45 protein-coding genes, 1 other RNA gene and 1 riboswitch (1 of these 47 running past the window's edge) are annotated in these 57671 nt (G+C 67.6%); of the genes, 13 read left to right on the top strand and 33 right to left on the bottom strand.

Features of this window, described 5'->3' with window-relative positions:
* Together ppc and ABE483_RS12495 are read right to left on the bottom strand one after the other, a co-directional pair.
* A protein-coding gene (ppc, locus tag ABE483_RS12500) for a phosphoenolpyruvate carboxylase (RefSeq protein WP_346481798.1) crosses the window boundary here: on the bottom strand, positions 1–1021 show its 5' portion. 1691 nt of this gene lie to the left of the window's left edge; 1021 of the gene's 2712 nt are visible here — the first part of the coding sequence; the start codon lies at positions 1019–1021; its stop codon lies beyond the left edge, outside the window.
* Between the two features lie 286 nt (positions 1022–1307).
* On the bottom strand, positions 1308–3842 hold the full coding sequence (locus ABE483_RS12495; RefSeq protein ID WP_346481797.1) for a prolyl oligopeptidase family serine peptidase: 2535 nt from the start codon (positions 3840–3842) through the stop codon (positions 1308–1310).
* Between the two features lie 126 nt (positions 3843–3968).
* Positions 3969–4058, top strand: a riboswitch (S-adenosyl-L-homocysteine riboswitch).
* 35 nt (positions 4059–4093) lie between these two features.
* On the opposite strand from ABE483_RS12495, the gene ahcY reads away from it, so the two are divergent.
* Both ahcY and ybaK read left to right on the top strand, forming a co-directional pair.
* Positions 4094–5539 (top strand): adenosylhomocysteinase, encoded by a 1446-nt coding sequence (gene ahcY / locus ABE483_RS12490; RefSeq protein WP_313210192.1) that lies wholly within the window; start codon positions 4094–4096, stop codon positions 5537–5539.
* A gap of 256 nt (positions 5540–5795) precedes the next feature.
* The gene (gene ybaK, locus ABE483_RS12485; RefSeq protein WP_346481796.1) at positions 5796–6269 is read left to right on the top strand and encodes a Cys-tRNA(Pro) deacylase; all 474 of its coding nucleotides are present in this window, start codon (positions 5796–5798) and stop codon (positions 6267–6269) included.
* 130 nt (positions 6270–6399) lie between these two features.
* On the opposite strand, the gene ABE483_RS12480 is transcribed toward ybaK, so the two are convergent.
* The 5 genes from ABE483_RS12480 to ABE483_RS12460 form a co-directional block, all read right to left on the bottom strand.
* Entirely contained in the window at positions 6400–6957 is a 558-nt protein-coding gene (locus ABE483_RS12480) for a DUF3228 family protein (RefSeq protein ID WP_346481795.1), read from the bottom strand.
* A 53-nt stretch (positions 6958–7010) separates the two neighbouring features.
* Positions 7011–7751 carry a LytTR family DNA-binding domain-containing protein gene (locus tag ABE483_RS12475; protein ID WP_346481794.1) on the bottom strand — a complete coding sequence of 247 codons (741 nt, stop codon included), beginning with the start codon at positions 7749–7751 and terminating at the stop codon, positions 7011–7013.
* Positions 7748–8731: a histidine kinase gene (locus ABE483_RS12470; protein WP_346481793.1), complete on the bottom strand. Its 984-nt coding sequence runs from the start codon at positions 8729–8731 to the stop codon at positions 7748–7750. The genes ABE483_RS12475 and ABE483_RS12470 overlap by 4 nt, the downstream gene beginning before the upstream one ends.
* A 107-nt stretch (positions 8732–8838) precedes the next feature.
* Positions 8839–9759 carry an alpha/beta hydrolase gene (locus tag ABE483_RS12465; protein ID WP_346481792.1) on the bottom strand — a complete coding sequence of 307 codons (921 nt, stop codon included), beginning with the start codon at positions 9757–9759 and terminating at the stop codon, positions 8839–8841.
* Positions 9760–9880: 121 nt separating this feature from the next.
* Positions 9881–10771 (bottom strand): TIGR01777 family oxidoreductase, encoded by an 891-nt coding sequence (locus ABE483_RS12460; RefSeq protein ID WP_346481791.1) that lies wholly within the window; start codon positions 10769–10771, stop codon positions 9881–9883.
* A 124-nt stretch (positions 10772–10895) separates the two neighbouring features.
* Between ABE483_RS12460 and metF the strand changes: the two genes are divergently transcribed.
* The gene (gene metF / locus ABE483_RS12455; RefSeq protein ID WP_313219979.1) at positions 10896–11723 is read left to right on the top strand and encodes a methylenetetrahydrofolate reductase [NAD(P)H]; all 828 of its coding nucleotides are present in this window, start codon (positions 10896–10898) and stop codon (positions 11721–11723) included.
* A gap of 50 nt (positions 11724–11773) precedes the next feature.
* Positions 11774–12340, top strand: coding sequence for a hypothetical protein (locus ABE483_RS12450; protein ID WP_313219980.1), 567 nt, complete (start codon positions 11774–11776; stop codon positions 12338–12340).
* Here ABE483_RS12450 and ABE483_RS12445 read toward each other — a convergent pair.
* From ABE483_RS12445 to ABE483_RS12435, 3 genes are all read right to left on the bottom strand, one after another.
* Positions 12330–13289 (bottom strand): Nudix family hydrolase, encoded by a 960-nt coding sequence (locus ABE483_RS12445; RefSeq protein ID WP_346481790.1) that lies wholly within the window; start codon positions 13287–13289, stop codon positions 12330–12332. The two genes, ABE483_RS12450 and ABE483_RS12445, sit on opposite strands and share 11 nt — an antisense overlap.
* Positions 13290–13793: 504 nt before the next feature.
* On the bottom strand, positions 13794–16526 hold the full coding sequence (gene secA, locus ABE483_RS12440; protein WP_313210213.1) for a preprotein translocase subunit SecA: 2733 nt from the start codon (positions 16524–16526) through the stop codon (positions 13794–13796).
* 168 nt (positions 16527–16694) lie between these two features.
* A complete protein-coding gene (locus ABE483_RS12435) occupies positions 16695–17645 on the bottom strand; it encodes a M23 family metallopeptidase (RefSeq protein WP_019182479.1) in 951 nt (316 codons plus the stop codon).
* 12 nt (positions 17646–17657) lie between these two features.
* Here ABE483_RS12435 and ABE483_RS12430 point away from each other — a divergent pair, with 12 nt between their 5' ends.
* Positions 17658–18098 carry a DUF721 domain-containing protein gene (locus tag ABE483_RS12430; RefSeq protein ID WP_282258203.1) on the top strand — a complete coding sequence of 147 codons (441 nt, stop codon included), beginning with the start codon at positions 17658–17660 and terminating at the stop codon, positions 18096–18098.
* A gap of 294 nt (positions 18099–18392) precedes the next feature.
* Here the strand turns inward: ABE483_RS12430 and lpxC are convergent, their stop codons facing one another.
* From lpxC to mraZ, 15 genes are all read right to left on the bottom strand, one after another.
* Entirely contained in the window at positions 18393–19304 is a 912-nt protein-coding gene (gene lpxC, locus ABE483_RS12425; RefSeq protein ID WP_313210219.1) for a UDP-3-O-acyl-N-acetylglucosamine deacetylase, read from the bottom strand.
* 216 nt (positions 19305–19520) lie between these two features.
* A complete protein-coding gene (ftsZ, locus tag ABE483_RS12420) occupies positions 19521–20753 on the bottom strand; it encodes a cell division protein FtsZ (protein ID WP_019182482.1) in 1233 nt (410 codons plus the stop codon).
* A 218-nt stretch (positions 20754–20971) separates the two neighbouring features.
* Positions 20972–22207, bottom strand: coding sequence for a cell division protein FtsA (gene ftsA / locus ABE483_RS12415; RefSeq protein ID WP_017355446.1), 1236 nt, complete (start codon positions 22205–22207; stop codon positions 20972–20974).
* Entirely contained in the window at positions 22204–22956 is a 753-nt protein-coding gene (locus ABE483_RS12410; RefSeq protein WP_313210222.1) for a cell division protein FtsQ/DivIB, read from the bottom strand. Before ABE483_RS12410 ends, ftsA begins: the two co-directional genes overlap by 4 nt.
* Complete coding sequence (locus tag ABE483_RS12405; RefSeq protein WP_313210224.1) at positions 22953–23936, bottom strand: D-alanine--D-alanine ligase; 984 nt, start codon at positions 23934–23936, stop codon at positions 22953–22955. The genes ABE483_RS12410 and ABE483_RS12405 overlap by 4 nt, the downstream gene beginning before the upstream one ends.
* Entirely contained in the window at positions 23933–25369 is a 1437-nt protein-coding gene (gene murC, locus ABE483_RS12400; RefSeq protein ID WP_346466264.1) for a UDP-N-acetylmuramate--L-alanine ligase, read from the bottom strand. Before murC ends, ABE483_RS12405 begins: the two co-directional genes overlap by 4 nt.
* Before the next feature lie 37 nt (positions 25370–25406).
* Positions 25407–26501, bottom strand: coding sequence for an undecaprenyldiphospho-muramoylpentapeptide beta-N-acetylglucosaminyltransferase (murG, locus tag ABE483_RS12395; RefSeq protein ID WP_313210228.1), 1095 nt, complete (start codon positions 26499–26501; stop codon positions 25407–25409).
* Positions 26498–27826 carry a putative lipid II flippase FtsW gene (gene ftsW / locus ABE483_RS12390; RefSeq protein ID WP_070471723.1) on the bottom strand — a complete coding sequence of 443 codons (1329 nt, stop codon included), beginning with the start codon at positions 27824–27826 and terminating at the stop codon, positions 26498–26500. The genes murG and ftsW overlap by 4 nt, the downstream gene beginning before the upstream one ends.
* The gene (gene mraY / locus ABE483_RS12385; protein WP_088433957.1) at positions 27826–28911 is read right to left on the bottom strand and encodes a phospho-N-acetylmuramoyl-pentapeptide-transferase; all 1086 of its coding nucleotides are present in this window, start codon (positions 28909–28911) and stop codon (positions 27826–27828) included. The genes ftsW and mraY overlap by 1 nt, the downstream gene beginning before the upstream one ends.
* The gene (gene murF, locus ABE483_RS12380; RefSeq protein ID WP_346481789.1) at positions 28901–30295 is read right to left on the bottom strand and encodes a UDP-N-acetylmuramoyl-tripeptide--D-alanyl-D-alanine ligase; all 1395 of its coding nucleotides are present in this window, start codon (positions 30293–30295) and stop codon (positions 28901–28903) included. The genes mraY and murF overlap by 11 nt, the downstream gene beginning before the upstream one ends.
* Positions 30292–31773: a UDP-N-acetylmuramoyl-L-alanyl-D-glutamate--2,6-diaminopimelate ligase gene (locus tag ABE483_RS12375; protein WP_346481788.1), complete on the bottom strand. Its 1482-nt coding sequence runs from the start codon at positions 31771–31773 to the stop codon at positions 30292–30294. Before ABE483_RS12375 ends, murF begins: the two co-directional genes overlap by 4 nt.
* Positions 31770–33614: a penicillin-binding transpeptidase domain-containing protein gene (locus tag ABE483_RS12370; protein ID WP_121042695.1), complete on the bottom strand. Its 1845-nt coding sequence runs from the start codon at positions 33612–33614 to the stop codon at positions 31770–31772. Before ABE483_RS12370 ends, ABE483_RS12375 begins: the two co-directional genes overlap by 4 nt.
* Positions 33611–33874: a cell division protein FtsL gene (gene ftsL / locus ABE483_RS12365; protein ID WP_019182492.1), complete on the bottom strand. Its 264-nt coding sequence runs from the start codon at positions 33872–33874 to the stop codon at positions 33611–33613. Before ftsL ends, ABE483_RS12370 begins: the two co-directional genes overlap by 4 nt.
* Positions 33871–34839 (bottom strand): 16S rRNA (cytosine(1402)-N(4))-methyltransferase RsmH, encoded by a 969-nt coding sequence (gene rsmH, locus ABE483_RS12360; protein ID WP_346481787.1) that lies wholly within the window; start codon positions 34837–34839, stop codon positions 33871–33873. The genes ftsL and rsmH overlap by 4 nt, the downstream gene beginning before the upstream one ends.
* A 14-nt stretch (positions 34840–34853) precedes the next feature.
* Entirely contained in the window at positions 34854–35300 is a 447-nt protein-coding gene (gene mraZ / locus ABE483_RS12355) for a division/cell wall cluster transcriptional repressor MraZ (protein WP_019182494.1), read from the bottom strand.
* A 324-nt stretch (positions 35301–35624) separates the two neighbouring features.
* Between mraZ and ABE483_RS12350 the strand changes: the two genes are divergently transcribed.
* From ABE483_RS12350 to rnpB, 3 genes are all read left to right on the top strand, one after another.
* Positions 35625–36401 (top strand): NRDE family protein, encoded by a 777-nt coding sequence (locus tag ABE483_RS12350; RefSeq protein ID WP_346481786.1) that lies wholly within the window; start codon positions 35625–35627, stop codon positions 36399–36401.
* Positions 36402–36638: 237 nt separating this feature from the next.
* Positions 36639–37118, top strand: coding sequence for a DM13 domain-containing protein (locus tag ABE483_RS12345; protein WP_346481785.1), 480 nt, complete (start codon positions 36639–36641; stop codon positions 37116–37118).
* Between the two features lie 44 nt (positions 37119–37162).
* Positions 37163–37513: RNase P RNA component class A (gene rnpB / locus ABE483_RS12340), an RNA gene on the top strand.
* A 281-nt stretch (positions 37514–37794) separates the two neighbouring features.
* Here rnpB and rsmI read toward each other — a convergent pair.
* Positions 37795–38616: a 16S rRNA (cytidine(1402)-2'-O)-methyltransferase gene (rsmI, locus tag ABE483_RS12335; protein ID WP_313219986.1), complete on the bottom strand. Its 822-nt coding sequence runs from the start codon at positions 38614–38616 to the stop codon at positions 37795–37797.
* A 79-nt stretch (positions 38617–38695) separates the two neighbouring features.
* Here rsmI and ABE483_RS12330 point away from each other — a divergent pair, with 79 nt between their 5' ends.
* The 4 genes from ABE483_RS12330 to ABE483_RS12315 are packed head-to-tail and all read left to right on the top strand — an operon-like array spanning position 38696 to position 42721.
* On the top strand, positions 38696–40417 hold the full coding sequence (locus tag ABE483_RS12330; protein ID WP_346481784.1) for a penicillin-binding protein activator: 1722 nt from the start codon (positions 38696–38698) through the stop codon (positions 40415–40417).
* On the top strand, positions 40366–40791 hold the full coding sequence (locus ABE483_RS12325; protein WP_313210251.1) for a YraN family protein: 426 nt from the start codon (positions 40366–40368) through the stop codon (positions 40789–40791). Before ABE483_RS12330 ends, ABE483_RS12325 begins: the two co-directional genes overlap by 52 nt.
* Positions 40791–41330, top strand: coding sequence for a metal-dependent hydrolase (locus tag ABE483_RS12320; RefSeq protein ID WP_346481783.1), 540 nt, complete (start codon positions 40791–40793; stop codon positions 41328–41330). Before ABE483_RS12325 ends, ABE483_RS12320 begins: the two co-directional genes overlap by 1 nt.
* A complete protein-coding gene (locus tag ABE483_RS12315; RefSeq protein WP_346481782.1) occupies positions 41330–42721 on the top strand; it encodes an FAD-linked oxidase C-terminal domain-containing protein in 1392 nt (463 codons plus the stop codon). Before ABE483_RS12320 ends, ABE483_RS12315 begins: the two co-directional genes overlap by 1 nt.
* A 48-nt stretch (positions 42722–42769) precedes the next feature.
* Here the strand turns inward: ABE483_RS12315 and ABE483_RS12310 are convergent, their stop codons facing one another.
* From ABE483_RS12310 to ABE483_RS12285, 6 genes are all read right to left on the bottom strand, one after another.
* The gene (locus ABE483_RS12310; RefSeq protein ID WP_346481781.1) at positions 42770–44770 is read right to left on the bottom strand and encodes an acyltransferase family protein; all 2001 of its coding nucleotides are present in this window, start codon (positions 44768–44770) and stop codon (positions 42770–42772) included.
* Positions 44771–44971: 201 nt separating this feature from the next.
* Positions 44972–46159 (bottom strand): hypothetical protein, encoded by a 1188-nt coding sequence (locus ABE483_RS12305; RefSeq protein WP_346481780.1) that lies wholly within the window; start codon positions 46157–46159, stop codon positions 44972–44974.
* Between the two features lie 35 nt (positions 46160–46194).
* The gene (locus tag ABE483_RS12300; protein ID WP_346481779.1) at positions 46195–48666 is read right to left on the bottom strand and encodes a TcfC E-set like domain-containing protein; all 2472 of its coding nucleotides are present in this window, start codon (positions 48664–48666) and stop codon (positions 46195–46197) included.
* A gap of 92 nt (positions 48667–48758) precedes the next feature.
* Entirely contained in the window at positions 48759–49262 is a 504-nt protein-coding gene (locus ABE483_RS12295; protein WP_346481778.1) for a CS1 type fimbrial major subunit, read from the bottom strand.
* A gap of 113 nt (positions 49263–49375) precedes the next feature.
* Positions 49376–50110 carry a CS1 fimbrial subunit B flags: Precursor gene (locus tag ABE483_RS12290; protein ID WP_346481777.1) on the bottom strand — a complete coding sequence of 245 codons (735 nt, stop codon included), beginning with the start codon at positions 50108–50110 and terminating at the stop codon, positions 49376–49378.
* A 263-nt stretch (positions 50111–50373) separates the two neighbouring features.
* A complete protein-coding gene (locus ABE483_RS12285; protein WP_346481776.1) occupies positions 50374–53568 on the bottom strand; it encodes an autotransporter outer membrane beta-barrel domain-containing protein in 3195 nt (1064 codons plus the stop codon).
* A 425-nt stretch (positions 53569–53993) separates the two neighbouring features.
* Here ABE483_RS12285 and ABE483_RS12280 point away from each other — a divergent pair, with 425 nt between their 5' ends.
* Positions 53994–56411, top strand: a complete 2418-nt coding sequence (locus ABE483_RS12280; protein ID WP_346481775.1) for an autotransporter outer membrane beta-barrel domain-containing protein — start codon at positions 53994–53996, stop codon at positions 56409–56411.
* 149 nt (positions 56412–56560) lie between these two features.
* Here the strand turns inward: ABE483_RS12280 and thiL are convergent, their stop codons facing one another.
* Positions 56561–57526, bottom strand: a complete 966-nt coding sequence (gene thiL, locus ABE483_RS12275) for a thiamine-phosphate kinase (RefSeq protein ID WP_346481774.1) — start codon at positions 57524–57526, stop codon at positions 56561–56563.
* Positions 57527–57671: the final 145 nt, after the last annotated feature.

The following is a 57671-nucleotide window of genomic DNA, read 5'->3' as shown; positions in this document are numbered from 1 at the left end:
GGTAGGGCATGTCGGCATGTCGCGGCCGCGAGGTGACCTTGGGCAGCAGCACCTTGTACTGCTCCACACGTGCCTGCAGCGCATCGCTGACCGCCACCCGCTCGGTGGACTGGCTGAGCAGGCTGGCCAGCTGCAGCAGGTCTTTCTGGTAGCGGCCGAGTACGGCCTGGCGCTGCGCATCGAGCGTGTTGCGGATGGTGCCGGCGTCCACGTTCGGATTGCCATCCATGTCGCCGCCCACCCACGTGCCGAAGCGCAGCAGGCGCGGCAGCGGCAGTTCCTCGCCGTAGGTATCCAGCAGCGCCTGCTGCAGCGATTCGTACAGCACCGGAATCACCCGGTACAGCACCTGCACCAGGTAGAAGCCGACATGCTCCCGCTCGTCGTCCACGGTCGGGCGCACAGGCGAGGAATCGGTGGTCTGCCACGACGCCGTCAGGGCCATGCGGAAACGTGCCGCGTCGGCGGCGGCTTCACCCGGCGTGCGCTGGCCGTCGAGGTTGTCGACCAGGCTGGCAACCATCAACTGCTCTTTTTCCAGCAGCGCACGGCGGACCGCTTCGGTCGGATGCGCGGTGAACACCGGCTCGATATCGATGCGCGGCAGCCACTCGGCAAGCTCGGCCAGGGTCACGCCCTGCGCTTTGAGATTGACCAGTGCGTCCTGCAGGCCATCCGGCTGCGGCGTGGCCGTACCGGCACGCTGGTAGTCACGGCGCCGGCGGATGCGGTGCACGCGCTCGGCGATGTTCACCACCTGGAAGTAGGTGCTGAACGCACGCACCATCGCTTCGGCGCGCTCGGGCGGCAGGCCGGTCAGGGCATCGTTGAGGTCGGACAGCGGGGCGTCGCTTTCGCGGCGGGCGATGGCGCGCGTACGCACCTGTTCCACATCATCGAAAAACTGCGTTGAGACCTGCTCGGCGAGCAGGTCGCCGACCAGTGCGCCGAGTCGGCGTACATCGTCACGCAGGGGAATATCGGGAGTGGCAAAAACGATGCTGCTACGGTACTCGTTCATCTGCGACGCACTGGCCTCGGGAACGGAATCCGCTCAAGCCTAACCCACAATCGCGTCGTTGCTGCGTCGCGCAAATAGTTACATCTGGTAGTGCCGGCCGCTGGCCGGCGCTTGCCGATCATTTTTCGTACCGGCCAACGGCCGGTACCTACCTGTCATTTTCCGTACCGGCCAACGGCCGGTACCTACCTGTCATTTTTCGTGCCGGCCAACCGCCGGCATCAACGACCAGGATCCGCATCGGATCGTGGCCGGCCCCATCACGATGGGTGCCGGCCAGGGCCGATCAGCGCTTCTTCTTGACCGGCTTGCCCTCGCCTACGGTCTGCTCCAGCCACCGCTCGCTTTCGGCCAGCATGGTCATGATCGATTCGCGCGCGCGGTAAGCATGCGATTCGTTGGGCAGCATCACCAGGCGCGAGGTACCGCCCAGCCCCTTCACCGCGGCGAACATGCGCTCGCTCTGGATCGGGAACGTGCCGGAATTGTTGTCGTCCACGCCGTGGATGAAGAGGATCGGGTCCTTGATCTTGTCGGCATAGTTGAACGGCGACATCTTCTGGTAGACGTCCTGCGCCTGCCAGTAGTTGCGCTCTTCGGCCTGGAAGCCGAACGGGGTCAGCGTGCGGTTGTACGCACCGCTGCGCGCGATGCCGGCCTTGAACAGGCGGGTATGCGCGAGCAGGTTGGCGGTCATGAACGCACCGTAGGAGTGGCCACCGATCGCGATGTGCTCACGGTCGGTCACGCCACGCCGCACCACTTCATTCACGGCCGCCTCGGCATTGGCGATCAGCTGCGGCAGGTAGGTGTCGTTCGGCTCCTTGTCGCCCTCGCCGATGATCGGCATCGAGGGGCTGACCAGCACCGCGTAGCCCTTGGCCAGGAACGCCTGCGGGCCCCAGTAGCTGATCGCGTTGAAGCGGTACGGGGAATCGGTGACCTGGCTGGCGGCCTCGGCCGTCTTGAACTCGCCCGGATAGGCCCACATCAGCAGCGGCAACGGACCGTCCTTCTTCGCGTTGTAGCCCGGCGGCAGCATCAGCGTGGCGGTCAGGTCGACGCCATCGTTGCGCTTGTAGCGGATCTGCTCCTTGCTCACCCCACGCAGCTGCGGCAGCGGGTGCTGGAAGTGGGTCAACGCCTTCGGTGCGGCGGTGGCATCGGCCAGCGACTGCACGTAGAAGTTGGCCGGCTCGTCGGGCGATTCACGGGTCAGCAGCAGCGAGGTGCCTTCCTGGTCAAGCAGCGCCACCGGCGCGGCGTAGGACGGCGCCTGCGAGTGGAACAGGCGGGTGGTCTGCTTGCTGTCCAGATCAAGGCGATCCACGAACGGACGGTCGCCTTCCGGCGAGGCGCCCAGCCCGTACAGGAAGATGCTGCGGCCATCGGCGCTGACCTGCAGGCGCGAGCGACCGTTGACGTCGCGCACCAGGCCCGGGCGGCCCGGGTCGTTGTAGCGGTCCTGGGAGGAACGCGCCGACAGCAGTTCCGCCGCCTTCTCCGGCTGGTCCGGCGCGATCCGCCACTGCTTGACCTCGCGGTTCTTCCACCACGATTCGTTGAGCAGCGCCAGATCGCCACGGCCCCACTGGATGCCCGCGTAACGGCTGCCCAGCTGCGCCAGCGTCACCGGCGGCTTATCGAAGGGGGCGGCCTGCATCAGCACCGCATCGCGCACCTTGGCCTCGCGGTTCGGGTCGCCGCCGTCCTGCGCTTCGGCCCAGACCAGGGTCGCCGGTGCATCGGCGCGCCAGTCGATCCGGCGCACGCCGGTGGCCACCGCATCGTTGCCGGTCGGCAGGCCTTCCTTCAACGGCAGGTCGGCGACGGTGTGTTCGAGCTTGCCGTCCACGGCGGACAGCACTTCGATGCGACGCGCGAACGCGCTGGCCGGCACCAGATAGGAATACGGACGCACCACCCGCTCGCTCAGCAGGTAACGGCCATCCGGGGAGAGGGTGACATCCCAGTACACCCCACCGGTGGACAGCGGCGTGGTCACGCCGTTGAGCGCGACCTTGGCCGGCTGCGCGCTGGCGTAGTAGTCGAAGAGGCGGGCATCGGCCTCGTTCTTGAGCATGTCCTGGTAGGTACGGATCGTGCGCACACCGGCGTCGGCCTCGGTCTGCTGGATCGCCGGGCCGGTCGGGATGCCGCCGGCAGCCGGTGCCGCACCCTGGCCCTTGAGCTGCTGCATCACCAGCAGGCCGCGGCTGTCGGGCTGCCAGCTGTAGCCATCGCCCATCACCGTGTTCAGATCACCGACCAGGCGGCGCGCCGAACCGGCCTCGACATCGACGATCCACAGCTCATTGGTGCGGGTGGCCGCTTGCACCTGGTTGAAGGCGATGTACTTCTGGTCCGGCGACCAGGCAAAGGTGGCGATCGACAACGGCTGCGGCAACCCGCTGATCTGGCGCTCCTTGCCATCGGCGACGCTCATCAGCCACAGCTTGTCGGCGAAGCTGAAGCGGCTGGCCGAATGCGTGGCCGGGTTGATGCGCAGGCCGGCCAGCTTCAGTTCGGGCTGGGCCACGTCGTTGATCGACGGCAGCGGCGGTGTCTGCAGCAGCGCGGCCAGGTCACGGCGCGGGGACAGGCTCAGGGTCGGGGCACGCGGCGCATCGACCACGGCCTGCAGGGCCGGCGACGGTAGCTCGTAGCCGCCCTGATCGCCCTTGGCGGCGGCTGCGGTCGGCGCAGTGGTCTTCGCGGCCGGGGCGGCGGCCAGCGCCAACGGCGGCACCGCCAGCAGGGCCAGTCCGAGGATCAAGGTATGGCGCCACTGTGGAGCGCGTCGACCGGGGGTGCGTGTCATGGTGTGTGCCTGTGCTGATACGAACCCCCGACCTTAACAGCCGCGCGCCGATCGCCCCCCTGCCGATGGTTGGGGGCAGGGACCGATTCATGCCAATGCAACCGGCCGCGATATAATGGGTGACCCTCCACCGAGGGGCGCTGCGACCGTTCCGGACCTTCTCCGGGGGCGGCCAGGCTCGGTGGCCAGGATTGGTTCCAACGGCGCCCGGCGAACACGAGTATCGACTCGTCATTACACCGGAGCTTTGAATGAACGCTGTTGCCAAGACCTTCTCCACCGAAGGCGATTACAAGATTGCCGATATCTCCCTGGCCGATTGGGGCCGCAAGGAGCTGGACATCGCCGAGCATGAAATGCCGGGCCTGATGTCGATCCGTCGCAAGCACGCCGCCACCCTGCCGCTGAAGGGCGTGCGCGTGACCGGCTCGCTGCACATGACCATCCAGACCGCGGTGCTGATCGAGACCCTGAAGGACATCGGCGCGGACGTGCGCTGGGCCTCGTGCAACATCTTCTCGACCCAGGACCACGCGGCGGCGGCGATTGCCAAGTCGGGCACCCCGGTGTTCGCCTGGAAGGGCGAGTCGCTGGAGGAATACTGGGACTGCACCCTGGACGCACTGACCTTCACCCTGCCCGACGGCACCCTGACCGGCCCGGAGCTGGTGGTGGACGATGGCGGTGACGTGACCCTGCTGATCCACAAGGGCTATGAGCTCGAAAACGGCAGCGACTGGGTCAACGAGAAGGCCGCCTCGCACGAAGAGCAGGTCATCAAGAACCTGCTCAAGCGCGTCGCCAAGGAGCGCCCGGGTTACTGGGCCCGCGTGGTCAAGGACTGGAAGGGTGTCTCCGAAGAGACCACCACCGGCGTGCACCGCCTGTACCAGCTGGCCCAGGCCGGCACCCTGCTGATCCCGGCGATCAACGTCAACGACTCGGTCACCAAGAGCAAGTTCGACAACCTGTACGGCTGCCGCGAGTCGCTGGCCGATGGCCTCAAGCGCGCGATGGACGTGATGCTGGCCGGCAAGGTCGCCGTGGTGTGCGGCTACGGTGACGTGGGCAAGGGCTGCGCCGCGTCGCTGCGCGCCTACGGCGCGCGCGTCGTGGTCACCGAGATCGATCCGATCTGCGCCCTGCAGGCCGCGATGGAAGGCTTCGAGGTCAACACCCTGGAATCCACCCTGGGCCGTGGCGACATCTACGTCACCACCACCGGCAACAAGGACATCATCCGCATCGAGCACCTGAGCGCGATGAAGGACCAGGCCATCGTCTGCAACATCGGCCACTTCGACAACGAGATCCAGGTCGATGCGCTGAACGCGCTGGCCGGCGTGCAGAAGATCAACATCAAGCCGCAGGTCGACAAGTACATCTTCGACAACGGCAATGCGATCTTCCTGCTGGCCGATGGCCGTCTGGTCAACCTGGGCTGCGCGACCGGCCACCCGAGCTTCGTGATGTCCAACTCGTTCGCCAACCAGACGCTCGCGCAGATCGACCTGTGGGCGAACAAGGACAGCTACGAGAAGAAGGTATACCTGCTGCCGAAGAAGCTGGACGAAGAAGTGGCGCGCCTGCATCTGGAAAAGATCGGCGTGAAGCTGACCACCCTGAGCCAGGAGCAGGCCGATTACATCGGCGTGCCGGTGGAAGGTCCGTTCAAGCCGGAGCATTACCGCTACTGATCGGCGTGCCGGTCCAGCTGCGTTGAAACAGACGGGCGCCGAAAGGCGCCCGTTTTCGTTGGATCGCGGTAGGTACCGACCGTTGGTCGGTACAGCGGTTCCGGTAGGTACCGACCGTTGGTCGGTACAGCGGTTCCGGTAGGTACCGACCATTGGTCGGTACGGCAGTTCCGGTAGGTACCGACCGTTGGTCGGTACGGCGGTTCCGATAGCCTCGGTCAAGCCAACACTCCGCGCACCACGCTACGATGCCGCCATGACGCCCGCCATCAACCTGCTGAAGCAATCCGGCATCGCGCACACCGTGCTGTCCTATCACCATGACGCCGCCGCCGACTCCTACGGTGGCGAGGCAGTGCAGCAGCTCGGCCTGGATCCAGTGCAGGTATTCAAGACGCTGCTGGCCAGTACCGAGAAGCACGAGCTGCTGGTGGCGATCGTGCCGGTGAGCGGCACCCTTGACCTGAAGGCGCTCGCCGAAACAGCCGGTTGCAGGAAGTGCGAGATGGCACAGGTCGAGCAGGCACAGCGCGCCACCGGTTACCTGGTCGGCGGGATCAGCCCGCTGGGGCAAAAGAAAAAGCACCGCACCTTCCTCGATGCCAGCGCGCAGGCGCTACCGACGCTGCATGTCAGCGCCGGCCGGCGCGGGCTGGAGGTGGCGCTGGCACCGGCCGATCTGCTGCAGCTTACTGGCGGCAGCTACGCGAGCATCGGGAAAGCACGTTGACCGGTAGTGCCGGCCGCTGGCCGGCTCCCCGTGACGCTTGCCTCATGCGTCAGACAGACTGAGGAGCCGGCCAGCGGCCGGCACTACCCGTCGTCTTCGATCAACGTGCCATCGCTGCGGCTCCAGCGCCTCAGGGCCGCCAGTTGGCGTTGCTGTCCCAGAACGTCACGGCGCGCTGATACGCCTCGCGATCCAGCGGCACGCCCGAGCCACCCTCTTCCACGCCCAATGCGTTGCGCATCATGGTGATCGGGGCCATCGGCACTTCCTCCGGCTCGGCGGTGTAGATGCAGCCCACGATGCCCCAGTCCGCATCGATGGGCGAGCCCTCTTTGGCCAACTGCTCGGCGCTGTACAGGATCACCACCAGGTAGTTCGCGCGCGGCGATTCCACGCCTTCGAACCAGCGCACCAGCACCGGCAGTTCCTCGCGGTTGCGCGCCTCATAGCCACTGCGCAGCTGGTGACGGTTGCCCTCCGTGATCGGCACGCTCAGGCAGCGCGTGGAGGTCCAGTTTTCGTACACATGCAGTTTGCAGAAGGGCGCGTAGCCATCGAGCACCTTGAACGGCGCATGCGTGTTGAGGTGCTGTTCGAACTGCTCGGCGGTGCAGTCCTGGATGGTGTTGCCGCGCGGCACGCGCGGAAACAGGCGGGGACGGGCGAACGCAGTGAGAACGATGGACATGGGCACAGTCAGGCGGTGGAGATCCCCACAGGGTAACGCGTGCGGCGCGTGCCCTACAGCGCCAGCCGCTCACGCAGCTCGCGGGCCTGCCGCCGCGACACCTCCACCTGGCTGCCATCATCCAGGGTCAGGTCGTAGCCATCGCCGAGGGACGGTTCGATCGCACGCACACGTCGCAGATTGACCAGCGTGTTGCGGTTGGCGCGGAAGAACAGCGCCGGCGAAAGCCGTGCCTCCAGCGTGCTGAGGCTGCGTGCCAGCACCGCGTTCTGGTCGCGGAACCACAGCCGCGCGTAGTTGCCGTCAACCACGACCTTGCGGATCTCCCCGAGCGCCACGAACCAGCAGCGCTCCCCATCGCGCAGGAACACCTGATCCTCGGCACCCAGCGCATCGCGCACGCTGTCCGCCGCAGTGGGGGCGGCCGGTGCCGAGAGGCGCTCCCGGCCGCGTTCCAGCGCCGCCTGCAGGCGGCCTGCCTCCACCGGCTTGACCAGGTAGTCGAGCGCGTTGGTTTCGAAGGCGCGCACCGCGTACTGGTCGTAAGCGGTGACGAACACCACCATCGGCACCGTCTCCAGAGCCTCGAGCACATCGAAGCCCTCGCCCGAGGGCATCTGCACATCGAGCAACACCAGATCGGGCTGCTCGCGCAGGATCGCCTCGCGGGCCGCGGGCACGTCGTCGGCCTCGCCGACACACACCACCCACGGGATCGCCGCCAGCAGGGTACGCAGCTCGCGGCGCGCCAGTCGCGCATCGTCCACGATCAACACCCGCAGTAAGGCGCTCATTGCTGCACCTCCAGGCGGGCCAGCATGCGCTCACCCTGTCGCTCCAGCAGGAACGTGCCCCGGCTGGATGAAGAGGGCGCCGCGTCGATGCCCAGCTGCGCGCGCAGATAGGCCAGCCCGATGCCGTGGCCTTCGCTGCTGGCGTCGTGCGCGGCGGGATTGTCCACCGCCACCCGCAGCCGGCCGCCATCGAGGCGCACGCGGATCGTCAGCTCACCGCCGCCGGGATGGACGGCGATGCCGTGCTTGATCGCATTTTCCACCAGCAGCTGCAGCGCCATCGGCGGCAGCCGTGCGGACAGCGCGGCCGGCTCGATGTCGGTGTGAACGCGCAAGCGGTCCTCGTAGTGGATCGCCTCCACCGCCAGGTAGTCCTGTACCACGCGCCACTCCTCGGCCAAAGTGACCCAGCCCCCGTCGGTATGCACCAGGGCGTGCCGCAACGTGCTGGAGAGATGGGTGACCATGTCGCGTGCACGCGCCGGGTCTTCATTGATCAGGGCGCGCAGGTTGTTGAGCGCATTGAACACGAAGTGGGGATTGAGCCGCGCACGCAGCGCCTGGTGCTCCAGCGTCGCCCGCTGCGCTTCGGCGCGCAGCTGCGCCATCTCGCTGTGGCGCGCACGCTGCAGCGCGCGGCGGCCGGTCCACAGTGCGCACCACACGCTCAGAACGATGGCGGTGCTGAGCCAATAGTTGAAGATGTCGATCGGCCTGTAATAGGCGCGTTGCCCGGGCAGCTTCACCCACTCCCAGGCCACCGCGGGCAACAGCACAGCCGCGGTAGCGAGCTGGATGGCGGCCGCGACGATCACCACGGCCAGCGTCATCCGCCACGTGATTCCCAGCAGATCGCGCTGCAACCAGGCATGACGAAGCGCCCAGGCGCGAATCGCTGCGCTGCCGGCGAACAGACCAAGCGCGACCATTACGTAGATCAGGGTCCCGCCGGACCAGTTGCCGCGGTAAGCGATACCCATGCCGAGGCTCAAGCCCAGGTAGCAGGACCATAGACCCGCATTCGCCCACCAGAAACCGGTATCGCGTGCTGTCCGCTTCTCGCTCATCGTCTCCACGCCGGCCTCGATCAGGGCGCTGCAGGCAGATCAAGGAAGCCCCGGATCTGCGTCTGCAGCCAGCGCGGATCATCCCACATCAGGAAGTGGTAGCCGGCGCGGCTCATCTCGATCCGCACGCCGGGCAGCGCGGCGTACTGGGTGGCGAATACCTGCCGCGTACTGGCTTCGGTCGCACCGAACGGCTGATAGGCCGCCCACGCGCCCAGCACCAGCACCGGGGCCGTGATGCCGGCGATCGGCTGGCGCAGGTCGGTCATCGTCATCGAGTACATCGCGTTGGCGGTGGTGGCGCGGTCACTGTCGCGTCCCCACAGCTTCAAGGTCGCAACCTGCTCGGGGGCGTGCGCCATGTTGGCAACGGCGGCGTCGGTCTGCGCCGCGTACTGCGTGGCGTCGGCGGCAAGCATCCCGGCCCGCATCTGCTCGGCCATCGGCTTGAGCGTGGCCGGCGTCGCGGTCGGATTCTGGACCGCGCCGAAATACGGCAGGGCATCGACGATCACCAGTGGCCCGATCTTCTGCGGCGCCGCGATCGCCATCTGCAGCGCCAGCACACCACCGAGGCTGTGGCCGATCACGGCCGGATGATCGAGCTTGCGGTCCGCGCTGTAGGCCAGCAGGCGGTCACGCATGGCGCTCAGAAAGTCATCGCTGGCCACCGCAGGCGCACCGGCAAAGCCGGGCAGCTGTATCAAGTGGCATTGCACCTGTGGCTGCAGCGCGGCGCAGGTCTCGCGCCAGACCTGCGCACCGCTGTTGAGGCCCGGGATCATCATCACCGGCCGGCCGCTGCCGATCACCTCGACCTGCAGATCCTGGAAATGCTCGGTGGCGGCATGCGCGGGACTGACCAAGGTGGCCCATGCGGTCAGCGCGAGCGCGGCCAACGGGGCGATGGAGTAGAGGCGGCGGGGACGGACGGTCGACATGGCAGGCTCCTGCTGGGTGAGCATGAAGACTGCCGCGGGACGTCGCCGCCGGGGCGATTACATGAGCAGCGGCGGCAGACAGACGATGAGCGGTCGGCAGTGGCGGATGAACATCCCCGCCTCAGCGATCCGGCGCACCCACGATCGCCTGCAACGCTTCAGGCAGCGACGGATACTGGAAGACAAACCCCTCCGCCAACGCGTGCGCCGGCTGCACGTTCTGCCCGGTCAGCAGCAGCCCGCTCATTTCCCCGAAGCCCAGTTTCAACGCGAACGCCGGGGTGGTCAGTCGTGCTGGACGATGCAGCACCTCGCCCAGCGTGGTGGCGAAGGTCCGGTTGGTGACCGTGCCGGGCGCGGTGCCGTTGTAGGCGCCGCGTGCCCGGTCGGTGGTGAGCAGCCACAGGATCATCCCGACCAGGTCCTCGCGATGGATCCAGCTCATCCACTGCCGCCCATCGCCCATCGGCCCGCCGAGCCCCATCCGGAACGGTGGCAGCATCTTCTGCAGTGCGCCGCCCTCACGTTCGAGCACGATGCCGGTCCGCAGCACGCAGGTGCGCACGCCGAGGTCCTCGGCCTTGAACGCCTCGGCCTCCCACTGCCGGCACAGCATCGCGGCGAAGTCGTGCCCCGGCGAGGCGGTCTCATCCAGCGGTGCGCTGTCGCGGGGGCCGTACCAGCCGATCGCCGAGCCGGACACCAGCACCTTCGGCCGTTCGGGCAGCGCGGCCATCCAGGCCAGCAGAGCCTGCGTCGTGCCGATCCGGGAATCGCGCAACGCCTGCTTGCGTTCATCACTCCAGCGGCCGTCCATCAACGGCTCGCCCGCCAGGTTGACCACCGCCTGGACCGGACCGACCTCCTCCAGCGCTGCAACGCTGCGCACGCCCTTCTGCGGGTTCCGGCCAGGCCGCCGGGTGAGGACGATGGGGTCATGGCCCTCGGCCAGCAGGCGCGCGCACAGGCGGCTGCCGATGAAGCCGGTGCCACCGGTCACGAGAATCTGCATGGCGATTGCTCCGGAAGATCAGCGCTCACTGTACCCGGCCCGGCGTGCACGGCACATCGAAGCACTTCACATTCATCGCGATGAAGAGATATGATTGAACCACACCCGTCGACGCACCCCCGCCATGACCGCCATCAGCTTCGAGTTCTATCCGCCCAAGACCGACGAGCAGCGCGCCCAGCTGGACCGGACCGCGGCTAAGCTCAAGGTGTTCGCGCCGGAATACGTGTCGTGTACGTTCGGTGCCGGCGGCTCAACCCTCAGCTATACCTCCGAAACCGTGCGCCACCTCAAGCAGCACCATGGTTTCGAAGCCGCCCCGCACCTGTCCTGCGTCGGGGGCAGCCGCGAGGAAATCCGCGAACTGCTCAAGCTGTACCGCGCGATCGGCTGCCGCCGCATCGTCGCCCTGCGCGGCGACCTGCCCTCGGGCATGGGCCACCCCGGCGACCTGCGGTATGCCTCCGAACTGATCAGCTTCATCCGCGCCGAGCATGGCGATGCGTTCCGCATCGAAGTGGGCGCGTATCCGGAGACCCACCCGCAGGCCAACGACGCGCTGCTGGACCTGAAGCACTTCAAGACCAAGATCGACGCCGGTGCCGATGCGGCGATCACCCAGTACTTCTTCAACGCCGATGCCTACTTCCACTTCGTCGATGCGGTGCGCAAGCTGGGGGTCACCGTACCGATCGTGCCGGGCATCATGCCGATCTCCAATTTCAGCCAGCTGCGCCGCTTCTCCGAGCAGTGCGGTGCCGAGATTCCGCGCTGGATCGGCAAGCGCATGCAGGCCTACGGCGACGATGCCGACTCGGTCCGCGCGTTCGGTGCGGAGGTCGTCGCCAGCCTGTGCGAACGCCTGGTCGCTGGCGGTGCGCCGGGCCTGCACTTCTACACGCTCAACCTGGCCAAGCCGACCACCCAGGTCCTGAAACTGCTGCGCGGCTGAGGCCGCCACGCATCGCTTGCAGATAACACCCACGCCGCTACGCTGCTGCGATGAAACCGCTCGTGTGGCTCCTGCTGTGTGCACTGTGCCTGCCCTCGCCGCCTGCCCTGGCGCAGGCACCGCAGCGCGTGAACCGCTGCACCAACGCGCAGGGCGAAACCGTCTTCACCGACCGCCGCTGCGATGCACTGGGTGCCACCTCACGACTCCCGCCGCGCACCGCGAGCGTCGGCAACACCGGCATCTACCGCGCCGGCTGCGCGCGCCGGCTCAGTGAACTGACCGGGCAGATCCGCGACGCGGTCAGCGCGCAGGACGTGAACCGGCTGTCCTCGATCTACCTGTGGAGCAACGTCTCCAACGCCACGGCGAACCAGATCATCGGTCGTCTGGAATCGGTGGTGCAACGCCCGCTGATCGACATCGCGCCGGTCTACCCGGACAGCACGCCAGTATGGGTGGACCCGACACTCGCCGCTGCGGGCGCTGTGGAGGCCCCCTCGCGGCCCCGCCCGGTCGGCCTGCGCATCGAACAGACCCTCGGCAGCACCGCCACCCCGGCCAGGACCGTATTCGGCCTGCGCCGTCAGTACGGCTGCTTCTGGATCACGCTGTAGCCGGCCACAGCGATCGGATCGCCGCAATGCCCTGCGCCCCGTGGCGGCGCGCCTCCTCGATATCACCGGGGGTCATCCCGCCGAGCGCATACAGCGGCAACGACACCTGCTCGCGCAGCGCCTCGAACGCCGCCCAGCCCAGCGGCGGCGCCCCCGGATGGCTGGCCGTCGCCTGCACCGGCCCCAGCACCGCGAAGTCGCAGCCCAATCGCTGCGCCGCCTGCAGCTGCGCCAGATCGTGGCAGGACGCGGCCACCAGCTGACCCACCGGCAGCGGCCGCGCGTCCAGCGCCAGCAGCTGCTCACTGCCCAGGTGCACCCCGACCCCCAACCGACCGGCCAGGTCGATATCCCGGTTGACCAGCCACTGCGTGCGCGGCCCATGCTGCTGGATCACCCGCTCGGCCAAGGCCACCCGTGCCGGACTGGACGGCGTGCGCAGCTGCACCCGGCGCACCCCGCTTTCCAGCGCCTGCGCCAGCCGCCCCAGCCAGGCCTGGTGGAGGCTGTCCTCCTCCCCCTCCGGCTCCGGCGTGATCAGATACCGGTCCGGCTGCCGCAACGCCGCCACCACCGGCAGATCCGCCGGCGGCATCGAATACCGGTGCAGCTTGTCCGGCGCCACCCAGGTGATCGCCTGTCCCTCGCGGCCCCGCGGCGAGCCCTTCCAGCTCTGGATCCGGCGCACCTCCAGCCGCAGCCGCTTGTCCGGATAGATCTGCGGCACGTCCATGATCCACTCACCGACCTCGGCCTCGATCCCCAGCTCCTCGCGCAGCTCCCGCACCAGCGCCTCCTCGGAGGTCTCGCCGGGCTCCCGCTTGCCGCCCGGGAATTCCCACAGGCCGGCCATATCGCGGTTCTCGGTACGACGGTTGAGCAGGATGCGGCCACGGGCATCGGTGATGACGCCGGCCACGACATGGATCGAACGAAGGGGAGATGACATACCCCGAGGATGCCCAAACCGGGGCCCGTGACGCAATGCCCCTGCGGGTAGTTGTAGGGGCTCGTTGTGGCTCGTGGTGGCGTCTCCGCTCGGAGCTGCCGCGAGCGTAAGGGCCCCGCAGCGACCGGCAGGCCCCTCGGCAAATGTCCCCCGGCCGCCGCCTGGCGGCGACGGCCTCCTCCTTGATTTTGCCCAGGAGCCTGCCGGCCGCTACGGGGCTCGCGCGCGGTAGGAGTGAGGAAAAGCGGACCTTGCTGTTGGGCGCCAGTAGTCTCGATACGTGGGGCGCGATGCCCTTGTGGGCGAAATCAAGGAGGAGGGGACGGCCGCAGGCCGGCACCGGGGGACATTCGCCGACAAGGGCATCGCGCCCCAGCGCCCGACCCAGCGACCGCCGTGCCTGGAAGGGTCAACGCGCACCACATACCTGCCACGCGGATGGAAGAAGAACCAAAAAAAAGCCCCGCACAAGGCGGGGCTTCTTCGGCACGTCCAATCAGCCGATCAACTCAGCTGACCATGGCAGTGCTTGTACTTCTTGCCGCTGCCGCACGGGCACGGATCATTGCGGCCGACCTTCGGCTCATCGCGGGTGACCTGCGGCACGCCGTTCTGCGCCGCCTCCACCTGCGCGGCCTCTTCGTCCGCACCGTAACCGCCCGCGTCCTGATGCTGGAACTGCGACTGCAGCAGACGGGCCTCCGCCTGCTGGCGCTCGGCCTGTTCCAGTGCCGCCACTTCCTCTTCGCTGCGGATACGCACGCGCGCCAGCAACGTCACCACTTCGCGCTTCACGTTCTCCAGCATCTCCGAGAACAGTTCGAAGGCTTCCTTCTTGTATTCCTGCTTCGGCTGCTTCTGCGCATAACCGCGCAGGTAGATGCCCTGGCGCAGGTAATCCATGCGCGCCAGATGCTCCTTCCAGCTCTGGTCCAGCACGGTCAGCATCACGTGCTTCTCCAGCGCGCGCATGGTCTCGTCACCCACGCCGGCTTCCTTCGCCGCGAAGTGCTCGTCGACCTTGGCCTGCACCTTCTCGGCGATGCCCTCGGCATCCAGCTCTTCGTGCGCCTTGACCAGGTCGGTCAGCGACATGTCGATGCCGAAGTCCGACGCCAGCGTTGCTTCCAGACCCTGCAGGTCCCACTGCTCGTCGATCGAGTTCGGCGGCACGAAGCGCGCCACCACATCGAAGATCACATCGCCACGGATGCCATCCACGTTGTCCTTCACCGACTCCGCATCCAGCAGCTCATCGCGCTGGCTGTAGATCACCTTGCGCTGATCGTTGTTGACGTCGTCGAAGTCCAGCAGGTTCTTGCGGATATCGAAGTTGTGCGCTTCGACCTTGCGCTGCGCCTTTTCGATCTGGCGGCTGACCAGGCGATCCTCGATGACGTCGTCTTCTTTCATGCCCATCATGCGCATCGCCTTCTGGACCCAGTCCGAGGCGAAGATGCGCATCAGGTTGTCTTCCAGCGACAGGTAGAAGCGGGACGAACCCGGATCGCCCTGGCGGCCCGAACGACCACGCAGCTGGTTATCGATACGGCGCGACTCATGGCGCTCGGTGCCGACGATGTGCAGGCCACCGGCCGCCTTGACCGCATCGTGACGGACCTGCCACTCGGCCTTGACCTGGGCGCGCTGTTCCGGCGTCGCCTCTTCGCCCAGCTCATGCAGCTGCGCTTCCAGCGAACCGCCCAGCACGATGTCGGTACCACGGCCGGCCATGTTGGTGGCGATGGTCACCGCGCCCGGCATGCCGGCGTTGGCGATGATCGTCGCTTCGCGGTCATGCTGCTTGGCGTTGAGCACTTCGTGGTGCACACCGGCCTTGCGCAGATGCTCGGACAGCATCTCCGAGGTTTCGATCGAGGTGGTACCCACCAGCACCGGCTGGCCGCGCTCGTTGCAGGCCTGGATATCGGCCAGCACCGCGTTGAACTTGCCGTTGCGGTTGAGGAACACCTGGTCCGAACCGTCCTTGCGGATGGTCGGGCGGTTGGTCGGGATCACCACCACTTCCAGGTTGTAGATGCTCTGGAATTCGTAGGCTTCCGTATCGGCCGTACCGGTCATGCCGGACAGCTTCTTGTACATGCGGAACAGGTTCTGGAAGGTGATGCTCGCCAGCGTCTGGTTCTCGCGCTGGACCGGCACGCCTTCCTTCGCTTCCACCGCCTGGTGCAGGCCATCGGACCAGCGGCGACCGGCCAGGGTACGGCCGGTGAATTCATCCACGATCACCACTTCACCATCGCGCACGATGTAATCCACGTCGCGCTGATAGATCGCATGCGCACGCAGGGCCGCGTTGAGGTGGTGCACCACGGTCAGGTTCTGCGCGGCGTAGAGGCCTTCGGTCTCGGCATTGAGGATGCCGGCTTCGACCAGCAGTGCCTCGGCATGCTCCATGCCCGCTTCGGACAGATGGACCTGCTTGCCCTTCTCATCGACCCAGAAATCGCCCTCGCCCTCCTCGGCCTCCTGCTTGATCAGGTGCGGGACGACGCGGTTGACACGGATGTACAGCTCCGGGGAATCATCGGCCGGGCCGGAAATGATCAGCGGGGTGCGGGCTTCATCGATCAGGATCGAGTCGACTTCATCGACGATCGCGTAATGCAGGCCGCGCTGGTAGCGGTCCGCACGGGACAGCGCCATGTTGTCGCGCAGGTAATCGAAGCCGAATTCGTTGTTGGTGCCGTAGGTGATGTCGCTGGCATACGCCTCGCGCTTGTCGCCGTGCGGCATGCCCGGGTAGACCACGCCCACGCTCATGCCCAGCCAGTTGTAGAGCTTGCCCATCTGCGCCGAGTCACGGCGGGCCAGGTAGTCGTTCACGGTGACCACGTGGACGCCCTTGCCTTCCAGCGCGTTCAGATACACCGGCAGCGTGGCGACCAGGGTCTTGCCTTCACCGGTGCGCATTTCGGCGATCTTGCCCAGGTGCAGGACCATGCCGCCGATCAGCTGCACATCGTAATGGCGCATGCCCAGCACACGGCGGCTGGCTTCACGGCAGACCGCGAACGCTTCGGGAAGCACCTTGTCCAGGGCCTCACCGTCAGCGATGCGCTGCTTGAACTCCGGGGTCTTGGCCTTGAGCTGCTCGTCGGAGAGCTTTTCGATTTCCGGCTCCAACGCATTGATCTTGGCGACGATGCGGTTGAGCTGGCGCAGCTGTCGTTCATTACGACTGCCGAAGACGCGGGTAAGCAGGCTGTTGATCATTGAAGGAACCGGTTGGAATGAGACGCCCCAACGGCGGCGCTCTCCCCAGGGGATGCGCACGCCGCAAACGAAACAGGGCGCACTGCGCCCTGTCTATGGCAACACCCATTGTAGCTTGGGACGGGGGTCCGGCGTTTCAAGCACCCCCGTTCAAGTTCATTACCGTGATCAGCCCCGCGAAACGCGGCCGACCGGGGTGTTGCCGCCATCACCGAGGAACTTGCGCGGATTGACCACCTGGCCGCGTTCCCAGACCTCGAAGTGCACGTGGGCACCGGTGGAACGGCCCGTGGAACCGGCCTTGGCCACTTCCTGGCCGGCCCGGACCAGATCGCCCGGCTTCACCACCAGGCGCGAATTATGCGCATAGCGGGTCACATAGCCGTTGCCATGGTCCACATCGACCACGTTGCCGTAGCCGCCCTTCACACCGGCAAAGCTGACCACGCCGTCGGCCACCGACATCACCGGGTCACCGACCTTGGCGTGGAAATCCATGCCCTTGTGGGTGGCCGCACCACGACCGAACGGATCGCTGCGGGTGCCGAAGTTGGAGGTGATGTAGGTATTGCGGATCGGCATGCGCGAGGGCACCGCGTTCTGTTCGAGCTGGTGGTCGAACATCAGCGATTCCATCACCGACAGCTGGCGGCCTGAAGCAGCAAAGCGCTGCTCCAGCACCTGTAAGTCGGCGTTGACCGCGCTGACCGGGATGTCCTGGGTCGGGCCGGGCTCACCTTCACCGAGGCCGGGGGTCTCGTTGAAGTCGAATTCGCCGTCTTCCAGTTTGCCCATCTGGGTGAGGCGTTCGCCCAGGGCATTGAGACGGGTGGCCTGCGCCTGCAGCTCGCCCATCCGCGCAGCCAGCGCGTTGACCTGGGTCTGAGCGTCCTTCTGGGCCTGCGCCAGCTCGCGTTCCTGCTGTGCGACCTTGGCGTGGAGCCGGGAATCGTTGAACATGCTGCCACCGATACCGGCACCGAAGCCGATCAGGCAGCCCACCCCCAGCACACTGCCCAGCAGGGCCCGGGGGGAATCTTCGAAGTAGAAACGCAAACGCGCCAGCGGCGTCTTGGCCTGTCCTTCACGCGTTTTGATTACGATCTTTTTGAATGCCATCAGTGAGTTTTCATGTCTGAGCCGAAATCCAGTGCCCGTTCCCCATCCACGCCGAAGCCGGCGCTGGATGCGGTCATGGCGGACAAAGCCGGTAACCCGCTGCGTCGTGCCTTGTGGCTCGACGCGCTGGACCGTCAATTGCGCCCCCATTTGCCGCCTGCACTGGCCACCCGTTGCCGGCTGGCGAATGTAAACGGCGAGCACCTCGTTTTTCTCGTCGAATCTCCCGTGTGGCATGCCAAGGTCCGGCTTGCCGAAGCACAGTTGATCGACGCGGCCCGGTCCATCGGGCTGAAGGTCACCAAGGTGACCGTCAAAACAGCATCTGCCCCTCCCCCACGCTCCCCAGCGGTCGACAACAGGAATGGCCCCCACGCTGTTTCAGCCGCCACGCACAAAGGGCTACGCGACGCGTTGGCTTGTCTGCGCGATGTGGATTCCTCCAAATCGTGAAGCCATCGGGGCATCCCGCCCCTTCCCGGCCGCGTCACGATCACGTGAACTTTGGCTGGGAGCCGGTCTGCACTGTAGCGGCGTCAGTGCCGCCAGTCGTTAGTGTTTTATTAAATTAACGTTAAATTCGGCAGAAACCTTGATGAGGTTCACAAATCTGTGCGCTGTGCACCCCTACGGTTCATTGACGTCAAGATCACGCCGCCTTCCATCGGCCTGGACCGCAGGAAACAGAAACGGCGCCCCAGGCGCCGTTCTATTTCGTTTCATATCAATGACTTACGTGATGACGGCTCAGGCGTACGCCGGCAGCCCGTAAACCACCGGCGCCGTGGCGGCAGGCGAGTCGTAGCTGACCCACTCCCACGCCGTGGCATCGGCCAGCAACGCGCGCACCAGCTTGTTGTTGAGCGCGTGGCCCGACTTGAAGCCTTCGTACGCGCCCAGCACCTGGCCGCCGGCCAGATACAGATCGCCGATCGCGTCGAGGATCTTGTGGCGCACGAACTCATCGGCGTAGCGCAGGCCGTCGTCGTTGAGCACGCGGAATTCGTCGAGCACGATGGCGTTGTCCATCGAACCGCCCAGACCCAGGTTGCGCTCGCGCATGTACTCCAGATCCCGCATGAAGCCGAAGGTCCGGGCGCGCGAGATTTCCTTGGTGTAGGCCAGGGTCGAGAAGTCGATTTCCGCCCGCGACTGCTTGGCCGGGATCATCGGGTGGTTGAACTGGATGGTGAAACCGAGCTTGTAGCCTTCGTACGGCTCGAAGCGGGCGACCTTGTCGCCCTCGGTGACTTCCACCGTCTTGAGAATGCGGATGAAGCGTTTCGGCGCGTCCTGCTCGGCGATGCCCGCCGACTGCAGCAGGAAGACGAACGGGCCGGAGGAACCGTCCATGATCGGCAGCTCGGCCGAGGACAGTTCCACGATGATGTTGTCCACACCCAGGCCGGCCAGGGCCGACATCAGGTGTTCGACGGTCTGGATCTTGGCCTCGTGATAGGTCAGGCCGGTGCACAGCGTGACTTCGGTGACCAGGTCCGCACGCGCGGGCACTTCCACCACCGGGTCCATATCGACGCGACGGAAGACGATGCCGTGGTTGACCGGGGCCGGGCGCAGGGTCATGTAGACCTTGTCACCACTGTGAAGGCCAACGCCGGTGGCGCGGATCGTGTTCTTGAGGGTGCGTTGCGGAATCATCGGGGGGCAGGACCAGAAAGCGCGCGGTCAGCGCGGCTGTGACAAACAAGAATAACACGCACTACCGCTGTCCCTTCCGTGAACCGTGGTGCGTCGACAGCACTGCCCGGACGTGCGCGATGCACGACGGCGGTCAGACTGCCGGGCCGATCCTGGCCCGGCAGCATGGGACATGGAGGTGCTTACCGGGGAGGACAAGGCCCCGGCACGCAGTACTCAGTCCGCCTGGCGGCGCAGGAACGCCGGGATGTCCAGGTAATCGTTCGGCAGTTCAGCAGCAGCCGGACCCGACGCGCTCGGGGCCGACGGGGCCACGGTGTCGGCGCTCGGACGACGCAGGCCCATGCCCATGCCCATTCCGCCCACGGCCTTGGAAACCGCATCGCCGCCGTTGTCGAACTCGCCGAACTCCGGCTGGCCGGTGGTGGCGTTGCGGACCAGCTTGATCGGTGCGCGCTCGCCCGGACGCTGGGTCTTGGCGGTGACGGCACGGTTCAGGCCGGTGGCGACCACGGTCACGCGGACTTCGTCCTGCATGTCCGGATCCAGCACCGTACCCACGACCACGGTGGCATCTTCGGAGGCGAAGCCATCGATGGTGCGGCCGATCTCGTCGAACTCGGCCATCGTGAAGTCGGCGCCGGCGGTGATGTTGACCAGGATGCCGTTGGCACCGGCCAGGTTCACATCGTCCAGCAGCGGGTTCTGGATGGCGGCTTCGGCAGCGGCCTGGGCGCGGTCATCGCCACGCGCGGTGCCGGTGCCCATCATCGCCAGGCCCATTTCGGACATGACGGTGCGCACGTCGGCGAAGTCGACGTTGATCAGGCCCGGACGCACGATCAGGTCGGCGATGCCCTGCACGGCGCCCTGGAGGACGTCGTTGGCGGCACGGAAGGCCTGGATCATGGTGGCGTTGCGGCCCAGCACGGTGATCAGCTTTTCGTTCGGGATGGTGATCAGCGAGTCGCAATGCTGGCTCAGTTCCTCGATGCCCTTCAGCGCGACCTGCATGCGGCGACGGCCTTCGAACGGGAACGGCTTGGTGACCACGGCGACGGTCAGGATGCCCATCTCCTTGGCCAGCTGGGCCACGACCGGGGCTGCACCGGTGCCGGTACCGCCGCCCATGCCGGCGGTGATGAACACCATGTCCGCACCCTGCAGCGCGTCCATGATGCGCTCGCGGTCTTCCAGCGCGGCCTGGCGGCCGACTTCCGGGTTCGCGCCTGCGCCCAGGCCCTTGGTGACGTTGGTACCCAGCTGCAGCTGCAGCTTGGCACCGCAGTTCTTGATCGCCTGCGAGTCGGTGTTGGCGGTGATGAATTCCACGCCGTCCACACTGGTGCTGACCATGTGCGCCACGGCATTACCGCCGCCGCCGCCCACGCCGATCACCTTGATCACCGCATTGGGTGCCATCTTTTCAATCAGTTCGAAATGCGCCATGTCCGTGTCCTCGTTGTATCCGCTTTCGGTGGCATGGGCGGTCAGGCCTCCTGCCTTTCGCGCGTCATGTTGCCGTTGCGGCTGTGTGGGTTGTGTGTTGCCGGTGCTGCGGTGTTGCGGTGGTGCGTTGCGTTGCGTTGCAGTGGTGCGTTGCGTTGCAGTGGTGCGGGGGGGCAGGTGATGCAGCCGACCAACGGTCGGCTCTACCGCGGGCCGCGTCAGAACTCGCCGCGGAACCAGGTTTTGAGTTTCTTGAACATGCTGCCGGCGCGGCCGGTGGGCAGCGACGGGCGACGCGGGTGTTCGATCTGGCTGCCCATCAGCAGCAGGCCCACGCCGGTGGCATGCACCGGGTTGCCCACCACTTCGCCCAGCCCGGTGACGTGCTGCGGAATGCCCACGCGCACCGGCATCTGCAGCATTTCCTCGGCCAGTTCGACCACGCCTTCCATCTTCGAGGCACCGCCGGTAAGCACCATGCCGGCGCGCACCAGCTCCTCGAAACCGGAGCGGCGCAGTTCGGCCTGCACCATCTCGAAGATCTCTTCGTAACGGCCCTGCACGGCCTGGGCGAGTGCGTGGCGTGGCATCCGGCGCGGCGGACGATCGCCGACGCTGGGTACCTGGATGCTTTCCTCGGCGGTGGCCAGCTGGGCCAGGGCGCAGGCATAGCGCACCTTGATCTGCTCGGCTTCCGGCGTCGGCGTGCGCAGCATGTGCGCGATGTCGTTGGTGACGTGGTCGCCAGCGATCGGCAGCGAGGCGGTGTGGCAGATCGCGCCCTGCACGAACACGGCCAGGTCGGTGGTGCCGGCACCCATGTCGACCAGCACCACGCCCAGCTCGCGCTCGTCGGCGGTCAGCACGGCCACGCTGGAGGCCAGCGAAGAGAGCACCAGGTCATCGACCTGCAGGCCGCAGCGCTGCACGCACTTGGAGATGTTGGCCGCCGCCGACTGTGCACACACCACCAGGTGCGCATGCACTTCCAGGCGCACGCCGGTCATGCCGACCGGGTTGCGGATGCCTTCCTGCGAATCGTCCAGCACGTACTCGCGCGGGATCGCATGCAGGATCTTCTGGTCGGCCGGGATCGCCACCGCCTTGGCCGCATCCAGCACGCGATCCAGGTCGCCCCAGGTCACTTCGCCGTCGCGGATCGGCACGATGCCGGGCGAGTTCTTGCACTGCACGTGGTTGCCGGAGATCGAGGCATACACCGAGCGGATTTCGCACCCGGCCATCAGCTCGGCCTCTTCGACCGCACGCTGGATGGACTGCACGGTCGATTCGATATCCACCACCACGCCGCGCTTGAGACCGCGCGATTCGTGCGAGCCGATGCCGATGACCTCGATCGGATTGCCCGGCGAATACTCGCCGACCAGCGCCACCACCTTGGAGGTGCCGATATCCAGACCAACGATCAGTGATTTGTCACCCTTGCGATTCATGTCCTGTCCTGCGTCCTGTGCGCCACAGTGGCCGGCGTGGCCGGTGCGGCCGGAGCCGGGGTACCCCAGCTCAGCGTGAAACCATTGGTGTATCGGAGGTCGGCGCGCTCGATCGGCGCCGCCTGGTTGGCCAGCTGTGGCAGTACGCGCACGAACCGCTGCAGGCGCGAGCGGGCATCGTCGCGGCCCACCACCACTTCGGTGCCATTGCTCAGCACCAGCGACCAGCTGCCGCGTGCGTCCATGGTGACCCGCTTGACGTCCACCCCGGCCGGCGCGAACAGCGCGCGCGCATCGTTGTAGAGCGCCACGACTTCTTCAGTCTGGCTGTCCGGCCCGTCCAGGTCGGGCAGCTCCAGGTCCTGCAGCTTCTTCGGCGTGGCGAACAGCTTGCCCTGCTCGGAAAGCAGGCGGTCGTGGCCCCAGCGCGCGAACGGCTTGTGCTCGACCAGGGTGATTTCCAGCACGTCCGGCCACTGCTTGCGGACCTGCGCGCTTTCCACCCACGGCAGCGTTTCGATCGCGTCCTGGGCATCCTGCAGCTTGACCGCGAAGAAGCCGGACTTCGCGTACGGCAACACGACCTGCTGCAGCTGTTCGGCCGGGACCCGCTTGAACTCACCGTGCACGCGCAGCTTGGCCAACGGCCACCGCTCGGCACCGACCCAGCCGTTGAGCACGGCCACTACGGGCAGTGCCACGACCGACAGGGCCAGCAACCAGACGAAGATGCGCAGCACCGCGTTCATGCGTGGCTGTGCTCCTGTGCTGCGTGACCCGGCAGGGTCTGTTCCAGCACGCGCCAGACCAGCTCTTCAAAGCCGATCCCGGCCTGGCTGGCCGATTTGGGCACCAGCGAATGGCTGGTCATGCCCGGCGCGGTGTTCACTTCCAACAGGTAGAAGCGGCCGCTGCTGCGGTCGCGCATCACGTCCACCCGGCCCCAGCCACGGCAACCGGCGGCGCGGAACGCGGCCAGTGCGAGGCGGCGGATCTCGATTTCATCCTCGCCCTCCAGGCCCGGGCACAGGTACTGGGTATCCTCGGCGATGTACTTGGCGTTGTAGTCGTACCACTGCCCCTTGGGCACGATGCGGATCGAGGGCAGCGCCTGGTCACCCAGGATCGCCACGGTCAACTCATCACCGACCACCATCTGCTCCATCAGCAGCTGGCCGTCATAGCGCACCGCCAGCGCGACCGCCTCATCCAGCCCGGCCGCTTCCACCACGCGGCTGATGCCGACGCTGGAGCCTTCGTTGGCCGGCTTGACCACCACCGGCAGGCCGAGCTCGGCCGCGGCGGCGTGGACATCGGAGGCCTGGTCCAGCGCGATGAAGCGCGGGGTCGGCAGGCCGTGCGACAGCCACACCTGCTTGGTGCGGATCTTGTCCATGCTCAACGCCGAGCCCAGCACGTCCGAGCCGGTGTAGGGCACGCCGAAGGCTTCCATCAGGCCCTGCACGATGCCGTCCTCGCCACCGCCGTTATGGCCGTGGAGGATGTTGAACACGCGGTCGAAGCGCTTCTCGACCAGCGCCAGCGCCAGGGCTGGGATGCCGTCGACCGCGATCGCATCGACGCCGCGCGCGCGCAGCGCTTCGATCACGTTGCGGCCGGAATCCAGCGAGACGTTGCGCTCGCTGGAGGTGCCACCCAGCAGCACGGCGACGCGGCCGAACATGGCCGGGTCGGTGAGGCGCAGCGGCGGGAAGGTCAGCGCGTTCATGCCGCCGGGCTCTCCTGGAAACCTTCGCCGGCGATCTGCTGGGCGATGTAGCCGATGTCGCCGGCCCCCATCATCAGCAGCAGGTCACCGTCCTGCAGCACGTCAGGCAGCACGTGCGCCAGTTCGGCGGCGTTGCCGACCACGACCGGCTCGCTGCGGCCGCGCGCACGGATGGCGCGGGCCAGCGAACGCGAATCGGCCCCCGGGATCGGCGCTTCGCCGGCCGGGTACACCTCGCTCAGCACCAGCGCATCCACTTCGGACAACACGGCGGCAAAGGCATCGAACTGATCGCGGGTACGGCTGTAACGGTGCGGCTGGAACGCCACGACCAGGCGCTGGCTCGGCCAGCCGCCGCGGGCAGCGGCGAACACGGCGGCCAGCTCACGCGGGTGGTGGCCGTAGTCGTCGATCACGCGGACCTTGGCGCCGGTGTGCGTGGTGACGATGCCCAGGTCATTGAAGCGGCGGCCGATGCCGGCAAAGCTCTCCAGCGCACGCGCGATCGCGTCCGGGGCCACGCCCAGCTGCCAGCCCACGGCGGCGGCGGCCAGCGCGTTGAGCACGTTGTGCGCGCCCGGCAGGGCCAGCGTCACCGGGTGGCTGCTGCCTTCCGGCAGGCGCAGGGTGAAATGCATGCGCGGGCCGTCCTGGACCACGTCCTCGGCGCGCACGTCGGCGTTGCTGCTCATGCCATAGCTCATGACATGGCGCGGCGTCTGCGCCGCCAATGCGGCCACTTCCGGATCGTCGATGCACAGCACCGCCAGCCCGTAGAACGGCAGGCGCTGCAGGAACTCAGCGAACGCGGCCTGGACGCGGGCGAAATCGTTGCCGTAGTTTTCCAGGTGGTCCGAATCGATGTTGGTGATCACCGAAACCAGCGGGTTCAGGCGCAGGAAGCTGCCATCGCTCTCGTCGGCTTCGGCCACCAGCCACTGGCCACCGCCGAGCTTGGCGTTGGCACCGGCGGCGAGCAGCTGGCCGCCGATCACGAAGGTCGGGTCCAGCCCGCCTTCGCTCAGCACTGCGGCGGTCAGGCTGGTGGTGGTGGTCTTGCCGTGCGTGCCGGCCACCGCGATGCCGCGGCGGAAGCGCATCAGTTCGGCCAGCATCGCCGCGCGCGGCATGATCGGAATGCGCTGGCTGCGTGCTTCCATCAGCTCCGGGTTGTCATCGCGGATCGCGCTGGAGACGACCACGCAGTCGGTACCGAGCACATTGGCGGCCGAGTGGCCGCGCATCACGCGCGCACCCAGGCCGGCCAGGCGGCGGGTCGCGGCGTTGTCGGCATTGTCCGAGCCGGACACTTCATAGCCCAGCGTCAGCATCACTTCGGCGATGCCGCTCATGCCGGTGCCACCGATGCCGACGAAGTGCACACGCGGGAACGCGCGTACCAGGTCGTTGGTGTCGTGGAGGCGGCGGATCATGCGCGGCCTCGCGCCAGGCTGGCGCGCGTAGCGGTGTTCATTTGGATTCCTCGAGAATGATGTCGGCGATGCGCTCAGCGGCATCGACCTTGGCCAGGGCACGCGCGGCATTGGCCATCTGCATGCGTCGGGCGGAATTTTCGGACAAATCGCGCAACACGCCTTCCAGCTGCGTCGCCAGCGTTTCATCCTGCTTCAGCAACACAGCGGCGCCGCGCTCGACCAGATACTCCGCATTGCGGGTCTGGTGATCGTCGACGGCCGCGGCAAACGGCACCAGCACGCTGCCCACGCCGACCGCGCACAGCTCGGCCAGGGTGGAGGCGCCGGAGCGGCACACCACCAGATCGGCCCAGGCGAACGCCTCGGCCATATCGGCAATGAAGGGTTCCACGCTTGCCTGCACGCTGGCATCGGCATACGCCTGCAGCGCCTCGGCATGCAGCTTCTCGCCGCTCTGGTGGCGCACCTGCACAGGCATGCCGGCGCCCAGCGCAGCCAGTGCCTTGGGCACCGCGTTGTTGAGCACGCGTGCCCCCTGGCTGCCACCGAGGACCAGCAGGCGCAGCGGGCCCTGACGGTTGGCCAGGCGCAGCTCGGGCGGCGTGATCGCGGCGATCTCGGCACGCACCGGGTTGCCGACCGCTTCCTCACGCTTGGCGAAGCTGCCCGGGAAACCGGCCAGCACGCGGCGCGCGAAGCGCGACAGCACGCGATTGGTCATGCCCGGTGCGCGGTTCTGTTCGTGCACCAGCAACGGCAGGCCATGCAGGCGCGCGGCGATACCGCCGGGGCCGGAGGCGAAGCCACCGAAGGCGATCACCGCCCGCGGCTGGCGATCGCGGATCAGGAAGCCGGCCGCGCGGATCGCGCGCAGCAGCCGCAGCGGTGCGCCGATCAGGGCCAGCTTGCCCTTGCCGCGCAGGCCACCGATGGCGAGCGTATCGATGTGGATATCGTGCTGCGGCACCAGGCGCGTTTCCATCGCGCCATCGGCACCGAGCCAGGTGACCGGCACGCCGCGTTCGCGCAGCACCTTGGCCACGGCCAGGCCGGGGAAGATGTGCCCACCGGTACCGCCGGCCATGATCATGACCGGGCGCTGGGACGGATCGAGGCGAGGCGTGCTCATCCCATCCTCCCCAGCGTCGGTTCGATGCGTTGCTGCATGCGGCTGGTGCCACGGGTGGCGCTGTCGCGCGGTGCGGCATCGCGGTTGCCGCTGTCCTGCATCGCCGCGGCGACCGCGCTGGCGCTGTCGGCCTTGGGCACGTCGCCCGGCAGCGGGCCTTCCTGGTCGGCGCCCATGCGCACGGCCTGGCGGCGCTCGGCGCGGTCCAGTTCATAGGAGACGCGCAGCAGCAGGCCCATCGCCACGCAGGTCATCAGCACACTCGAGCCGCCCGAGGAAATCAGCGGCAGGGTCAGGCCCTTGGTCGGCAGGATGCCGAGGTTGACCCCGATCGAGACGAAGCTCTGCATGCTGATCCACAGGCCGATGCCGAAGGCGATGTAGCCGGAGAAGTGGCGCTTCATTTCCACGCAGCGCATGCCCAGCCAGAAGGTGCGGCCGACCAGCAGCGCATACAGCGAAATGATCAGGCAGGTGCCAAGGAAGCCCAGCTCCTCGGCGGTGACCGAGAAGATGAAATCGGTATGCGCTTCGGGCAGGTAATAGAGCTTCTGCACCGAGTTGCCCAGGCCCACGCCGGTCCACTCGCCACGGCCCACGGCCATCAGCGCGTTGGACAGCTGGTAGCCATCGCCCTGCTGATCGGCCCACGGGTCCAGGAAGGAGGTGATGCGGCGCATGCGGTACGGTTCGATGATCGCCAGCGCGCTCATGCCGACCATGCCGATGATCACCGGCATGGACATGCGCGGCATGTTGACCCCGCCCAGCACCAGCATGCCGGCGGTGATCGCCAGCAGCAGCGTGGACGAGCCGAAGTCCGGCTGCAGCAGCAACAGCACCACCAGCGCGCCGGCCACGCCCAGCGGCTTGAGCATTGCCGGCCAGGTGGCGTTGACCTCATCGCGGAAGCGGACCAGGTAGCTGGACAGCCACACGATGTAGAGCACCTTCACCGCTTCGACGGTCTGGAACTTGGAAATACCCAGGTTGATCCAGCGGCGGGCACCGTTGACGCTGCTGCCCAGGCCCGGGATGAACACCACCACCAGCAGCGCGAAGCAGCCCAGCAGCAGGATCTGGTTGTACTGCTCGATGCTCTTGAGCTCGGTGCGCATGGCGATGATTGCCAGGCCGATACCCACCGCCAGGAAGATCAGGTGGCGGTTGAGGTAATAGAACGGGCTGCTCATCAGCGCGATCGAGCTCGACGCGACCATCACCACGCCCAGCCCAGTGAGCGCGATGATCGCGCCCAGCAGCCACTTGTCGAAGTGGCCTCCGATGGCTTCAAGGCGGGTTGCCTGGCGCGACAGGTCGTTCATCAGCGGACCTTCAACGTGGCCAGGCCGATCAGCACCAGCACGACCGAGATGATCCAGAAGCGCACGATCACGCGCGGCTCCGGCCAGCCCTTCAGTTCGAAGTGGTGGTGGATCGGTGCCATGCGGAATACGCGCTTGCCGGTCAGCTTGAACGAGGCGACCTGGATCATCACCGACAGCGTCTCGATCACGAACACGCCGCCCATCACCACCAGCACCAGCTCCTGGCGGGTGATCACCGCGATCGTGCCCAGCACCGCACCCAGCGCCAGCGCGCCGATGTCGCCCATGAAGACCATGGCCGGATAGGTGTTGAACCAGAGGAAGCCCAGGCCTGCGCCGGCGATCGCCGCGCAGATGATGACCAGCTCACCGGCGCCCGGGATCTGCGGGATCTGCAGGTAACTGGAGAACACCACGTTGCCCGAGGCATAGGCGAACACGCCCAGGGCGCAGGCGACCAGCACCGTCGGCATGATCGCCAACCCGTCCAGGCCGTCGGTCAGGTTGACCGCGTTGGAGAAGCCGACGATCCAGAAATACGCGATGGCCACGAAGCTGATGCCGGCCAGCGGCAGCGCGATCGATTTGAACATCGGGATGTAGAACGTCATCGCCGCCGGCACATCGGCGGTGTAGAACAGGAACAGACCGGCCGCCAGACCGAAGATCGACTGCAGCAGGTATTTCCAGCGCGACTTCAGGCCGTTCGGGTCGCGGCGGACGATCTTGATCCAGTCGTCGTACCAGCCGATCGCGCCAAAGCACAGCATCACCGCCAGCACCAGCCAGACGTAACGGTTGCGCAGGTCGGCCCACAGCAGCACCGACAGCGTGATCGTCAGCAGGATCAGCGAGCCGCCCATGGTCGGCGTGCCGGCCTTGGCGAAATGGGTCTGCGGACCATCCGTACGGATCGGCTGGCCGCCCTTGAACTGGGCCAGCTTGCGGATCATCGCCGGGCCGAGCCACAGCGACAGGAACAGGGCGGTCAGCGCCGCGAGGATGCCGCGCAGGGTCAGGTAGCCGAACAGCCCGAACAGGCTCTCCAACTGCTGCAGCCATCGGGCCAGTTCAAGCAACATTGGGGCTTTCCTCTCCTTGCGCGAGCAGCGCTTTGACGATCGTGTCCATGGCGCTGCCACGCGAGCCCTTGACCAGGCAGCGCACGCCGGCATGCAGTTCGGTGGCGAGCGCGGCGGCCAGGGCCTGGTGACTCTGGAACTGTTGGCCGCCTTCACCGAAGGCGGTCGAGGCGGCGGCACTCAGCGGGCCGAGCGTGTACAGCCGCTTCAGGCCGGCATCGCGGGCGCGGCGGCCAGCCTGGGCATGCAGCGCCTCGCCGTCCGGGCCGAGTTCGCGCATGTCGCCCAGTACCAGCCAGCCCTCGTCCTTCGAGGCAGCCAGGGCATCGATGGCGGCGGCCAGCGAACCCGGGTTGGCGTTGTAACTGTCATCGATCAGCACCGCGCCGCTGGGCAGCTGGTGCGCGATCTGGCGGCCCGGCACCGGCTCGGCGCGGGCCAGGCCGGCAGCGATCTGCGCCACCGCAATGCCCGCGGCCAGCGCCAGCGAGGCGGCGGCCAGCGCATTGCTGATGTTGTGCCGGCCCGGCAGGCCCAGCGTGATCTCGGCATCGCCCGCGGGCGTGGACAGCACGAACTGGCTGCCCTGCGCGGCCGGGCGGATCGCACGCGCGGTGACATCGGCGGTGTGCTCCAGGCCGTAGCGCAGCACGCGGCAACGCGGCGGCTGGCCGACGATGTGCTGTTCGAACCAGATCCCGAAGGCGTCATCGGCATTGATCACGGCCACCCCATCGGACAGCAGCGCCGCGTAGATCGCGCCCTTGGTGGTCGCCACGCCCTGCAGGCTGCCCATGCGTTCCAGATGCGCCGGGGCGATGTTGTTCACCAGCGCGTAGTGCGGGCGCACGATCTCGGTGAGGTAGGCGATGTCGCCCGGCTTGCCGGCGCCCATCTCGTAGACGGCGTAGTCGGCATCTTCCGGCGCATCGAGCACTGCCAGCGGCAGGCCGATCTCGTTGTTGCGGTTGCCGGGGTTGGCGTAGACCACCTTGCGGTCGTCACGTGCCACCTGTTCCAGGATCGCCAGCAGCAGGCTCTTGACGCTGGTCTTGCCGTTGCTGCCGGTGATGGCGAAGACCGCGGTGTCGCGGTCACGCTGCATGCCAGCGGCGATGCGGCCCAGGGCGTGTTCGCTGTCGGCGACCACGATCTGCGGCAGGGCGACATCAAGCAGGCGTTCGACCAGCATCGCCGAGGCACCGCGTGCCAGCGCGTCGGCCGCGAAGTCATGGCCATCGAAACGCTCGCCCCGCAGCGCCACATACAGGCTGCCGGGCGCGAGCGTACGGGTGTCATTGCTGATGGCATCGATGGCGGTGTCTTCGCCATGGATCTCGCCACCGGCCCAGTGGGCGATCAGCGACAGCGGGGTGCGCTTCATGTAGTCACCCCCGCGCGCGCGGCCAGCACACGGCCGGCCACCTCGGTGTCATCGAAGGCGTGCTGGATCCCGTGGATCTCCTGATAGGGCTCGTGGCCCTTGCCGGCGATCAGCACGATATCGCCCGCGCCGGCCTGGCCGATCGCGGTGGCGATCGCGGCGGCGCGGTCGCGCTGCACAGTGACGGCAGCGGGTGCGTCAAATCCCTTGAGGATGTCGGCCACGATCACGTCGCCGTCTTCGCCGCGTGGATTGTCGTCGGTGACGATCACCACGTCGGCATGTTGCTCCGCGATGGCGGCCATCTGCGGGCGCTTGCCGGTATCGCGCTCGCCGCCGCAGCCGAACACGCAGATCAGGCGCCCGGCCAGATGGCCCTGCACGCTGGTGAGTGCCTGTTCCAGCGCATCCGGGGTGTGCGCGTAATCGACCACGACGGTGGGCAGGCCACCCTCGCCGCCCAGGCGGTTCATGCGCCCGGCGATCGGCTGCAGCTGCGAGAGCAGCGCGGCGATCGCGGCCGGGGCGTGATCCAGCGCATGCAGCGCACCGGCCACGGCCAGCAGGTTGTCCACGTTGAAGCGGCCGAGCAGCGGCGACTGCACCGGATGGCGCTGACCGTCCACGACCAGATCGAAGGCGATGCCGCGACCGTCCAGGGTGAGCGAATCAGCGCGTACGGTGGCCTGCGCGGCACCGCGCGAGCTCACGCCGATCGGGCGGACGCTCTCACCGACAGTGCGCAGCAGTTCGCTGCCGAAGCTGTCATCGAGGTTGACCACGGCGGCCTTGAGCCCGTCGCGGTGGAACAGCCTGGCCTTGGCCGCGCCGTACTGCGCCATGTCGCCGTGATAGTCGAGATGGTCGCGGGTGAGATTGGTGAACACCGCCACGTCGTAATGCACGGCATCCACGCGGCCCTGATCAAGCGCGTGCGAGCTGACTTCCATCGCCACGGCCTGGGCACCCCCGTCGCGCAGCTGCGCCAGCACTTCATGCATCTGCAGCACCAGCGGCGTGGTGAAGCCGGTCGGCACCACGTCGCCATACAGTCCGACGCCCAACGTGCCGATACTGCCGCTGCGGGTGCCGAGCAGGTGCCAGGCCTGGGCCAGCAACTGCACGGTGGACGTTTTACCGTTGGTGCCGGTCACGCCGACCATCGTCATCGCGCGCGAGGGGTGGCCGTGGAACTGATCGGCCATCGCGCCCATGCGGTGGCGCAGGCCCGGCACGGCAATCGCATCGGCCGGGGCCGGCAGCTCGGCCGGGGCCGGCGGGTCGAACAGGATCGCCCCGGCGCCATTGGCGCGGGCCTGATCGACAAAGCCCAGCCCGTGCGCGCCGAAGCCGGCGATCGCCACGAAGGCATTGCCCGGGCGCACCGCGCGGCTGTCCAGCACCAGGCCGGTGATGGTCGGGTCGTGGCTCAGCACCACATCGGGAAGCAACTGCGACAGCAACATCATCTGGCTCATTGCGTGCCTCCCTGCGCGGGCGGCACTGTGGCGTGCGCGCTGGGCAGCGCGGCATCGAATTCTGCGGCGGCATCGGGCGCGATCACCGTTTCCGGCGGCGGCATCGGCAGCACCGAGGCCGAGTGGCCCATCTTTCCGGACTGCTGGGCGGCCAGCCACGACTCGATGTCATCCGGCGGCACGTCCATCAGGCGCAGCGCGCCTTCCATGACGTTGTGGAACACCGGTGCGGAGACCAGACCGCCGTAATACTTGCCGCCCTGCGGGTCGTTGATGACGATCACCGTGGCGAAGCGCGGGTTGGTGGCGGGCACCACGCCGGCGAACAGCGCGTTGTAATGGCCACGCTCGTAACCGCCGGGGCCGGCCTTGCGGGCGGTGCCGGTCTTGCCGGCCACGTGGTAACCCAGCACCGCCGCCTGCTTGGCGCCGCCCTGGGTGACCACGGTTTCCATCATCGCCACGACTTCCTTGGCGATCTTCTCGTCGATGATCTGCTTGCCTTCGTTGCGCTGGCCCTTGACGAAGGTCGGCGCGATCAGCTTGCCGCCGTTGCCCAGCGCCGAGTAGGCGGTCGCGATCTGCAGCGGGCTGACATTCAGGCCGTAGCCATAGGACATGGTGGTCTTGGACGGACCACTCCAGCGCGCCGGGCGCGGCAGCACGCCGGCCGATTCGCCCGGGAAGCCGCTGTGCGGGGCGACGCCATAACCGAAGCTGTGAATGTGGTCGTAGAAGACCTGGTCCGGCATCTTGGCGGCGATCTTGGCCGCGCCGATGTTCGAGCTGCGGGTGATCACGCCGGTGACGTTGAGCACGCCATTGTTCCGCGGCACGTCCTTGATCGTGTAGCGGCCCAGCGCCATGTAGCCCGGGTTGGTGTCCACCGTGGTGTCTTTGGTGACCACGCCGGACTGCAGCGCCGAGGCGATGGTCAGCGGCTTCATGGTCGAACCCGGCTCGACCAGATCGGTCACCGCGCGGTTGCGGCGGGTGTCCGGCGCAGCGCCACCCACGGCATTGGGGTTGTAGGTCGGCAGGTTGACCATGGCCAGGATCTCGCCGGTGGCCACATCCATGATCACCATCGAGCCGCCCGCGGCCTTGTTTTCGATCAGCGCGTTGCGCAGCTCCTTGAAGGCCAGGAACTGGATGCGGCGGTCGATGCTGAGAGTGAGGTCCTTGCCCGGCTCGGCGGCACGCAGCAGATCGCTCTCCACCGTGTCGCCCTTGCGGTTGCGGATCACACGCTTGGCGCCGGCCTTGCCGCGCAGCCATTCGTCGAAGGCCAGCTCCAGCCCTTCCTGGCCGCGGTCGTCGATGTTGGTGAAGCCGAGCACGTGCGCCATCGCCTCACCCTGCGGGTAGAAGCGGCGGAACTCGCGCTGCGAGGCCACGCCCGGGATCTTCATCGCGACCACTTTTTCCGCGTCGTCCGGATTTATCCGGCGACGCAGATACATGAATTCTTTATCGGCCTTCTGCGAGAGCTTGGAGGTCAGCTCATCCAGCGGCATGCCCAGCGCGGTCGCCAGCTCGGGGATACGGTCGGGCGAGCGCAGCAGTTCCTGCGGGTTGACCCAGATCGAGGCGACCGGGGTGGACACCGCGACCGGCTCGCCATTGCGGTCGGTGATCATGCCGCGCGAGGTGTTGATCGGCAGTTCGCGCAGGTAACGGGCTTCGCCCTGGCGCTGGTAGAACTCGCTGTTGATGATCTGCACGTAGGCGGCGCGGCCGACCAGCGAGACCGAGCACAGGCCGAGCGCCAGCCCCACCCACTTCAGGCGCTGGCGGAGGTTGAAGCTGTTGCGCGCACGGTTGCGGCCGGACTTGTTCATGGCCGGATCACCACGACGTCGGCCGCTTCGGGGAACTTCATGCCCAGGCGCTCGCGGGCGACGCGGTCGACCCGGGTCGCCTCGGCCAGGGTGGCCTGCTCAAGCTGCAGGCGACCGAACTCGATGTTGATCTCATCGCGCGCACGCTCGACCCGGGACAGCTCCACGAAGGTCTGGCGGTGGCGATGGCGCATGAACACCACACCGATCGCCGAGGCGACGGTGCAGGCCAGCAGCACGATCAACAGCAGGCGGCTCATCCAGCCACCTCACGCTTTTCGGCGACGCGCAGCACGGCACTGCGCGAGCGCGGATTGACCGCCAGCTCGTCGTCTTCGGCCTTGATGGCGCCACCGTGCAGGTCCAGCGTCGGCACGAAGGCAGCCAGCTCGGGCAACCGGCGGTTGCTCGGCGGTGCCTTGGCGTAGCGGTTCATGAACTGTTTGACGATGCGGTCTTCCAGCGAATGGAAGCTGATCACCGCCAGCCGGCCACCGGGCTTGAGCCGCGCCATCGCCGCGTCCAGGCCCGCCTCGAGGTCGGCCAGTTCGCGGTTGATATGGATGCGGATCGCCTGGAAGCTGCGCGTGGCCGGGTGGATCTTGTCCTTGCCACGCGGCATCACCGAGGCGATCACCTCCGCCAGCTCGGCGGTGCGGGTGAAGGGTTGCTTGTCGCGGCGGGCGACGATGGCCTTGGCGATGCGGCGGCCCTGGCGTTCTTCGCCGTAGGTCCACAGCACGTCCATCAACTCGCGCTCTTCAACGCGGTTGAGCCACTGCGCCGCACTTTCACCGCTATCCGGGTCCATGCGCATGTCCAGCGGGCCGTCCTTGCCGAAGCTGAAACCGCGCTCGGCGACATCCAGCTGGGGCGAGGACACGCCCAGGTCGAACAGCACGCCATCCAGGCCCTGCGCGGTGGCATCCCAGTGCAGCAGATCAGCAAAGCTGCCACGGAAGATCGAGACGCGCGGGTCCGGCGCGAAATCACGCTCGGCTACCGCAATCGCCTCCGGATCCTTGTCCATGATCAGCAGTCGGCCTCCCGGACCGAGTTGCTCGAGCACGCCCCTGGCGTGACCGCCACGACCGAACGTGCCATCGAGATACACGCCGTTTTCGATCACCTTCAGGCCATCCAGGACCTGCGTGTACAGGACCGGCAGGTGGCCTGCCGGCGACTGCGACACCGGAAGGTGACCGGCCTGCGCTGCTCCGCGCATCCGGGCACCCCGGCTCACAACTTCAGGTCGAGCAACCCATCGCCGAGATCCTCGTCAGACAACGTCTGCTGGATCAACGCGCGATGAGCCTGCTCGCTCCACAATTCGAATTTGTCGCCCATACCGAGCAGCACCGCCTTCTTTTCAATGCCAACGGCACCACGGTGGCTGGCGGGAATACTGATGCGGCCGTTGCCGTCCAGCTCCAGATGCGCGGCCGAACCGACCAGCTTCTGTTGCAGGAGGCGCACGACGCGCTGTGTGTTGGGCTTGGACATGACGTCATCACGGACGCGTTCCCATTCCTGTTCGGCGTACAGCCACAGACAGCCGGACTCGAACGGGTTGTAGGTCAGGACCAGACGGTTGTTGCTCACACGCGCGACAAGGTCGCGATGCGCGGTCGGAACCGCCATGCGCCCTTTGTCGTCAACAGTGATGGCCGTCTCGCCTTGAAACACGACGTTTTCACCTTTCCTTCGCCTGGTGAAACATTGAACCACGAAAAACCACAAAAAACCCGGTTTCCCCTCTGATGCCCACCTTAGCAGTGCCGATTGGGTTGTCAACAACTTTGCGAAGGGGAAATCACTTTGAACATCAAGGGCTTGCAGCGATCTTTAGAGACTTGTTCAAGGCTTATCCACAAGTTGCTGTTTCGTCTCATTTTTTGAGATTTCGCCGAAGTTCAGGCCTGTGGAGGCCGCGTGAAACATCGCCCCGTATTCAGTCCTGACCCGGCCTCCATCGCCTCCGCCCTGCGCAGAACCGGCACAATGTGAGGCATGTGTCTGCTCGCCCTTGCCTGGAAAACCCACCCCCGCTGGCAGTTGGTGATGGTCGGTAACCGCGATGAGTTCCACGCGCGGCCGACCGCCGCCCTGGCCCGGTGGCCCCCTCCGGATGACCGGGTGGCCGCAGGCCGCGACCTGCGCTCGGGCGGGGCCTGGGCCGGGATCGGTGCGGACGGACGAATGGCGGTGGTGACCAACGTGCGCGACCCGCTGGCCCGGCAGACCGGCCCCTCACGCGGGGTCCTGGTAGCCGACTACCTGCGTGACACCGCCCCGGCCGCCCGCTTCGCCGATGGGCTGACCGCCCGCGCCGCCGACTTCGCCCCGTTCAACCTGCTGCTGGCCGATCGCGACAGCTGCCAGTTCCTGGGCAACCACCCGGCGGGTCGGCAGGCGTTGGCGCCCGGCGTACATGGCATGTCCAACGGGCCGCTGGATGCCCCGTGGCCCAAGACGGAGCGCTTGAACGCCGTCCTGCAGGGCTGGATCACCAGCGGCAGCGACGACCTGGGCCCGCTGTGGGCGGCGCTGGCCGATGAAACCCGGGCCGACGACAGCGCCCTGCCCGACACCGGCATCGGCCTGGAACGCGAGCGCTGGCTGAGCGCAGCGTTCATCCGCAGCCCGCAGTACGGCACCCGCGCCAGCACGCTGATCGCGCTGGATGCCGACGGCCAGGGCTTCATCCACGAGCGCCGGTTCGGGCCGGACGGCAGCTGCATCGGCGAGACGCGGTTGGCGGTTACGGCGCCGGCTGCGGGGATATGACGCGACGAGCCCGTTTTCGCCGGTGTGCGACGGGGCACTTCAGCCGCGATTGAAGGTGTTCACCGAAGTTTAACGCGTTGCGCCGCAACGGATTTCAGGCCATGACGCCGGGCTGGACCCGGGCGGGCGCCGGCCACGGCCGGCGCCGGCATCGGCCGTGGCTTGACCCCGGACACCCCGCGACGAGGATGAGGCGGACGGCACCTTCGCCGCACCCTCTTCGGACCCGAGACCTGCATGCGACGCATCCTCTTTCTATTGGCCAGCCATCTGCTGGTCCTTGGCGTGGGCTTCGGCCTGGGCGTGTACTTCCTGCCGATCCTGACCGCCCCCGACGATCCGCCGGTGCAACAGGTACAGGACGCGATGGGACAGGCCCGCTACCACGCCACCTTCCACCGCGACCAGAAAGGCAGCGACGCGCTGCACTGGGCCGACGGCGCACTGAGCGTGAGCGCCACCCAGGTCGCGTTCACCGGCAAGATCGCCCCGGGGCCCGACTACAAGGTGTATCTGACCCGCGAGTTCGTCGATACCAAGGCCTGCTTTGAACGGATCAAGACCGATGCCGTGCGGATCGGCGAGGTGAAGACCTTCAACCGATTCCTGGTCGATGTGCCACCGGGCGTGGATGTCGAGGAATTCACCACCGTGGTGGTGTGGTGCGAACGCTTCGCGCAGTTCATCTCGGCCGGGCAGTATCGAACACCGGGGTGATCGCCCGCCCTCCGCATGCCGGGATGTGGGACAATGCGCGCGGCGGAGTCGGCCAGACAGTCGCGTCATCCCTTGCGGATGCCGAGGAAAGTCCGGGCTCCATAGGGCAAGGTGCCAGGTAACGCCTGGGCGGCGCAAGCCGACGGAAAGTGCAACAGAAAGATACCGCCTACGTTTCCTTCGGGAAGCCGGTAAGGGTGAAATGGTGCGGTAAGAGCGCACCGCGAGTCTGGCAACAGACCGGCACGGCAAACCCCACCTGGAGCAAGACCAAATAGGGACCTAATGGCGTGGCCCGCGTCGGGTCCGGGTAGGTTGCTTGAGCGCTGCGGTGACGTAGCGCCTAGAGGAATGACTGTCCACGACAAAACCCGGCTTATCGGCCGGCTCCGCCGCTTTTTTCGTCATGACGAAAAAAGCCCCAATGTTTGCAGCGCAAACCTTGGCCCCCGGGCCACCAGCGCCCAATTCCCCGCGGCTGTCGCCGCGCCCCCTTTACTAAAGGGGGCTGTGCCTCCAGACGGTTGGCGTGGGGCGGCATTCAATCTGCACGCGCGGTAGAGCCACCCCATGGGTGGCTGCCTCACGTTCTGGCACCGCGTGCAGCCACCCGTGGGGTGGCTCTACCTTCTCTGGCACCGCGTGCAGCCACCCGTGGGGTGGCGAGACCGGCCGATCAACCGCCGTACAGGGCTTTTCTGGGGGCACCGGTGAGTTCGGCGGCGAGCTTGGCTGCGGTGGACGGCGGGAGGTGTTCGCTGAGCTTGGCGTACATGCGGCGGCCGGCGGCCAACTGAGCCTCCTCATCGTCGGCCGCGCCCTGCACCATCACCACGAATTCGCCCTTGCGCTGGTTGTCGTCGGCTTCCACCTGCTGCAGCAGCGAGGCCAGATCACCATCCAGCACGGTCTCAAACAGCTTGGTCAGCTCACGCGCCAGCACCGCGGGCCGCTCGGGCCCGAACGCGGCGACCATGTCCGCCAGCGATTCAGTGATCCGGTGCGAGGATTCGTAGAACACCAGCGTGCGGGTTTCACCGGCCAGCGCATGGAGCCGCTCGCGGCGGCCGGAGGCCTTGGCCGGCAGGAAGCCCTCGAAGGTGAAGCGATCGCTGGGCAGGCCGGCCACGCTGAGCGCCGCGATCGCCGCACAGGCACCGGGAATCGGGCTGACCTTGATCCCGGCTTCCCGCGCGGCGCGCACCAGCCGGTAGCCCGGGTCGCTGACCAGCGGGGTACCGGCATCACTGACCAGTGCCAGCGACTCCCCGGCCAACAGGCGCGCCACGATCCGCTGCGACAACGCTTCTTCATTGTGGTCATGCAGCGCCACCAACGGCTGCTGGATGCCGAAGTGGGCCAGCAGCTGGCCGCTGCGGCGGGTGTCCTCGGCGCAGATCGCGGCCACCGAACGCAGCACGTCCTGCGCGCGCGGGGTCAGATCGGCGAGGTTGCCGATCGGGGTGGCAACGACATACAGCGTGGGGACAGCACTCATCAGCGGCTCTTCCGTGGTCAAGGGTAGAATCGTACCGTTCCCCGGCCACGGCCGCTGCCCCCATCGAATGGACCTGATCATGAACAAGCCCGTCGTACGGATCTCCGCCCTTTCGTTGTCGCTGATGCTGCTTGCCGGCTGCGCCACGACCAGCTTCACCAGTGCGCCGGATTCGCCGGCCCAGAGCCAGGCCCTGGCGCTGATCGAGCAGGGCAAGCCGCGCGATGCGGCGGTCCAGCTGGAAGGCCTGGCCAACACCCTGCGCGGCAGTGCCCGCAGCGCCGCCCTGGCCGATGCCGCCTTTGCCTGGCACGAAGCCGGCGATGCCACCCGCGCCCGCACGCTGCTGGCCCAGGTCACTGCGCGCCAGCTCAGCGGCGCCAGCCTCCAGCGCTACCAGCTGACCACGGCCGAACTCGCGCTGGCCGACAAGCAGCCGGCACAGGCGCTGGCCGCACTGAAAGAATCGGCCGACGCGGTCACCCCCTCGCTGCGTACCCGCTGGCAGTTGGCGCGCGCCAACGCACTGCAGGCCACCGGCGACAACCTCGGCGCCGCGCTTGAGCGCGCCCGTGCGCACGCCGCGCTCTCCGGCAAGGCGCGCAGCGACAACCAGCAGGCCATCGCCGGCCTGCTTGGCACGCTGGACGATGCCACCCTGCGCGCCCGCGCGGCGGCACTGCCGGCCAACGAGCCGCTGTACAACTTCGCCGGCCGTGCGCTGATCGCCCGTGGCCTGCCGCTGCCGCGTCCGTTCGATCGCGAAGGCGCCTCGCAGTTCGATACCAGCAAGCGCCCGCCGGCGATGAGCGATGGCTATCGTCCGCCCGTGAAGATGGCCGTGCTGCTGCCGCTCAGTGGCCGCCTGGCCACCGCCGCGCAGCCGGTCCGCGATGGCCTGCTCAGCGGTTACTACGGTGAAACCCGCCGCCGTCCGGACATCCAGTTCATCGACACCGCCGGTACCGCCGCCGGTGCCGTGGCCGCCTACGACAAGGCGGTGACCGCCGGTGCCGATTTCATCGTCGGCCCGCTCGGCCGCGATGAAGTGGATGCCGTGTTCGGCCGCCGCGAACTGCCGGTGCCGGTGCTGGCCCTGAACCGCGGCAAGGACACCCCGCCGGCGGGCAGCGCCGGTTTCTCGCTGGCCCCGGAAGACGACGGCATCATCGCCGCCGAGTACCTGCGCGGACGCGAGCGCAGCAAGGTGCTGGTGATCCACAGCAATGATGACAACGGCCGCCGTGCCGCCGCCGCCTTCCGTGAGCGCTTCGCGCAGCGCGGTGGTCAGGTGGTGGCCACCATCGGCGTCAGCGACACGGTCGGCGACATTGGCGCGCAGGTGCGTGCGGCCGGCGCCATCGACGGTGTGTTGCTGGCAGTGAAGGCGCCGCAGGCGCGTGCACTGACCCCGCAGCTGGCGCTGGCCGGTGCCGGTGGCGCCAGCCGCGTCGGCACCTCGCAGCTGACCGTCGGTGCCGGCAAGCCGGAAGAAGACATGGCGCTGGACGGCATCGTCTATCCGAACGAAGCCTGGAACGTGCGTGGCGTGCCCGGCCTGCCGGCCGCCTCCACGGCCGGGCAGATCCTGCCCTCGGCGCGTGGTGCCTCCGGTCGCCTGTTCGCGTTCGGTTTCGATGCCTGGAAGATCAGCGCCTACCTGGACAAGGTCGCGACGGAAGGCGGCCTGGCCGGCGCCACCGGCACCCTGTTCCTGGACAGCAACGGCAACGTACTGCGGGTGCCGGCATGGTCGACCTTCAGCGGTGGCCGGCCGATGCCGATCGCCAGCAGCAACTGAGCCACGTGCCCACCGGGCGCGCGGTACGCGGTGCGGCGGTGGAAGCCGCCGCACAGCACCATCTTCGTGAGGCCGGGCTGCGTCCGGTCACCACCAACGCGCGGTATCGCCGGGGCGAGATCGACCTGATCATGCGCGACGGCGATGTCGTCGTGTTCGTGGAAGTGCGCTACCGCGCCACTGCCCGCTTCGGCGGCGGTGCGGCTTCGGTGGACCTGCGCAAGCGACGCAAGCTGGTGATCGCCGCGCAGCTGTTTCTGCAGTCCCATCCCTGGCTGGCCGAGCAGCCCTGCCGCTTCGACGTGGTTGAAGCCAGTGGCGAGCCCCCGCAGCTGAACTGGCTGCGCGACGCGTTCCGCCTGGACGACTGCTGATGCCCTCCATCTTCACCCACGCCGCCATTCCGCTGGCGCTGTGGTGCGCCGCGGATCGCGGTCGCATCGCCGCGCCGTTGCTGGCCGCGGGCGTGGTCGCGGCGATGCTGCCCGACGCGGACGTGCTGGCCTTCGCGCTGCACATTCCCTATGCCGACAGCTTCGGCCACCGCGGGGCCAGTCATTCGATCGTGTTTGCCGCGGTGCTGGCCGTGCTCGCTGCCCTGCTGCATACGCGCCTGCGCGCCAGTGCAGTGCAGGCCGCCGCATTCGTTGGCATCAGCGCACTGTCGCACCCGCTGCTGGACGCGTTCACCTCCGGTGGTCTCGGGGTTGCCCTGTGGTGGCCGTGGAGTGGCGAGCGGTTGTTCGCGCCGTGGCGCCCGATCCGCGTATCGCCGTTCGCCGGGCAGTTCTTCAGCGCGCGCGGGCTGGCCACTGTTGTGTCTGAACTGCGTTGGGTGTGGTTGCCGCTGGCCGCCGCCGTGATCGGCTGGCGGCTGATCCAACGCGCCCCTGTGAATTCCCGGAACGCCTGATGTCGACCCCCCCCGCCCTGCCCGCCGCCTTCCTGTCCACCGTGCATGCGCTGCTGGGCGACGATGGGTGGCGCACCGATGACGCGGCACTGGCCGCCCATGCGCAGGACAACTCCTGGCGCAGCCAGCTGCCGCTCGGCGTGGCGTTTCCGCGTGACCGCGAGCAGGTGGTGGCGCTGGTCCGCGCCTGTCGCACGCACCACGTGGCCCTGGTGGCGCGCGGCGCGGGCACCGGCACCACCGGCGCGGCGGTGCCGGTCAACGGCAGCATCGTGCTGTCGTTCGCGCGCATGTCGCGCATCCTCGCCATCCAGCCCGGCAACCGCTGCGCGGTGGTCGAACCGGGCGTGCTCAACGGCGACCTGCAGCAGGCGCTGATGCCGCACGGCCTGTTCTGGGCACCGGACCCGTCCAGTGCGGAGATCTGCAGCATCGGCGGCAACCTGGCGTGCAATGCCGGTGGCCCGCGCGCCGTGAAGTACGGCACCAGCCGCGACAACGTGCTCGGCCTGGTGGCGGTCACCGGTGCAGGCGACCTCATCCACTGCGGCGGCGCTTACACCAAGGACGCCACCGGCTACGACCTCACCCACCTGCTGGTCGGCAGCGAAGGCACCCTGGCGCTGATCGTGGAAGCCACGCTCAAGCTCACCCCGCTGCCGGTCGCCCAGGCCGGGTTGCGCGTGCTGTACCGCGATGCGGATGCCGCCGCCGCAGCCGTGTCGCGCCTGATGGCACAACCGGTGGTGCCCACGCGGCTGGAATTCATGGACGCGCGCAGCCTGGCGCTGCTGCGTCGCAATGGCGCCGACGTGCCCGAGGCCGGTGCGATGCTGCTGGTGGAAGCCGACGGCGACCACGACACCCTGCCCTACCTGCTCCAGGCACTGGCCACCGCCGCCGAGGGCGACGGCCTGCTGGCGCTGGACGTGGCGATGGAAGGGGCCGCACGCGAGAAACTGTGGGCCGCGCGCAAGGCGCTGTCGCCCGCGCTGCGCAGCATCGCCCCGGGCAAGATCAACGAAGACGTGGTGGTGCCGGTGTCGCGCATCCCTGACCTGGTCGCCGGCGTGCAGGCGCTGGCGCGCGAGTACACGCTGACCATCGTCACCTTCGGCCATGCGGGCAACGGCAACCTGCACGTCAACATCCTGTACCACCCCGACGACGCCGACGAGAACGCACGCGCGCATGCCGCGCTGCCGAAGATCTTCGAACTGACCTTGGCGCTCGGCGGCACGTTGTCCGGTGAGCACGGCATCGGGCTGGCCAAGCGCGATTTCATGGCCCAGGCCTTCTCCCCCGCCACGCTGGCGGCGATGCGGGCGATCAAGCACGCGCTGGATCCGGACGGCATCCTCAACCCGGGCAAGGTGCTGCCGCCGGGGTGATGCGGGTTCATGCCGCGGGCGCGGATGGCAGCCGGATGGCGCCCCGCTCTACGGCAGCCGGGCAGAGCCCGGCTCTACGGTGCGTGGTGCGCGCTGGGTGATGTCGATCAGCGTGGTGCGGAAATCCGGCAGCAGTACGCGGTTGCCGTGACCGCTCAGGTGATCGTTGTCGAAGAACAGCGGCTGGTCACCGTCCATGGCCGAACACGTCTGCGCACCACACAACAGCGGTAGCGGATCCCAGACATGCAACGACGGATAGCGGTCGCTCAGCGCGGCCAGCAGTTCCAGCTGCGGTGCACGCAGCAGCTCCAGGTCGGCGCGCGCCATGTCCAGCCCGCCGGCGCAGGCCGGATTCATCCGGTTGAATCTGTCCGTGCAGCGATACGCCCCCGCCTTGAACAGCGGCAACGGCGCATCCACCACCACGTGCACGCCCAGCCGCTGCAGCCTGTCCAGCACCCGCTCCGCCTCGGCGCGCGCAGCGGCGGCATCGGACGGCGTGCGCTCTGCCAGCATCTGCTGGAACACCACCGCATCGCCATTGCCCCAGTCGCGGCCGCGCAGCTCGGGCATGCGCAGCGATGCCAGCAGCACGATGTCGCCCGGTCGCGCCTGCGCCTCGATGCGGGACAGCGCCCGCTCGGCGAAGGACCGGCAGTCGGCCGGGGCCGCGCGCAGCAGATTGACGATGCCGCACCCACCCTGATCGTCCTGGCGCACCTCCATGCCGGTCTGCCGCGCCACCATCGACGTCAGGGTGCGATACGCGGCGGCATGCGAGTCACCGGCGACGAACAGGCGGCGGCCGGCCAGCCCGGGCGCTTCCACCGGGTCAAGCGGCCGCCATGCAGGGTACTTGCGTGCCTGCCACGCGTCGCCGTCGCGGGTGCTGCTGAGCGATATCTGCTCGTGGAAGTTCACCATGCTCCAGGCCAGCAACGCGGCGCCGGCCACCACCGGCACCGCCATCGCGAGCACCCTGGCGGGGGCCTTTGCCGCCAGCGCGGGGGCGCGGCGCAGCGGCGTTTCCACCCAGCGGTAGGACGCCGAGGCCACCAGCAGAAGCAGGATCGGGTACAGCCACAGCGCTGCCCCCTGAAGGCCGTAGGTCCAACGCAGCAGGACCAGCAGGGGCCAATGCCAGAGGTAGAGCGAGTACGAGATGCGGCCCAGGTAGGTCAGCGGCCCCCATGACAGCAACCGCGCGTACCCGGTCGTGGCGGCACCCTCTGCAGACACCGCGGCAAGCAGCAGCAGCGCGCCGATCACCGTGAGGGCCACCCCCGGGAAGGGCAGCGGCAGCGACGGTGCCAGCACCACGCCTGCGCCCAACAGCGCCCCCCCTGGCCATGCCAGCCAACGTCCGCGCGGCGCACCGCCACGGGCCGTCATCCATTGATACAGCAGCGCGCCAGCGGCCAGTTCCCAGAAGCGCGCGGGCAGCAGATAGAAGGCAGTGGTGGGCGCAACGCGGCTTTGCCATGCCGCCAGCACCAGAGACACCAGCGACACGACCGGAAGCAGCCAGCGCAACGAAGGGAAGCGCTGGCGACCGCGCATCCAGGCGATGAACAGCACGGGAAAGACCAGGTAGAACTGTTCCTCCACGCCCAATGTCCAGGTATGCAGGAACGGATTGAGGTCTGCACCGGGCGAGAAGTAGCTGTCCTGTTGCCCCGCCAGCACGATATTGCTCAGGCCAAGCAGCGCGGCCATGCCGGTCTGGTCGAACTGTTCATTGCGCCATGCCCGCGGAATCAGCAACGCCGACAGCACGAACGTGACCACCAGCATCAGCAGCAGCGCGGGCAACAGGCGCAGCACGCGGCGACGATAGAAATCGAGCAGCAACGTACCCGGTGGCGTGTCACCCCGTGCCGCCAGGGACTGGCTGATCACGAAGCCCGAAATGACGAAGAACAGATCCACACCGGTGAAGCCGCCCGGCAGCAGCGGGGCATCGACATGGAAGACGATGACGGCCAGCACGGCGAGCGCGCGCATGCCGTCAATGGCGGGATTGTGGGAGCATCCAAGCGTGCGCATGTGGGCAGCCGAGGTGAGGTGACCCACAGCATCACGGTAAGGGGGGATGCGCTTCAAAGGGCAAACGCGACAGCGCGCGCCGTCGTTTCGCTGCGGTATGGGTTGGCCTGCGGCTGCGTATTCGCAGGCCCTATCTAAACCTCCCTGCCCATTGGCGGGAGGGCAGCGACCGAACGGGATGCAGCGGGTAGTGGGGTCGACTCAAGGATTCGCGTCGAACACCACGGTCATCTGCCCGTCCCAGCGCGAGCCGGGCAGCTGCACGATCGTCTCCACGGCGGCGCGGTTGGCCGTGAACCGCAGCGTCGAGCGGCGCTGCATCAGGTACCCCTCGGGGCTGAAGCGCGGCGCGAGCGCGTCGTCGGCCGATAGCGGCGTGTCCTGTGCGGGGCGTCCGTCCTTCAGATTGCGCATGCCCGGAATGGTCACGTCCACGTCCACGGGCACCACCACGTCATCGGCTGCATTGCGGATGCCACAGCCACTGCCGGCTGCATGTTCGCAGCGCAGCTTCATGCTGAAATCCATCGACGAGGTGAGGTGGAACGGCAGCGCCTGGCGCAGCCGTGCGGGCACCTTCCCATGGTTGATCCACTGCGACCAGCCGCCGTCCGGCACCAGTGGCACGCGCGGCGTTTCGCTGGCAAAGCGCACCTGGAAATCATGTATCACATCGAAGACGAAGTTCATCCGGATCGCCGTGGTGCCGGTGATGTTGTCGCCCAGGTCGATGTCGGCATCGGCGCCACCGGTGGTCCAGGTTTCCTGCGCCGTATAGCGGCCATCCTGCAGGGTCATCGCATTGGGAAGTGCCACCTGAATGCCGATGCCGACGTTGCGGTAGGCGTAGGTACGCCCCCCCCTTCCCTGGTTGCTGTAACACGCCTGTGGGTTGCCCGGATCACGGACGCCCCAGCCGCCATTGGACCAGCCGACCCCACCGGCACCCCGGATCGCGGTGCAGCCGCCGCTGATGCCGTGGTACCACGGATCCGCCCCACGCCCGAAGTTCAATCGCAGGGAAATGGCGACAAAGCTGATCTCCGCGTCGAACGTACGCCCGGTGTTGACATCCTGCAACGTGATGATGCGTGGCGCCGGAAAGCGCACATACGTCGTGTCGCGCTGCGCCGTGCCGGTCTGCGGGCCCGACTTGCGCCAGTACTCCCCTCCCCCCAGATCAAAGATGTAGGCCCCCTTCTGGGCACATTGCGTTGGCCGCCAATTGCAGAAGGCGCCGCGTGGCGTGGTGTTTTCGAATGCCGTATTGCCGGGGTTCAACGCGTTCGGCCTGAACTGGCCGGTGACGGTCACTTCGCGTACCTGGGCGGCCACCGGGGTGGCGTGCAGCGCGAACAGGACAAGCATCAGCAACGGGAGACATTTCATGGCGGCAACCTGCAGGCCTGGGGGAAGGGGGCGATTCACTGCACGGCAACCGGCGGCGGGCAGCGCACCCCGCCCACCATCAACAGGTCGCCTTCGCGCGGGTAGCTGGCCTGCTCCATCACCAGTTCACAGCGGGTGAGGTTGGGGTAGCGCAGTTCCACCACCGGCGCGCGTGCACTCAGTTCAAGGGTGAAAAATCCATCGTCCTGGCTCACGCTGCGCCCGGCGTGGTTGATCACCTGCACGCCACGCACCCCGCAGCCATCGGCATCCACGACCTGGCCCAATACGGTGAAGGTGCGCAGCACATCCACCGTGGCGTGCATCACCCCGCCCTTGTTGAGGTGGTAGTCGAGCGCGGCCGGCTGCAGGGTGGCCGCCGGGGCCGTGCGGCCGTCGAAATCGATCTGCACCTGGCCGGCGCGGTAGGCGCTGACCGGCACGAAGTTGCGGCCCGGCCGCAGCACCACGCTGCCGCTGCGGCTGTCGTCGGCGCGCAGAACGACATCGGGGACGTCGCTGCGCACGTCCACGATGATGCCGGTGTCCACCGCACCGCTGCGGCCCTGGCCAATGACCGCCACGTGGCCGCCGCCGAACGCCACGGTGCTGTCCAGGTTGGCACTGCCGCTCAGTTGGCCGCTGCCCGCCGCGCGGTACAGCTGCGCATCACCTTCCAGCACTGCATGCTGCAGGTAGGCACCGGCACCGGCGCCTACGCCGCCGCGGTCCGCACCCACGGTGCCGGTCACGCTGCGCAGCAACGGGCCATCCAGGTGCTGGCTGACGGTGGCGGCGAGGTACCCGTCGCGCTGCCCGTTGTCCCCGGTTCGGCTGCCCAGGCTGCCACTGTAGCTGCGGCGATCACTGCCGAGCGCAAGGCTCACCGTCAGGTCGATGCCGCGTTGGCGGTGGTAGCCGGTATGGCGATTGCCCGGACGGTCGTGGGCGGATACGCGCCAGTTCACGTCATGTCGCCCGAACAGTGTTTCGCGGCGGCCGTAGGACACGTCGATGCCGGTGCCACGGGTGAATCCGCTCGAGCGCGCGATACGCACGCTGGCCGTATCGCGGTGGCTGAAACGGTGGGTGATCGACACCGCCGTGGTGTCCTGCCAGCCGCCTTGGCGCTCCCATCGCGGCGCGAGCCCGGCGCCTAGCGCCACGCGGTGGCGTTGTTCGGCCCAACTGCGCGCGTGACTGGCCACGACCGACCCGGCCCGGTAGCGATACAGGCCCTGCAGGTCCAGGCCGCGCCCCCTGTCTGTGGCGGTGTACAGGTTGGTGTAAGCACTCAGCGCACTGCTGGCCTGCCAGTCCATCGACAGCCCGGCCGCACGGCGTTGCCCGATCTGCTGCACGGTGGCACCGGCCACCGCACGCGGATGCACCAGGTAATTGACCACCGCGCCGGCGGCCACCTTGCCGCTGTCCGCATCGCTGCTGCTGCCGAGCAGGCCGCGCTGCTGGCCGGCGAACGCGCTGTAGCGCCAGCGCCGCGTCGGGTCGCGCCAGCGGCTGGGCTTGTGGATGGTGGCCGCCTCGCGCGAGGCTTCGCGTCCGTCCACCACCACGCGCAGGTCCACCTCGTAGATACCGCCCGGCAAGCGCCGTGTATCGATTTCCTGGATCCCCGGCCTGACGGCCTGGGTGGACAACAGCACGCCATCGCGCAGGAGCTCCACCACCCCGTCGCGACTGGCGGTGACATGGACCGGGTACATGCTGGCGCTGCGGGTATCGGCCAGCAGGATGTCCGACGAGCCGACCATGACGCCCAACGCGGTGTCGTTCTGCGTACCGGGTGCGCGCGGCTGGCGGATCACGCCTTCGAAGGTGGGCAGGAAGTAGCCGGCGCGCACGAAGTGGTCGCCCAGCTCGCGTTGTGCGTACAACGCGCTGAGGTAGTGGTCGGCGCTGCCGGGCTGCGCGTGGTACTGGTAGCTGCCCAGCGTGCTCCAGCGACCCAGGCTGCCACGCAGCTCGGCGCTGTAGCGGGTGGCCGTGGACTGGTCCTGGCCCCCGTGCACGGCCAGGCTGTTGCGCAGGATCAGGCCACGGCTGCCCCCCTCGGGCTGGGCAACGTGGCGGTCCTCGCCCCGCGTGCCGCCCGGGGTAAGCAGGCTGAGCAGCGAATTGGAGAGACTGTAATGCAGCGCCGACAGCCCGCGGCAGGCCTCGTGGCAGACGCCCAGTGGCAACGGCTCGGCCAGCTGCGTCGCCCAGCGTGCACGTTCACTCGGTGGCAGGCGGCTGTCATGGCTGTCGACGAAGTCCACCACCTGCACGCGGTTGTCGTCGTGCAGCACCACCTCGGCATCGCCGAGGTACTGCCCGTCCAGCTCCACGCGGACCGTGAGCGGGGTGCCGAACAGATGCGCGCGGAACTCGGCCGGCATGCGCTCGCGCTGTTCCAGAAGGCTGGGCAGCTCATCCGGTGCCAGGCCCCCGGCCTGCGAGGACGCGGCAACGACAATGGCACCGATGGCGACGGTCAACCTGGCCAAGGGCGGGCATGCGCGAGGGCGCCTGGGAAACATGGTGCGTTCTCCGGCCTCCCTGCCGCATCGGTGGATGCGGCAGGGAACGCCTGCAGGGCTCACGGATCGGCGATATCACTTTCGAAGATCATGTGGAACTGGCCGCCATAGCTGCCCTGTTTGTAGCCACCGGTCGGCACCGTCGGGGCGATGGCAAAGGCCAGCGATTTGCCAGCGGCCGCCTGCGCCGGGTTGGCGACGGTGAGCTTCACGCCGCCCGCAACCGGCACGGCCACGTTGTCCAGCTTCACCACCAGGTCCACGACATCGGCAGCCGACGCCATCTGGGCCGGGGCCGACAGGTAGGCGGTGATGGCGGCCGACGACTTGACGTTGATGACACGGCCGGTCAGTTCACCCAGTACCTGGCGCGCGGTATCCCACGGCAGGTTCTGCGGCAGGCCTTCCCAGCCATCGGGCGTGGATACCTGCAGACCGGCGGTGTTGGGCACGTCGGCCGTGACATTCACGGTGATCGACTTGGTTTCGATGGCGGCGTGGCTCAGCGCCGGGGCCAGCAGCGCGGCGGTGGCGGCCGCCAACGCGTAGGTTTTCAAGGACATGGTGTTGCTCCAGGAAGAGTGGATGGATACAAGACGCCAGGACATGGGCACAGCACCCCCGGCGGGTGCCTGGCGGACCCGATGGGGCATGAACAGCGGGAGGAACGGAACGGTCAGCGGCGCGAATCGATACCGCGCTGGCTGTCGCCCTCCTTCAGGTCGTAGCGGGTGAACTGGCCGTCGGCCTGCTGCAGCGCGTAGGAGCGCCCGGGCCGGACGTGGACGATGATGCCGGGCGTGCAGGTGTCCGGGCGGGCGCGCTCGCACTGGCGCAGGTTGTCCAGCACCACGGTGGCGTTGCCGTGGTTGTACACGCGGCCATCCTGCAGGCGGGTGTCGTAGTGCGCGTGCTCCGGCGCGATGAACAGGATCGTGCCGTAGCCGGTGAACATGCGGATGGACGCGTTCAATTCCGCCGCTTCCTGCGCCTGTTCTTCGCTGAGCGAGAATTCCTCGGCGCTGGGTGCCACCGGGATGAAGCGCAACCGGTAATAACGTTCCTGGTCACGTGCGCCGCGATAGACCAGGCGCGTGGCCTGTTGGCCGTTGCCGGCAATGATCAGGCGGCTGGGGCTGGCGATGACACCGTGCGCGCCAGGGGCGTTGCGTACCAACGCCGCGCCGTCCACCGGCGTTTCACTGGCCTGTCCTTCCGCATCGAAGTGCATCTGGGTCACTTCCACGCGCACGTAGGCCGTGGCGTCACCGGTGTTGCGGATGCGCTTGAGCAGGTTGCTGTGGGTAGGTTCCAGGTAGTCGAACAGCGGCCCGACGCTGATCTGCGGTGTCGCGGCGGCGGCCGGCAAGCAGAGCGTGGACAACAGCAGGGCAATGAGGAAGCGGGGCATGACGCAGCTCGCGTTGGAGAGCGCACAGTCTGTGCACTCACCCCCAGGGCGGCCATGCAATTAGTTGCAAATGCAAATAACTATCGATTGCATCGATATGGTTGATCGCCGTACACCACCGCGCCCAGCGGACCGCTGGACGCGCAGGCGGCAACATCCTCAAGCAGCAGCCGGGCAAAGCAGGCTCTACGTTTCTGCGGCACGGGATACTGGATGCAGTACGTGCAACCTGAAGGAGCCGGGCATTACCCGGCTCCTTTTTTTTACCAGCGCACGCGCATGCCCAGCTGTCCGCCCACGTTGCGGTAGGCGTGGTCGCCGCGCTGTACGCTCATGCCGCCCCAGGCCGACCAGCGCTGACCCAGCTTCAGCTCGGCACCGGCCTGCACTTCATAGCGGTCGCGCGGCATGTCTGCGCCCAGGGTTTCGCCATTGAATGCGAGCGTGCTGGTGCGCGGTCCACGCAGCCAGTTCACCGCCATGTACGGCTGCACCACGTTGCCCGCACGGGTATCGTGGCCGAAGACGCGCACGCCCAGGCGGCCGCTGATGCCATCCGCGTCGGCGGTGTCGATCCGGGTGCCGTTGGCTTCCACGTGACCGTCTGCCCGGTAATCCACGTGCGATACCTGCAGCTGCGGCTGCACGTACAGGTTGGCGTGCGGTCCCTGCCAGATGGTGAAGGTGTAGCCGCCTTCGACCGACGTAGTGATCACCCGGGTGTCGTACTGCTCGCGCGGCAGGTCTACGCCCTCCACGCGGTTGTCAAAACGGCCCGCCTGCACACTGGCATCCACATAAGCGCCCTGGCTGCTGCCCGGTTGCTGCTGCCATGTGGCATACACACCCACCGCATTGCCCCGCACACGTCCCGTGGCGGTGTACCCGGTGAGGGGCGAGACCACGGTGCTGTCGGCCCGGCCGCTGCCCAGCATCACGCCCAAGGTGGTGCCATTGCGCTGCCAGAGGGCGCTGCCCACCTGCAGAATCGACGTGGTGCCGTCCACGGCCAACTGGCCCCCTACCGCCTGGAAGTCGGCCTGCTGGCGGCCGACGCGTACCCACGCACCGTGGCCCTCGGCAAGGCCCGGCGCGCCGATGCGGTCATGCAGGCGATGCTGGAACATACCGTTGGCGGCGGTCTGGTTGGCCAGGTAGGCGCCGGCTTCCGGGCGCAGCACCCGGCCCGGCGGCGTGATCGGAATACCACCATCGCCCCCTTCTTCCGGGTCCGGGCCCGGCGTTGGATCCGGTTCGGTGACACAGCCCGGAGAGGTGGGATCGTCCTGACAGCGGTCGAACCATTGCGAGCGCAGGTACCACTGGCCATCGCTGGGATCGGCGATGCCGCCCTGGAAAAGGAAGTACTCGTACGAGCCGCCCACCGCACGCCCCGCCAAGGCGTAACGCCCCAGCGATGCACCGTCGACCTGGATGAGCTGAATGCCATCTTCGGTGGGTGCACCCACGCCACCGACGTTCTGCACGCGCAGGCTGGCGTCGCCACTGGTATCGCCGCGCACGTGCAGGCGGTCGATCACGGTGTCATCGCCCGCCAGCGCACCGTGAAACAGGAAGGTGCCGCCATCGCTGTGCAGGTCGCCGTCCACGGTGAGCAGGGTGCCCACCGCAGCACGCCCATCGGACAGGGCCAGCGTGCTGTCGCGCATCGTCAGCGCATCCACGCGTGCGTCACCGCGCAGGGTCCACTGGCTGCCGCCGTCCAGTTCCATGTGCTCCACGAGGTCGCTGCTGCCCCACCAGTGCGAGCCACCGGCCAGGCTGACCTGCACCTGCGATTGCGGCACCAGCCCGTTCTCCAGGTCTTCGCGGGTGATGACAATGTCACCCTGCATCTGCGCGGCGTTCTCCAGCCGTACGTCGAAGCGACCGCTCACCGCGGCGTCCAGCGACAGTGCGGTGCCATTGCCCCCGGACAGCAGTGCGCCATTGTCCAATGTCAGCCCCGCATCGCGGCTGCTACGCAGCCACACGCCGCCGTGCTGCGCGCTCACCAGCGAGCCACCGTCGATCTGCATGCGGCCGTTGTCATTGATCACCGCCGCCCAGGCGCCCGCGCCTTCAGTGCGTACGTGCGTATCGCGCAGCGTCATCTCGCCACGGCCGCCCGACAGCACACCGTGCGAACTGATACCGGTGGTGCGGACCACGGTGTCGGCCAGGTGCACGCTGCCACCGAGCCGGGCGATGGCGCCGATGGCGCCGTTGCCCTCGGTGAGGATATCGACGGCCTGCGCATGGGCTACCGGGGCCGGCGTGCCGGAGCCCTCCACATAAAGCCCGTGCCCGTTTCTACCGCCGGTACGCAGCGCGCTGTCGCGCAGGGTAGCCGCTCCGCCCAGCACCGACACCGCTTGATGCAGCTCGCCGTCGGCGCTGATGCGCGAACCGACCACCTCCAACTGCGCGTCGTTGAACATCAGGATGCCCACACCATTCTGTGTGGTGATGGAAGACCCTTCCACGCGCGCGGTGGCATTGCGCTGGTTGATGTTGATGCCGGTGCTCACGCTGGTGAGTACGCTGTTGCGCATGTCCAGCGCGGCCCCCTCCATCATGAACACGCCTGTGTGGCCATGAACCTGCGTGCCGTCCAGTGCGGCACTGCCGCCGCTCGCGCCATAGCTGAGCGCGGTTGCGTTGCTGCCACCGGCGTGGATGCGACCACCGCGCACCACCACATCGCCGCCCACCAGGATGCCCTCACCGGAGCGTTCGTGGGTGAGGTTGATGTCCACGTCTTCCAGCTCCACGACGCTTCCACGTCCGGCAAGGATGCCGGTGGAGCCAGCACCGTTTCCGTTGATCTGTACCGAACGCAGGGTCACATCGTTGGTACTCCCCGGCTCTATCCATACCGCCGCACCGCCGCCGGCGTGTTCAATACGCACGCGCTCGGCCAGCAGCGTGCCTCCGGCAACGAACAGGCCATTGGCACTGGTGCCGTGGATCTCGATCACGCTGTTGCGCAGCTCCGCGCTGCCCTCACGCAGCGCCACGCCGTGGGACAGACCGCCACGGGTGGTGATGTGGACGTTGTCGGCGATCAGGCTGCCGTTGCCCAGTTCGATGCCGCTGGCCGCAGTACCGCTGGTCTCGATACGGGTGCCTCGCAGGTCCAGTCCGCCACCGTCATGCGCGGCCAGGCCGGCGGCACCGTAGCCGGTGGTGACCGCGCTACCAGCGCGCAACGCGATACGACTCCCAGCGCCCTCTACGCGTGCCCCTGATGCACGTTGGCCTTCGGTGCGCAGGTTGACCTCGCCCGACGGCACGATGCTGCCGCCGTTGCGGGCCATGAAGGCATGGCCTGCGGTAGTGCCCGGATCGGCAGGATCGGTGGTGTGATAGTCGCCGGTAGCGGGCGTCTGATCATCGCCGTCGGCGATGACCTGTTGGGCCATGGCCGGGTGCGCGGCGAAAAGTACAGCGCTCATGGCAAGCGCGAGTGTTTTATGACGTGGATGGATAAAGCGCATAGGGATGCTCCTGGCAAATGCCGAGTGATCCTGACTATCGGAGTGATAGCGCACCATGCAAATTGTTGTAAGCGTCGTACAGATCTAAGACGTAGTGCTCTAAGCGACAGTGATCAGAAGCAATGTCAGCTTGGGCGATCAATCACACGATCGACCGCCTGAATCAAAACCGTCCGAACAATCGTCACCTCCTGCATTTGCAACTAGTTGCATGGGATGCCGAACGCCGTTCGACCAGACTTTCAGCCAACCCGATCCACACGCGCTGCGATGCCCCCGCTCACCCCGGTTTCACATTTACTGCATTAATCGTCGTACAGGTGAATCCGTAACCGTCTCAACACAGCGACGTGGCCGATGTTTCCCCTTGAAAGGACGTGACCATGAATTCTCCTGCACGCTCGAACCTCCGCTCGAACCTCCGCTCGAATGTCCGCCCGACCCTGCGCCCGCTTGCACACGGGTTGCTGCTGGCCTTGACCGCCCTGCCCATGGGCGTGGCCCTGGCCGGTGATCTTGACGACCAGAGTGCCATCGTCGGTCCGACCGATCCGCTGGAAGCATGGAGCCTGATCAATGACTCGCAGCTGGCGGTGGCCGCTGGAAAGACGCTGCAGATTGTCGCCGACGGCACCTCCACCGTTACGCTCGAACGTGGTGCCGAGGTAACCCGCAGCGGTACCGCACAGGATGCCATCACGCTCTACGGCAACGCTCGTTTGGGCGCTGACAACAGCCGTATCCTGGGCGGAATTTCGCTTCGGGCCTTCAGCACCGAGGCGTACCTGCGCGACAGCGAGGTCATTGTCACGACTGCGGGCCTGCGGCCCACCGAACGCAAGGCCATAGGCGTGGATCTGGCTGCCGGTCCCGGCGGCGCCGGGGCGCGCAATCCCTATGCGTGGATCAGTGGCACCACCCTCCGCGTCGAGGACGCACCGGACACCAGCAGGCCCTACAACAGCGGCTTGGGTGTGCGGTTGCAGATGGGTCAGATGGACATCATCAATGGCTCGCATATCACCGCTGCCAACGTCGGCGCCATGCTGTGGGGTGAAGCGAATCCGGCGGGCAGCCTGCGCCTGGGCATCGACAACGCGACGCTGGAATCCGGTCGGGGTGCCGCGATCCAGGTCATGCCGTTGGAGGCAAACCGCTACGACATCACCGTCGCCAACCATTCACGACTGATCGGCGGCGACGGAAACCTGCTGCGGGTCGGCGACGACATCATCCGGAGCCCCGAGCAGACCGATGTCAGCTTCACCGTCGACGATTCCCGCCTGGCGGGCAATATCACCTTCGATGCGGCGACCGTCACGGGATCGCTGGATGTCGTCCTGCGCAACAAGGCGCAGATCGACGGCCGCTTCTTCAACGTCACCTCCGCCAGCATCGACGGCGACAGCACCTGGCTGCTGACCGGCGACAGCAACGTCGGCCGGCTGGCGCTGGGCAGCACCGGCACCATCGGGATGGGCGACGGCACCACGTTCAACACCCTCACCGTCGATACGTTCACCGGCGATGGCGGCACGCTGGCCTTCAACACCCAGCTCGGCGACGACCGTTCGGCCAGTGACCGGCTGGTCATCACCGGCGATGCCAATGGGCAGGCCAACGTGCGGGTGAGCAACGCCGGCGGCACCGGCGCGAAGACCGATCGTGGTATCGAGCTGATCGACATCGGCGGTGCGTCCAATGCGCAGTTCGACCTGGTCGGGCGTGCGGTGGGTGGGCAGTACGAGTATTCGCTGGTGAAGGACGCCAACGGCAACTGGTACCTGCGCTCGGAACTGGCCACCGCGCCGGACCCGTGCCTGGCCGACCCGACCCTGCCCGAGTGCAACCCGATTGATCCGATTGATCCGATTGACCCGCCCACCCCGGTGCTGCGCCCGGAAGCCGGTGCCTACCTGGCCAACCAGTTCGCCATGGACCAGCTGCTGCGCCACCAGTGGCGCGACCGCCAGGGCGGCGAAGCAACGGCCGAGGGCGTGCGTGGCTGGGCGCGGGTGGATGCCACCAACAGCCACCTGTCCGCGGTGCAGGACCAGTTGGACCTGCGCGTGCAGCGCTCGCGCCTGCAGCTGGGTGCCGACGTGGGCGTGTTCGATAACGGCCGGGGCCGCGTGGGCGTGATGTTCACCGCCGGACAGGCCGATGCGCAGTCGCGTTCGCAGGTGACCGGTTACAGCGCACGCGGCAAGGTGGAAGGCGGCGCGGCCGGTGTGTACGGCAACTGGAGCAACGAGGCGATGTATGTGGATGCCGGTGTGCAGCGTGGGCAATTCCGCAACCGCGTGCAGGGCGAGGGCCTGGCCGCCGAGCGTTACGACTCGGACATCTGGCAGTCGTCGCTGGAAGCGGGCTATCGCTTCACCATCGGCCAGATCGGCAGCACCGCGTTGAGTCTGCAGCCGGAACTGCAGCTGGTGTACACCGACGCCACCACCGACCGCCACGAAGAGCGCAACGGCACGATAGTGCGCAGCGTGGGCGATGACGGGCTGTCGGGCCGCGTGGGCCTGCGCCTGCAGGGCGAGTCGCGCGCCACGGTGGGTGCGGCGGTGAGCCCGTACCTGGCGGTGAACTGGTACCGCGATGGCAGCAGCAACGGCATGGCGTTCGATGAAGACGTGCTGCAGGCGAGCGTACCGCGCAACCGGTATGAGATCAGCGCCGGTGGCCGGGTGGACTTCCGCTCGGGACTGAGTGGCTGGGGCGGGCTGGGCGTGATGCGCGGCGACCACGGGTATCGCGAAGCCACCGCGAACGTGAGCGTTGCTTACAGGTGGTAATACTGGAACGGCGCCGGATGATGGCCGGCGCCGTTTTGCGTGGTCGGTGGCTTGGGGCGGGTTGGCGGCCGGGGTTGGTCGGGAGCCGGCCAGCGGCCGGCACTACCGATGGCGTGTGGGCTACGTAGAGCTGGGCTCTGCCCGGCTGCTCACGCCGCGAAGTGCTGGTAGCCGCCGGGCCCGGTTTCGCCTTCGCACTGCACGCCCTGCCCGTCCACGATGCGGCCGATGCGGGTGAGCGGCAGGCGCAGCGATTCGGCTACGGCATGCAGCGCCTCGCGCTGGTCGGCGGCGGCGGTGAAACACAGTTCGTAATCGTCGCCGCCGCGCAGGGCACACGCACGCGCGGCGTCGCGGCCAAGCACCGCACGCAGGGCCGGTGACAGCGGCACGGCGTCGGCATCCACTTCGGCACGCACGCCACTGCGCGTGGCGATGTGGCCCAGGTCGGCCAGCAGGCCGTCAGAGATATCCACGGCAGCATGCGCGAAGGCCCGCAGGCGCAGGCCCAGCGTCACCCGTGGGGTCGGCCGCAGCAGGCGCAGGCGCAGTGTTTCGTAGTCGCCCAGCACGGTGGCGGTGGCGATGTTCAACTCGCCGCGCTGCCACAGCTGCAGGGCACCGGCGGCGTCGCCGAGTGTGCCGCTCACCCAGATGTCATCGCCCACCTGGGCGCGGTCGCGGCGCAGCGCCTGGCCACGTGCCACCTGCCCCATCGCCGTGACCGACAGCGACAGCGGACCACGCGCGGTGTCGCCGCCGATCAACGCGATGGCGTGTTCGTCGGCCAGCGCGAAGAAGCCGTCGGCGAAGGATTCGATCCAGTCCGGGTGCGCGTCGGGCAGCGACAATGCCAGCGTGCACCAGGCCGGGCGTGCGCCCATCGCGGCCAGGTCGGACAGATTGACCGCCAGGGTCTTCCAGCCGATGTCGAAGGGCATGGTCTCGGCCGGGAAATGCACGCCGCTGTTGAGCGTGTCGGCGGTGACCACCAGCTGTTCGTTCGGGCGCGGCTGCAGCAGCGCCGCGTCATCGCCGATGCCGAGCACCACGTCGTCGCGCTCGGCGGTGCGGGCACGGATGCGGTCGATCAGGGCGAATTCGGCAAGGGACATGGGGCGCTCCCGCGGTTGTGCGTGCCGCGCAGTGCGCGGTGGGGCGGTTTTTCGTGCCGCGCGACGCGCGGTTGTCGGTAGTGGCGGGGGGGGGGGGGGGGGCGCAGAACAAACCCCTGGGGGGGGGGGGAAGGCAAGCCGAGAA

The organism is Stenotrophomonas sp. TWI602 (genome assembly GCF_039674045.1).
Classification (GTDB): Bacteria; Pseudomonadota; Gammaproteobacteria; order Xanthomonadales; family Xanthomonadaceae; genus Stenotrophomonas.
This window is presented reverse-complemented; position numbering and strand designations above follow the sequence as displayed.

Excerpts from the sequence above, each read along its gene's own strand:
- ABE483_RS12495 (WP_346481797.1), bottom strand. The coding sequence starts at position 3,842 with ATGACACGCACCCCCGGTCGACGCGCTCCACAGTGGCGCCATACCTTG.
- ahcY (WP_313210192.1), top strand. The coding sequence starts at position 4,094 with ATGAACGCTGTTGCCAAGACCTTCTCCACCGAAGGCGATTACAAGATT.
- ybaK (WP_346481796.1), top strand. The coding sequence starts at position 5,796 with ATGACGCCCGCCATCAACCTGCTGAAGCAATCCGGCATCGCGCACACC.
- ABE483_RS12480 (WP_346481795.1), bottom strand. The coding sequence starts at position 6,957 with ATGTCCATCGTTCTCACTGCGTTCGCCCGTCCCCGCCTGTTTCCGCGC.
- ABE483_RS12475 (WP_346481794.1), bottom strand. The coding sequence starts at position 7,751 with ATGAGCGCCTTACTGCGGGTGTTGATCGTGGACGATGCGCGACTGGCG.
- ABE483_RS12470 (WP_346481793.1), bottom strand. The coding sequence starts at position 8,731 with ATGGGTATCGCTTACCGCGGCAACTGGTCCGGCGGGACCCTGATCTAC.
- ABE483_RS12465 (WP_346481792.1), bottom strand. The coding sequence starts at position 9,759 with ATGTCGACCGTCCGTCCCCGCCGCCTCTACTCCATCGCCCCGTTGGCC.
- ABE483_RS12460 (WP_346481791.1), bottom strand. The coding sequence starts at position 10,771 with ATGCAGATTCTCGTGACCGGTGGCACCGGCTTCATCGGCAGCCGCCTG.
- metF (WP_313219979.1), top strand. The coding sequence starts at position 10,896 with ATGACCGCCATCAGCTTCGAGTTCTATCCGCCCAAGACCGACGAGCAG.
- ABE483_RS12450 (WP_313219980.1), top strand. The coding sequence starts at position 11,774 with ATGAAACCGCTCGTGTGGCTCCTGCTGTGTGCACTGTGCCTGCCCTCG.
- ABE483_RS12445 (WP_346481790.1), bottom strand. The coding sequence starts at position 13,289 with ATGTCATCTCCCCTTCGTTCGATCCATGTCGTGGCCGGCGTCATCACC.
- secA (WP_313210213.1), bottom strand. The coding sequence starts at position 16,526 with ATGATCAACAGCCTGCTTACCCGCGTCTTCGGCAGTCGTAATGAACGA.
- ABE483_RS12435 (WP_019182479.1), bottom strand. The coding sequence starts at position 17,645 with ATGGCATTCAAAAAGATCGTAATCAAAACGCGTGAAGGACAGGCCAAG.
- ABE483_RS12430 (WP_282258203.1), top strand. The coding sequence starts at position 17,658 with ATGTCTGAGCCGAAATCCAGTGCCCGTTCCCCATCCACGCCGAAGCCG.
- lpxC (WP_313210219.1), bottom strand. The coding sequence starts at position 19,304 with ATGATTCCGCAACGCACCCTCAAGAACACGATCCGCGCCACCGGCGTT.
- ftsZ (WP_019182482.1), bottom strand. The coding sequence starts at position 20,753 with ATGGCGCATTTCGAACTGATTGAAAAGATGGCACCCAATGCGGTGATC.
- ftsA (WP_017355446.1), bottom strand. The coding sequence starts at position 22,207 with ATGAATCGCAAGGGTGACAAATCACTGATCGTTGGTCTGGATATCGGC.
- ABE483_RS12410 (WP_313210222.1), bottom strand. The coding sequence starts at position 22,956 with ATGAACGCGGTGCTGCGCATCTTCGTCTGGTTGCTGGCCCTGTCGGTC.
- ABE483_RS12405 (WP_313210224.1), bottom strand. The coding sequence starts at position 23,936 with ATGAACGCGCTGACCTTCCCGCCGCTGCGCCTCACCGACCCGGCCATG.
- murC (WP_346466264.1), bottom strand. The coding sequence starts at position 25,369 with ATGATCCGCCGCCTCCACGACACCAACGACCTGGTACGCGCGTTCCCG.
- murG (WP_313210228.1), bottom strand. The coding sequence starts at position 26,501 with ATGAGCACGCCTCGCCTCGATCCGTCCCAGCGCCCGGTCATGATCATG.
- ftsW (WP_070471723.1), bottom strand. The coding sequence starts at position 27,826 with ATGAACGACCTGTCGCGCCAGGCAACCCGCCTTGAAGCCATCGGAGGC.
- mraY (WP_088433957.1), bottom strand. The coding sequence starts at position 28,911 with ATGTTGCTTGAACTGGCCCGATGGCTGCAGCAGTTGGAGAGCCTGTTC.
- murF (WP_346481789.1), bottom strand. The coding sequence starts at position 30,295 with ATGAAGCGCACCCCGCTGTCGCTGATCGCCCACTGGGCCGGTGGCGAG.
- ABE483_RS12375 (WP_346481788.1), bottom strand. The coding sequence starts at position 31,773 with ATGAGCCAGATGATGTTGCTGTCGCAGTTGCTTCCCGATGTGGTGCTG.
- ABE483_RS12370 (WP_121042695.1), bottom strand. The coding sequence starts at position 33,614 with ATGAACAAGTCCGGCCGCAACCGTGCGCGCAACAGCTTCAACCTCCGC.
- ftsL (WP_019182492.1), bottom strand. The coding sequence starts at position 33,874 with ATGAGCCGCCTGCTGTTGATCGTGCTGCTGGCCTGCACCGTCGCCTCG.
- rsmH (WP_346481787.1), bottom strand. The coding sequence starts at position 34,839 with ATGCGCGGAGCAGCGCAGGCCGGTCACCTTCCGGTGTCGCAGTCGCCG.
- ABE483_RS12350 (WP_346481786.1), top strand. The coding sequence starts at position 35,625 with ATGTGTCTGCTCGCCCTTGCCTGGAAAACCCACCCCCGCTGGCAGTTG.
- ABE483_RS12345 (WP_346481785.1), top strand. The coding sequence starts at position 36,639 with ATGCGACGCATCCTCTTTCTATTGGCCAGCCATCTGCTGGTCCTTGGC.
- rsmI (WP_313219986.1), bottom strand. The coding sequence starts at position 38,616 with ATGAGTGCTGTCCCCACGCTGTATGTCGTTGCCACCCCGATCGGCAAC.
- ABE483_RS12330 (WP_346481784.1), top strand. The coding sequence starts at position 38,696 with ATGAACAAGCCCGTCGTACGGATCTCCGCCCTTTCGTTGTCGCTGATG.
- ABE483_RS12325 (WP_313210251.1), top strand. The coding sequence starts at position 40,366 with ATGGTCGACCTTCAGCGGTGGCCGGCCGATGCCGATCGCCAGCAGCAA.
- ABE483_RS12320 (WP_346481783.1), top strand. The coding sequence starts at position 40,791 with ATGCCCTCCATCTTCACCCACGCCGCCATTCCGCTGGCGCTGTGGTGC.
- ABE483_RS12315 (WP_346481782.1), top strand. The coding sequence starts at position 41,330 with ATGTCGACCCCCCCCGCCCTGCCCGCCGCCTTCCTGTCCACCGTGCAT.
- ABE483_RS12310 (WP_346481781.1), bottom strand. The coding sequence starts at position 44,770 with ATGCGCACGCTTGGATGCTCCCACAATCCCGCCATTGACGGCATGCGC.
- ABE483_RS12305 (WP_346481780.1), bottom strand. The coding sequence starts at position 46,159 with ATGAAATGTCTCCCGTTGCTGATGCTTGTCCTGTTCGCGCTGCACGCC.
- ABE483_RS12295 (WP_346481778.1), bottom strand. The coding sequence starts at position 49,262 with ATGTCCTTGAAAACCTACGCGTTGGCGGCCGCCACCGCCGCGCTGCTG.
- ABE483_RS12290 (WP_346481777.1), bottom strand. The coding sequence starts at position 50,110 with ATGCCCCGCTTCCTCATTGCCCTGCTGTTGTCCACGCTCTGCTTGCCG.
- ABE483_RS12285 (WP_346481776.1), bottom strand. The coding sequence starts at position 53,568 with ATGAGCGCTGTACTTTTCGCCGCGCACCCGGCCATGGCCCAACAGGTC.
- ABE483_RS12280 (WP_346481775.1), top strand. The coding sequence starts at position 53,994 with ATGAATTCTCCTGCACGCTCGAACCTCCGCTCGAACCTCCGCTCGAAT.
- thiL (WP_346481774.1), bottom strand. The coding sequence starts at position 57,526 with ATGTCCCTTGCCGAATTCGCCCTGATCGACCGCATCCGTGCCCGCACC.